Source organism: Streptomyces sp. NPDC111507, from assembly GCF_055638955.1.
Genome location: NZ_JBVKBU010000006.1, coordinates 1 through 55,686, shown reverse-complemented (window position 1 = coordinate 55,686; position 55,686 = coordinate 1). Strand labels below are relative to the sequence as shown.

Here is a 55,686-nt window from a genome sequence, read left to right as displayed (position 1 = left end):
GCGACGGTGGCGACCACGACGACCGCGACGAGCACCCCGCCGAACCAGTCGGGCGCATCGGTCAGGACGGCCAACGTCAGCCCGGCGCCCTGCAGTTGGGGCATCAGATACAGCCAGCCGACCCCGACCACGAAGGCACCGGCGAGGCGTCGCACGGCCGGTGAGCCGAGGCGTGCCTCCGCGAAGTCGGGCAGGGTGTACGCGCCGGAGCGGCGCAGCGGGGCGGCGACGAACAGGAGCAGCACGAGGTAGCCGGCCGTGTAACCGACGGGGTACCAGAGCATGTCGGGGCCCTGGACGAGGACGAGGCCCGCGATGCCGAGGAAGGAGGCGGCGGAGAGGTATTCGCCGCTGATCGCGGCCGCGTTGAGCCGGGGGCCCACGGTGCGTGAGGCGACGTAGAAGTCGGAGGTGGTCCGGGAGATGCGCAAGCCGAACGCGCCGACCAGGACGGTCGCCACGACGACGAGGGCGACGGCGGGGACGGCGTAGTTCTGATTCACGACTCGGTGGTCCTCGTTCTCGGCTCGGTTGTCCTCGTTCTCGGCTCAGCGGTCCTCGACCAGGCGCACGAAGTCCTTCTCGTTGCGCTCCGCGCGCCGCACGTACCAGCGGGCGAGCAGGACCAGGGGCGGGTAGACGCAGAAGCCGAGCACGGCCCACTCCAGGCTCGCGCCGTCCGGCATCGCGGCGAAGACCAGGGGCAGTGGCCCGACCAGCAGGACCAGCACGGCGAACACCACGAGTGCGGTGCGGAGTTGACTGCGCATCAGGGAGCGGACGTAGGTGTGGCCGAGCGTGGTCTGTTCGTCGATCTCGGTCCTGGGCCGGTAGTAACCGGAGGTGCGGCGGGTGCGCCGGGGCACCCCGGTGACGACCACCCGGCGTTCGGTCGGGTCCTGCGGCACGCCGCTTCCCCCTCTCAGCTCGTGGTCCGGCGCATCAGCAGATCGCGCAGTTCGCGGGCGTGCCGACGGCTGACCTGGAGTTCGACGGAGTCGACGAGGACGCTCACGGTGCCCGCGTCCAGGCGGAGTTCGCCGATGTGGCGCAGGGCGACGAGATGGCGCCGGTGGATGCGGACGAAGCCGCGTGAGCGCCAGCGTTCCTCCAGGGTGGAGAGCGGGATGCGGACGAGATGGCTGCCCTGGGCGGTGTGCAGACGCGCGTAGTCGCCGTGTGCTTCGACGTGGGTGATGTCCTCGACGGCCACGAAGCGGGTGACGCCGCCGAGTTCGACGGATATGTGGTCCGGGTCGGGCTCGTGGACGGGTATCCGCGGTGCGGTGTCATGGAGTTGGGCGGCCCGCCGGACGGCTTCGGCCAGCCGCTCCCGCCGTACCGGCTTGAGGACGTAGTCGACGGCCTTGAGGTCGAAGGCCTGGACGGCGAAGCCCTCGTGGGCGGTGACGAACACGACGAGCGGCGGTGAGGCGAAGCCGGTGAGCAGCCGGGCGAGGTCGAGCCCGTCGAGTCCGGGCATGTGGATGTCGAGGAAGACGACGTCGATGGCTTCGGGCCCGCCAGGTCCGGATTCCAGGGCCCGGTTGATCCGGCGCAGCGCCTCGGTCGCGTCGCTCGCGCCCTCGGCGCTGGAGATCCGGGGATCGGCGTTCAGGAGGTAGAGGAGTTCCTCGAGGGACGGTTGTTCGTCGTCGACGGCGAGCGCGCGCAGCATGACAGTGGAGTGTAGGAGCGATCGGCATGCCTGGACATGTGCCGGACGTGGACGTCGTCGCTGGACATGCGGACGTTGTCGCTGGTTGCGTGGACGTTGTCGCTGGATACAGTGCCGCCATGAACAGCAAGCCCGCGATGTTCGACGAACTCGACCGCAAGATCATCACGGCCCTGATGGCCAACGCCCGGACGAGCTTCGCCGAGATCGGCACGGCGATCGGACTGTCGGCCACCGCGGTCAAGCGCCGTGTTGACCGGCTGCGCGAGACCGGCGTGATCACCGGGTTCACGGCCACGGTGAAGCCGACGGCGCTCGGCTGGCGCACCGAGGCGTACGTCGAGGTGTACTGCGAGGGCGCGGCGCCGCCCCGGCGGCTCGCGGAGGTGGTCCGCAACCATCCGGAGATCACCGCGGCCATGACGGTGACGGGCGGCGCGGACGCGCTGCTCCACGTACGGGCCACGGATGTGGACCACTTCGAGGAGGTGCTGGAGCGGATCCGCACCGAGCCCTTCATCCGGAAGACGATCAGCTACATGGTGCTGTCGCATCTGCTGCCGGAGGCCCCGGAGGCGGGCGCGACCCACGCGGCACCGCAGGATGCGCAGGACGCATCAAACCTGCGTTGACCTGAGTGATTACGCAGCGATGCTGCGCACATACGCAGCTCTCGTCGCTTGTCCCCCGTATCCCCCGTTTCCTACCTTGGAGGCACCCCCAGTCGACACCGCAGGAAGCGGAGGAACCTCTCTGTGCCCGACAGCCGTGTGCCGCGCCCTCGGCGCTTTCTCGTCTGCGAACCCAGACACTTCGCCGTGCAGTACGCGATCAATCCCTGGATGCATCCCGATGCCCACGTGGACGTCGATCTGGCCCGTGACCAGTGGGCGGCGCTGATCGGCGCCTACCGGGCCCACGGCCACACCGTGGACACCGTGGAGCCCGTGGCCGATCTCCCGGACATGGTGTTCGCGGCGAACTCCGCGCTCGTCCTGGCGGGCCGGGTCTTCGGCTCGTACTTCCACGCGCCGCAGCGCCGCCCCGAGTCCACCGCGTACGAGACCTGGTTCAAGGCGGCCGGTTTCGACGTGTACCGTCCCGAATCCGTCTGCGAGGGCGAGGGCGACCTCGTCCCGGTGGGCCGGTACGTACTCGCCGGCACCGGATTCCGTACGACCCCCGAGGCGCACCGCGAGGTGCAGGAGTTCTTCGGCGTCCCGGTGGTCAGCCTCCAACTGGTGGACCCGCGCTTCTACCATCTGGACACGGCACTCTTCGTCCTGGACGACGGGCCCGAGGCGAACATCGCGTACTACCCGGAGGCGTTCTCGCCGGGCAGTCGCGAGGTCCTGACCCGGCTCTTCCCGGACGCGGTGCTCGCGACCCGTGAGGACGCGTTCACCTTCGGCCTGAACTCCGTCTCCGACGGCCGCCACGTGTTCATCGCGCCGCGCGCCGAGGCCCTCGCCGACCGGCTGGCCCGCCACGGCTACGTCCCCGTCCCCGTCGACCTCTCCGAGTTCCACAAGGCCGGCGGTGGCATCAAGTGCTGCACCCAGGAGATCCGCTCATGACCGCTCCCGCCCGTACGCGTCCGTCCTCCGCCGCCGGTCCGCGCTCCTCCGCCGACCTGATCCGCGCCGAGGAACCCGTCCTCGCGCACAACTACCACCCGCTTCCCGTGGTCGTCGCCCACGCGGAGGGCACCTGGGTCGAGGACGTCGAGGGCCGCCGCTACCTCGACATGCTGGCGGGCTATTCGGCCCTCAACTTCGGCCACCGCAACCCGGTGCTGATCGACACGGCCCACCGTCAGCTGGACCGGCTGACGCTCACCTCGCGCGCCTTCCACAACGACCGGCTGGCCGAGTTCGCCGAGTCGCTGGCCGAGTTGACCGGCCTGGACATGGTCCTGCCGATGAACACGGGCGCGGAGGCGGTGGAGAGCGCCATCAAGGTGGCCCGCAAGTGGGCGTACGAGGTGAAGGGCGTCGCACCGGACCGGGCGACGATCGTGGTGGCCGCGGACAACTTCCACGGCCGTACGACGACGATCGTGAGCTTCTCGACGGACGAGACGGCCCGCGCCGGCTTCGGCCCCTTCACCCCGGGCTTCCGCGTCGTCCCGTACAACGACCTCACCGCGCTGGAGGCGGCCGTCGACGAGACCACCGCGGCAGTGCTGATCGAGCCCATCCAGGGCGAGGCGGGCGTCGTCATCCCGGACGACGGCTACCTGACCGGTGTCCGGGAGCTGACCCGGCGCGCCGGCTGTCTGTTCATCGCGGACGAGATCCAGTCCGGCCTGGGCCGCACCGGCACCACGCTCGCCGTGGAACACGAGGAGGTCGTCCCCGACCTGCTCCTTCTGGGCAAGGCACTCGGCGGTGGCATCGTGCCGGTGTCGGCGGTGGTCGGCCGCCGGGACGTGCTCGGGGTGCTGCGGCCCGGTGAACACGGCTCGACCTTCGGCGGCAATCCGCTGGCCGCGGCGGTCGGCTCCGCGGTCGTAGGACTCCTGGAGACCGGTGAATACCAGAGCAGGGCGGCGGAGTTGGGCGTGGTCCTGCGGGACGGTCTGACGGCGCTCGTGGGCCGGGGCGTGGAGGGCTTCCGCTCTCGCGGGCTGTGGGCGGGCGTCGACATCGACCCGGCCATCGGCACCGGGCGCGAGATCAGCGAGGGCCTGATGCGCGAGGGAGTTCTGGTCAAGGACACCCACGGATCGACGATCCGGCTGGCCCCGCCGTTGACCATCACCGGTGAGGAACTCCACTCCGCCCTGGGCGCGTTGGAGAAGGTGCTGTCACAGGGGGTCTGACACCGGCCCCGGACGCCGGCGGCGGCAGCCGACGCGGTGGGCACGCCGTGCCCCCGCCGAGATGCCGCCGCCGTGCACCGACTGCGCCGAACGGGCGGCGCGGCCGCGCCGGGACGGTGCCGAGGTCACCCTCGTCACCGGCTGCGAACTCGGCCCGTCCGCCCGCGGTCAGCTGCCCGACGACACCCTCGGCGCGCGGAGCAACCATCCCTCGAGGAAACCCCTCACTCGGCGGTGAGCTCCGCGAGTTGCTCGGCCGCTGTCGTGTTGCCCTGGTCGGCGAGGCGTCGCAGCTCGTCCATGGTGCCGAGTTCGGTGGCGAGTTCGATCAGCTGGTCGGTGGCCGTGGCGTTGCCGCGGTCCGAAAGGCGGCGCAGTTCTTGGAGGTCGCCTTGCTCTGCGGCGAGTTGGATGAGTTCGTCGGTCGCGGTGGGGTTGCCCGCGTCCGCGAGGCGGCGCAGTTCGTTCAGGTCGCCGAGTTCGGTGGCGAGTTCGATCAGCTCGTCGGTCGCGGAGGCGTCGCCGTGCTCGGCGCGTTCCCGCAAGGCGGACAGGTCGGGCTGGGTCATGACGGGCAACCTCTCCATGGTTTCGCTCCGGGGCCGGCCGGCCCTGGACCTGGTGCGGCTACGCGCCGGGGCTGGGCAGCTTTCCCGAGGCGCGCAGCGTGTCGCGGTGCGCGTGCCACTCGTCCACCAGCCTGGGCAGGCGTGCGGCCAGGAACTCGGCCAGCGCGACCATCTCTTCGAGTGGCGCACGCCGCTCCGGTGGAGCATCGGCGAGCAGCGCCAGGCCCTCCCTGAACAGCGCCGCATGCTCCTGGTGGACGGCGGAGTCGAAGTTCTGCGGCTGCCGACCGGCCGGATCCAGGCTCACTCGGTCCATACGCTCGCCGGCGGCACGCGAGCGCCGCGCCGTCCCGTAGCTCTCGAGCAGCTTCACCGCACCGGTGAGGGCACTCCGGCTCGCCAGCAGCGCCTGGCTCAGCTCGTCGATCGTCTGATGAGGCGGATCACAGACGAGCAGGTACCCCAACAGGCGCCCGGCCATCGGCGGAAACCCGTACTGGCGGGCATAGAACCGCCCGACATGGTCAGCGAAGATCAACTGGCTGTCACTCGGCACATCGCCAAACCTAGCACCAATGACGGAGATGACACATATTTGTGTCATCTCCGTCAGCGGGCGACGGCGGCGGGCGACGGCGAAGAGCGGCTCCTCAGTCGAGGACCGCGGTTGCTTCGATCTCCACCAGATGGTCGGGGACGTCCAGTGCCGCCACGCCGATCAGCGTGCCCGGCGCCATCGGGGTGATCCCCAGCTTCGCGGAGGCCCGCGCGACTCCCTCCAGGAACAGGGGCATCTTGTCGGGGCTCCAGTCGACGACGTAGACGGTCAGCTTCGCCACGTCGTCGAAGGAGGCGCCGGCCTCGGCCAGTGCGGTGCCGACGTTGAGGTAGCTCCGCTCGACCTGAGCGGCGAGGTCACCTTCGCCGACCGTGACCCCCTCGGCGTCCCAGGCGACCTGCCCGGCGATGAAGACGAGCTTCGACCCGGTCGCGATCGCCACCTGCCGGTACACCGGGATCTTCGGCAATCCGCCGGGGTTCACCAGGGTGATGGCCATGCCGTCTACCTCCTTGCCATGAGCGCCCATGGGCTCGCGTCCACCGAGCCAAGAGGCCCTCGGTCTCTTGTGGTTACTCGGGAACTGTAGGAGAGTGGCCGCTGACCTGGAAGAACGCACTTTTCAGTGACTGGGGAACCTTATGGTGACCAAGCAGTTCAAGGGCTCGCCCGAGGATGCGGACCTGAGGCGCGCGGACTCTTTGGCGCGGGAGATCTTCTCCGACGTCGCCAACAAGTGGGCGTTCCTGATCATCGAGGCTCTCGGGGAACGCACTCTGCGCTTCACCGAGCTGCGCAACGAGATCGAGGGCATCAGCCACAAGATGCTCACCCAGAACCTGCGCATGCTGGAGCGCAACGGCCTGGTCGAGCGCCGCGTGCACCCCACCGTGCCGCCGCGGGTCGAATACACCCTCACCACATCGGGCCAGGGCCTTCGCGCCACGGTCGATGCCATGTGTGGCTGGACCCACCGGTACCTCAGCGACATCGAGGCCGCCCGCCGCCGCTTCGACACCTGACGGCTGGAGCACTCATGCCGGATGCGCTCCGCCGCGCCGGGTGAGTGCCCCCTAGACTGGCCGGTGCAACTGGTTCGTCCCGTCCGCCAGGCGGGATGTCGCAAGAGGGAACCCGGTGGGAATCCGGGACTGCCCCGCAGCGGTGAGTGGGAACGACCGCCGTCATACGCACTGGGTCCGGTGAACAGGACCTGGGAAGCGACGGCCATTAGGTGTCCTCCGTACGAAGGACGCGCCCGCGAGTCCGAAGACCTGCCCGTTGCCCGCGCGCGACCCCTCGTGCGCGGACATCCCGGTGACCTCGTGGGCGGGTCGGCGTACATATCGGACGGACGACCGCGCTGTGCCGCGTGGGGGTTGTCTCCGTCCGGTTCGTCACCCCTTCGCGCCCGCGTCCCGTCCTGGGATCCCAGGGAGATATCTCGCGAAGGAGATTTCCGTGACAGCGAAGTCCGCAGCCGCGGCGACACGGGCCACCGTGTACGGCTACCCCCGCCAGGGACAGGGCCGGGAGCTGAAGAAGGCGATCGAGGGCTACTGGAAGGGCCGCGTCGACGCCGACGCCCTCCGGGCCATCGCCACCGAACTGCGCCGGACCACCTGGCGGCAACTGGCCGAGGCCGGCATCCACGAGGTACCCACCGGCGACTTCTCGTACTACGACCACGTCCTGGACACCAGCGTCATGGTCGGCGCGATCCCCGAACGCCACCGCGCCGCCGTCGAGGCCGACGCGCTGGACGGCTACTTCGCGATGGCGCGCGGCACCCAGGACACGGCGCCGCTGGAGATGACGAAGTGGTTCGACACCAACTACCACTACCTGGTGCCCGAGTTGAGCCCGGACACCGTCTTCACGGCCGATTCCACCAAGCAGGTCGCCGAGTTGGGCCAAGCCCTCGCTCTCGGCCTCACCGCGCGCCCCGTCCTCGTGGGCCCCGTCACCTATCTCCTGCTCGCCAAGCCCGCGCCGGGCGTGGCCGCGGACTTCGATCCGCTGACGCTCCTCGACCGGCTGCTGCCCGTGTACGCCCAAGTCCTGGCCGACCTGCGCACGGCCGGCGCCGAGTGGGTGCAGCTCGACGAGCCGGCCCTGGTCCAGGACCGTACGCCCGCCGAGCTGAACGCCGCCGCGCGCGCCTACCGAGACCTGGGAGGGCTCACCGACCGCCCGAAGCTGTTGGTCGCCTCGTACTTCGACCGGCTCGGTGACGCACTGCCCGTGCTCGCCAAGGCTCCGGTGGAGGGCCTGGCGCTCGACTTCACCGGGGCCGCCGCCGCCAACCTGGACGCACTCGCCGCCGTGGGCGGACTGCCCGGCAGGCGTCTGGTCGCCGGTGTCGTCAACGGGCGCAACATCTGGGTCAACGACCTGGAGAAGTCCCTCGCCACCCTCGCCACCCTGCTCGGACTGGCCGACCGGGTCGACGTGGCCGCCTCCTGCTCGCTGCTGCACGTCCCGCTCGACGCCACCGCCGAACGCGACATCGACCCGCAGATCCAGCGCTGGCTCGCCTTCGCCCGCCAGAAGACCACCGAGATCGTCACCCTCGCCAAGGGCCTCGGGAGCGGCACCGACACCATCGCGGCCGAACTCGCCGCCAACCGGGCCGACCTGGCCTCCCGCACCGGCTCGGCGCTCACCCACGACCCCGCGGTACGGGCCCGCACCGCCGCCGTCACGGCCACCGACGCCCGCCGCTCCCAGCCCTACCCCGAACGGGCCGCAGCCCAGCGCGCCCACCTGCGGCTGCCCCTGCTGCCGACCACCACCATCGGCTCCTTCCCGCAGACCACCGAACTGCGCACCGCGCGGGCGGACCTGCGCGCGGGCCGGATCGACAGCGCCGGGTACGAGGAACGCATCAGGGCCGAGATCGGCGAGGTGATCTCCTTCCAGGAGAAGACCGGCGTGGACGTCCTCGTGCACGGCGAGGCCGAACGCAATGACATGGTCCAGTACTTCGCCGAACAGCTCACCGGCTACCTCGCCACGCGGCACGGCTGGGTCCAGTCCTACGGCACCCGCTACGTATGCCCTCCGATCCTGGCCGGCGACATCTCCCGCCCGGACGCGATGACGGTGCGCTGGACGACGTACGCCCAGTCACTCACCACCAAGCCGGTCAAGGGCATGCTCACCGGCCCGGTCACCATGCTCGCCTGGTCCTTCGTCCGCGACGACCAGCCCCTCGCCGACACCGCCCGCCAGGTCGCCCTCGCCCTGCGCGAGGAGGTGAACGACCTCGAGGCGGCCGGGACTTCGGTCATCCAGGTGGACGAACCCGCGCTGCGCGAGACCCTGCCCCTGCGCGCCTGCGACCATCCGGAGTATCTGGCGTGGGCCACCGAGGCGTTCCGCCTCACCACCGCGGGCGTACGCCCGGACACCCAGATCCACACCCACATGTGCTACGCCGAGTTCGGCGACATCGTCCAGGCCATCGACGACCTCGACGCCGACGTCATCAGCCTCGAGGCCGCCCGCTCCCACATGCAGGTCGCCCGTGAACTCGCCGGCCACGGCTACCCGCGCGAGGCCGGACCCGGCGTGTACGACATCCACTCCCCACGCGTACCCGGCGCGGACGAGGCGGCGGCCCTGCTGCACAAGGGACTTGAGGCCATCCCCGCGGAACGACTGTTGGGTCAACCCCGACTGCGGCCTGAAGACCCGCGCCTGGCCCGAGACCCGCGCCTCGCTGGAGAACCTGGTCACCGCGGCCCGGACGGTCCGCGCGGAGCTGTCCGCGTCCTGAGCCCGTACGACGGGCCGGGAGAGCGCGCCCACCGCCTTCCCGGCCCACCGGCGACCCACCACACCACAAGCCCCGCGTCCCATGGAGGCCGGTGGCTCACGGGCGCCAGTACAGCGCGGGGTCGGGGTGGTTGGTGAAGCCGAGTTCGCGGTACAGCGGTTCGCCCTCGGCGGAGGCGTACAGGTCCACTCGGGCGACCTCACGTTCCCCGAGCCAGTCGAGCAGGCCCCGCATGATCGAGCGACTGTGACCGCGGCGCCGGTACGACGGGTCGGTGACCACGCCGATCACGTGCCCGATCCGGCCGTTGCGCAGATGCGGGCCGGGCAGCCGCTGCTCGATGGTGGCGATCCCACAGGCGGCCAGGCCACGGTCGCCGTCGCCGTCGCTGTCACCGTCACCGTCCACCACGAGGATGCGCACGGCATCCGCGGTCAGCTGTTCCTTCAGCACCACGGCCAGGGCGTCCAGCCAGTCGTCGTCCGCCGACGCGGGGCTGAAGAAGTGACCACCGAGGTTCTCGAACAGCAGGGCCCGCAGACGTACGAGCTCCACCAGGTCGTACTCCACCGCCTGCCGCACGGCCGGCCCGTTTCCTTTGCGTTGTCCCATGCCGACCAGACTGATGTAATGGTCTTATGCACCTCAACCCTTACGGCGAGGATGCCGTGAACCTGGCCGCCGATCTGGCCAACCGACGCCCGGCCGGCACCGAGGAGCTCGCGGAGCGCTGCCGCGCCGCCGGGCTGGTGCTGAACGACCCGGCCACTCCCCAGGACCTCGACCGCACCCAGGACGCACTGGAGGCGTGGGAGGAGGTCGTCGATGCCACCGACGAACAGGAACGCGCCGAGCTGCTCAACCGGATGCTGGAGGCGGCCGCCGCCCACCCGCGGATGACCAACCACGCCGGCAGCGGCTGGCACCTGCACTTCCGCGACGACCGGCAGACACTCGGCTCCGTACTGTTCTCACTCATCGCCGTGGGTACCGCACTGCACCTGACCGGACGAGGCATGCACCGCCTCCGACGCTGCGCCGTGAGCGAGTGCACCACGATCTTCGCCGACACCTCCCGCACCGGACGGCAGCGGTACTGCTCCCCACGCTGCGCCAACCGCGACGCGGTACGCCGCCACCGGGCACGCGGCGTTTGACGAGCGTCACGAGCCGCCCCTATCCCCCACGTGGTCAGTAGAGCATCCTCAGGGATGACGTCCGGAAGAACGCGGCCCCAGAGCCGATTCCGTAGAGTTGGAGAGACACCGTGTTTTACTACGTGCTCAAATACGTGCTTCTGGGTCCACTGTTGAGGCTGGTGTTCCGGCCTCGGATCGAGGGCCTTGAGCACATACCGGCGTCGGGTCCCGCCATCGTGGCCGGCAACCATCTCTCGTTCTCGGACCACTTCCTGATGCCCGCGATCCTGAAGCGGCGGATCACCTTCCTGGCGAAGGCCGAGTACTTCACGGGACCCGGTATCAAGGGACGGCTGACGGCCGCCTTCTTCCGCAGCGCCGGGCAGATCCCGGTGGACCGCTCCGGCAAGGACGCGGGCCAGGCCGCGATCCGCGAGGGACTGGGCGTGCTGCGCAAGGACGAACTGCTCGGCATCTACCCGGAGGGGACGCGTTCGCACGACGGGCGCCTCTACAAGGGCAAGGTCGGCGTCGCGGTCATGGCGCTGAAGGCCGGGGTTCCGGTCATCCCCTGCGCCATGATCGGCACCTTCGAGGCGCAGCCGCCGGGCCAGAAGATCCCGAGCCTCCACCCCGTGGTGATCCGCTTCGGCAAGCCCCTCGACTTCTCCCGCTACGCCGGGATGGAGAACGAGAAGGCCATCCTGCGCGCCGTCACCGACGAGATCATGTACGCCATCCTCACCCTCTCCGAGCAGGAGTACGTCGACCGGTACGCGGCCGTCGTCAAGGCGGAGGAGGCGGCCGAGGTCGCGGCCCAGGCCCGCAAATTCCCTCGGATACCGTTGAGTTGAGAACGGCACGGCAGGCAAAAGGGGCGGCCGGGGATCCGGCCGCCCCTCTGTGCGTGGGGTGTTACGGGGCCGGCGTGGCGTGCGGGGTGCACGTCACATCGGCCGCGTCCGTCTTGCCCGTGAGCAAGTAGGAGTCCACCCGGGTGTTGATGCACGGGTTGACCAGGCCGGTCACACCGTGCGAGCCCGCACCGTTCTCGGTGATCAGGCGGGAGCCCTTGAAGCGCTGGTGCAGTTCGACGGCGCCGGGGTACGGAGTGGCGGCGTCACGCGTGGACTGCACGATCAGGACGGCGGGCAGGCCCTTGCCGGTCTTGACGTTCACCGGGGTCTGCTGCTTGACCGGCCAGGTCGCGCAGGGCAGGTTCATCCACGCGTTGGCCCACGTCATGAACGGGTAGCTCTTGTGGAGCTTCGTGTTGTCCTTGTCCCACTTCGACCAGCTGGTGGGCCACTTGGCGTCGGTGCACTCGACGGCCGTGTAGACGGCGTTGCCGTTCTCCGAGGCGATGTTGCCCGCGGTGTCGGACATGTCGGGGGCGGCGGCGTCGACGAGCGCCTGGGTGTCACCGGCGACGTACTTGCTGAACGCCGTCGCGACCGGCACCCACGACGAGTCGTAGTACGGGGCGCTCTGGAAGAAGGAGATCAGTTCGGCGGGGCCGACGACGCCACCGAGCGGGCTCTTCTTCGCGGTGGCCCGCAGCTTCAGCCACTGGTCCTGGACCTTGGCGCGGGTGTCGCCGAGGTGGAAGGCGGCGTCGTTCTTGGCGACCCAGTCCTCCCAGTCCTTCCAGCGGCCCTCGAAGGCGATGTCCTGCTCCAGGTTGGCCTGGTACCAGATGTTCTCCTTCGCCGGGTTGACGACACTGTCGACGACCATGCGGCGGACGTGGCCCGGGAACAGGGTGCCGTAGACGGCGCCGAGGTAGGTGCCGTAGGAGACGCCCAGGTAGTTGAGCTTCTTCTCACCGAGTCCGGCCCGGATGACATCCAGGTCACGAGCGGTGTTGGGCGTGGTCATCTGCGCCAGCATCGCCTTGCCGCTGCGCTTGGCACAGCCGTCCGCGTACGCGGCGGCGAGCTTACGCTGGACGCGCTTGTCGGCCTCGGAGTCCGGGACCGGGTCGGCCTTGGGCGCCTTCACGAATTCCTGCGGGTCGATGCAGGAGATCGGGGCGGAGTGGCCGACACCGCGCGGGTCGAAGCCCACGAAGTCGTACGCCTTCGAGGTGTTCACCCACAGGGGGGCCTTGGTGGTGACGCGGCGCGGGAAGCGCATGCCCGAACCGCCGGGGCCACCCGGGTTGTAGACGAGCGCGCCCTGGCGCTCCTCCTTGGTCCCGGTGTTCCCGATACGGTCGACGGCGAGCTTGATCTGCTTGCCGTAGGGGTGGGCGTAGTCGAGCGGGACGGAGACCCAGCCGCACTGGATCGGCTTCTCGAAGCCCCAGTCCGCAGGGCAGTCCTGCCAGTTGATCCCGGCCTTCGCGGCTCGGGCGGCGGCGATCGCCGCACCGCGGGCCTCGCGGTCCTGACCGTGACGCGAGTCGGCGGTGGCCGACGGCGCCGCGACGGCTCCGGCTATCAGGGTCGCCGTGACGAGTGCTCCGGCCGAAGCGAACGCGGTCAGGCGTCTCGTCGGTCTCTTAGCCCTCAAGTGGGACCTCCCCGTACATCGTTGCGATTGGTACGGGGATCCTTTCTGCTGTGAGGTCCCTGAGAACAGGGGCGACCGGCCTTCTTTACCATTCCGATAACCGGAGTACCAAGTCCCGTTGAGCGGAGAGCACTTATCGGTCGAGTGCGCGCAAGGCCTCGTCCAGCACGCGCCGCAGTCGCAGCGCGTCCGGCGCCAGGGCGCTCACCAGGGCCGCGGGCCCGGCGAGCGGCATGAGAGCCGCGTACTCCCCCAACAGCCGCGCCTGCGGGGGCTCACTCCCGAACTCCGGCCGTACGACGACGAGCTGACCCAGTGCCCGATGTCCCCCGAGCCCCGCGGGACCGTCCCAGCCTCCGGGTGCGCCGGGACCGCACGACAGCTCCTGGTCCAGCAGCGGCCGTCCGTCGAGCCGTACGGTAAGACGACTGGTGAGCCGTCCGGGTTGCTCGCCGACCCGCCCGAGTACCTGCTCCTCCCGGAAGACGAGCCGAGCGCCCGAGCGGAGCTCGACGCGCGAGGACACGTACAGGTCACTTCCCTGGGCGGAGATCAACTGCTCGGGCAGCCAGTGCAGTTCACCCCCGCAGGACACGTCGAGCCGCACGTCGTAACGGGCCTCGCCCTTGGCCTGTCCCGGCAGGGCGATGGTCGCGGCGGCCGATCCGACGTGCAGCCGTGCCCCCTCTCCCACCTCCGCCTCCACGGCGAAGCGGTCACCGCCGAGCGGCCCGCTCATCGCCCCGACGAGCATGACGCGTGCCTCGTCCCCGCTCGCCCGGGTGCGCCGCAGGGCGAGCGGCCCCTCTCCGTCCAGCACGGGCAGCGCGGTACCGCCGCGCCCGTCGGCCCGTGCCCCGATCCGTGCGGTGGCCCGTACTCCCGCTGTGGTCATGCCGTCCACGCGGCCAGCCGCTCCCGCACCCAGTCGGCGACGGACGTCACCCCGGCCTCGGTCCGCAGCGACTGGAAGACGACGGGCAGTTCGGCCCGCTGTGCCTTGGCGTCGGCGGCCATCCGTCCCAGGTCGGACCCCACGTACGGCGCCAGGTCGGTCTTGTTGACGACGAGCAGGTCGGCGGTGGTGACGCCGGGCCCTCCCTTGCGCGGAATGTCGTCCCCGCCCGCCACGTCGATGACGAAGACCTGCGCGTCCACCAGTCCCTTGGAGAACGTCGCGGTGAGGTTGTCACCCCCGGACTCGACGAGGATGAGGTCCAGGGGCCCCACCTCGTCCTCCAGGTCCTCCACCGCTTCGAGGTTCGCGGAGATGTCGTCCCGGATCGCGGTGTGCGGGCACGCCCCCGTCTCCACGGCGGTGATCCGCTCCGGCGGGAGCACGGCCTCCCGCAGCAGGAACTCGGCGTCCTCCCGTGTGTAGATGTCGTTCGTGACGACCGCGAGCGACAGCTCCTCCCGCAGTGCCCGGCAGAGCGCGGCGACGGTCGCCGTCTTCCCGGACCCGACGGGCCCACCGAGCCCGATGCGCAGAGCGCGCCGCGAGCCGTCGGGCCGACGAGCGTCGGCGCCGACGGCGGAGGCCCCGTCGCGGGAGTGATCGTGGTCGAGATGCATGATGGCGGCTCCGAGGTGTGGTCTTTCAGGCCTGTACGCGGGTCTGGGGGCGGATCCCCAGGAGTGAGAATGGGCAGGGGCGGCGAGGGCGATCCGCCTACGACGCGAAGAGCCGTACAGCCCAAGCGGCATGCGCCTGCGCACTGATCTCCAGCAACGGCGCCGACGCCGACGGCAACGCGTCGACCCCACCGTCGACCACCTTCCGCGCCGCGTCGGCCGCCGCACGCGCCACGACGTCCAACTCCGGCGCGAGCCGGGCCAGCACCCCCGTGGCGTCGAACGGATCAAGGCTCAGCAAGCGCACGGTCGCGGTCGCCGGACCGCTGACGCTCTCGTACGCGCAGCAGTACGCGGCGTCCTCGGGCCCGAGCCCGGCGGCCCGCGCCGTCAGCCCCAGGACGACCGGCTGATGCGCTCCCTTGGGAAAGTCCCGGGCCAGCGCGTCGAGTTCCCCGGACGGCCAGGTCGCCCGAGCCGCCCGCATCAGCTGCCGCCCGAGCCGCCGCGCGGCGACCCGCAGAGCCGGCGACGGCGTGCGCGCGTCCGCGGCCGAGTCCAGCAGCGCCGGATCGACCCCGAGCGCGGCCGCCGCGGCCAGGGCGGCCGACACCAGCCCCGCCGTCTGCAGTCGCCCCCGGCAGAAGTCCTCCAGGCTCGCCGCCCCGCTGATCCGCCCGGCCTTGACCGCCGCCTCGGCCCCGCCGGAGTGGGCGTGCCCTCCGGCGGGGAAGCGGCCGTCGGCCAGGACGAGTAGTGCCGCGCGGGACATCAGAAGAGGAAGTAACGCTGGGCCATGGGCAGTTCGGCGGCCGGAGTGGCCTCGACCAGCTCCCCGTCGATGTGCACGGCGAAACTGTCGGGATCGACCCGTACTCGCGGCCGGGCGTCGTTCTCCCGCATGTCGGCCTTGGTCACCCCACGCGTCGAGTCGATCGCCACGAACCGTTTCCCCAGCGAGAGCCGCTCCGGCAGTCCGTCCTCGATGGCGAGCGGCGCCACGAAGTTGAACGAGTTCGAGGCGGGTGCCCGTCCGATCGCCCCGAACATCGGCCGGGGCAGGATCGGTTGTGGTGTCGGGATGGACGCGTTGGCGTCGCCCATCTGCGCGTACGCGATCTGCCCGCCCTTGATGACGAGCTGCGGCTTGACCCCGAAGAACGCGGGCTCCCACAGCACGAGGTCGGCCAGCTTGCCGGTCTCGACGGAGCCGATCTCGCGGGCGAGGCCCTGCGCGAGCGCCGGGTTGATCGTGTACTTGGCGACATAACGACGTACGCGGTGGTTGTCCGCGCGCCCGTCACCGGGGAGGGCGCCGCGCCGCCGCTTCATCACGTGGGCCGTCTGCCAGGTCCGCATGATGACCTCGCCGACCCGGCCCATCGCCTGCGCGTCGGACGAGATGATCGAGATGGCGCCCAGGTCGTGCAGGATGTCCTCGGCCCCGATGGTGGAGGGCCGGATGCGGGATTCGGCGAAGGCCAGGTCCTCCGGGACGGCCGCGTTGAGGTGGTGACAGACCATCAGCATGTCGAGGTGTTCCTCGGCGGTGTTGACGGTGTACGGCCGGGTCGGGTTGGTGGAGCTGGGCAGTATGTGCGGCTCGGAGACCACGGTCATGATGTCCGGCGCGTGCCCGCCGCCCGCACCCTCGGTGTGGTAGGCGTGGATGCCGCGGCCGGCGATCGCGGCGAGCGTGTCGCCGACGAACCCGGCCTCGTTCAGGGTGTCCGTGTGGATGGCGACCTGGATACCGGTGCGGTCGGCGACCGTCAGCGCGGCGTCGATGACGGCGGGCGTGGAGCCCCAGTCCTCGTGCAGCTTGAGACCCAGCGCCCCGCCCCGGATCTGCGACAGCATCGCGTCGCGTGAGACGGTGTTGCCCTTGCCGAGCAGACCGAAGTTGAGCGGGTACTGCTCCATCGCCTCCAGCATCCGGGCGAGGTGCCAGGGGCCGGGAGTGACCGTCGTCGCCTTCGAGCCCTCGGCGGGACCGGTGCCGCCGCCGACCAGCGTCGTGATGCCGGAGGCGAGCGCCTCGTCGGCGATCTGCGGACAGATCAGGTGGACGTGCGCGTCGATGGCACCCGCGGTGACGATCCGTCCGTTGCCCGCGATGATCTCGGTCTCGGGGCCGATGACGAGGTCGGGGTGGACCCCGTCCATGGTGTCCGGGTTGCCGGCCTTGCCGATGCCGGTGATCCGGCCGTCGCGGATGCCGACGTCGGCCTTGACGATCCCCCAGTGGTCGACGATCACGACACCGGTGATGACCGTGTCCGGAGTGCCTTCCGCGCGCGTGGCGCGCGCCTGGCCCATGGATTCGCGGATCACCTTGCCACCGCCGAACACGGCCTCGTCACCGGCGAGCCCGGGGCCGCCGGAACGGTCCTCCTCGATCTCGATCAGCAGATCGGTGTCGGCGAGCCGGATGCGGTCGCCGGTGGTGGGGCCGAACAGGTCGGCGTACGCGGCGCGCGACAGCTCAGGCATCGAGGGCACCTCCGGTCTCCCCGCGCAGGCCGGGCACGACACGGGCGCCGGTGAGCGGAACGAGTTCGACGTCGACGGGGATCCCGGGCTCGAAGCGCACGGCGGTGCCGGCGGCGACGTTGAGCCGCTTGCCGCGCGCGGCGGCGCGGTCGAAGTCCAGACCGGGGTTGGCCTCGGCGAAGTGGTAGTGGGAGCCGACCTGGACGGGCCGGTCGGCGGCGTTGAGGACGGTCAGCCGGGTGACCTCGCGGCCCTCGTTGATGGCGACGGGTCCGTCGGCGAACAGGATCTCTCCGGGAATCATGGCTCTCGCTCCCCCGTCAGACGATCGGGTCATGGACGGTGACGAGCTTGGTGCCGTCCGGGAAGGTCGCCTCGACCTGGACGTCGTGGATCATCTCGGGGATGCCCTCCATGACGTCGTCCCGGGTGAGGATCTTGCGTCCGGAGGACATCAGCTCGGCGACCGTACGGCCGTCGCGCGCGCCTTCGAGGATGTGCGACGTGATGAGGGCGACCGCCTCGGGGTGGTTCAGTTTGAGCCCGCGGGCCCGTCGCTTCTCGGCCACGTCGGCGGCCACATGGATCAGCAGCCTCTCTTGCTCGTGCGGGGTCAGTTGCACGGCGTCCCACCTCACAGTCCTCGCTCCGGACCGTGCGGGGTCCGGTGGCCGCAGCCACCAAAACCCCTGGTGGCGTGGATGGGCACGCTAGTTGGCCGTCGTTTCGAGGACGTTAACCGCGCTGTGCTCCACAGATGACCGACGTGGACGCTCCCGGGCCGTCGTCGAGGCCGCGGCCCGGGACGAGGCCATGGGCCGGACCGTATACGGCGCGACGGCCATCCGCCTTCGGCGCGGCCACCGCCCTCACCGTCGCCGCCGAAGGGACCCTACGAGGCGCCGTGCCCCCGGTGCTCCGCCGCGATGCCGAAGCGCTGGCGCTCACGCGGGGCGGAGGCGACCTCGCGGACGCTGGAGAGGGAGCTGACCACCTGCTCGTCGGCGGACTCCGGGAGTTCCTCGAGCCGCTCCAGGTCGGCGGCGGAGACCAGGGCGACAAGGGGCTTGCCGTGCCGTGTCACGACGACGCGCTCGCCCCCGTACACCACCCGGTTGATCAGATCGGCGAGCTCAGCCCTGGCTTGGGTCACCGGAATCTCGTAGGCCATGTCCACCAGCTTAGACCGGGCCCCCGGCACCCCCACAGAGCGGACGATCTCGTTCAGCTCCACCGAAAACGATCCGTGCGCACCATCAAGCGACCCTCTCCACCGGCGGCGCACGGGGACGTTCGCTGTCAGCCGAGCACCCTTCCCCCGCTCTGTACGTCCTGTACATTTTTTACAGAACCCTTCACAGGAGGCGCGTGCCATGAATGAACCGTCCGCCCGTCACGTCCTGTCCGAGTTCACCGAACGGACGAGCATGGGGCACCGGACCCTGGATCCGTACTCGAAGCTGCTCGACGAGCGGATCGTGTTCCTCGGGACGCCGATCGACGACACCTCGGCGAACGACGTGATGGCGCAGTTCATGCACCTCGAATATCTGGCACCGGACCAGGACATCGCGCTGTACATCAACTCCCCCGGCGGCTCGTTCAGCGCGATGACGGCGATCTACGACACGATGCAGTTCGTCAGCTGCGACGTGCAGACCACCTGTCTGGGGCAGGCCGCTTCGGCCGCCGCCGTGCTGCTGGCCGGCGGTGCGCCGGGCAAGCGGTTCGCACTGCCGGGAGCCCGGGTGCTGATCCACCAGCCGTCACTTCCCGAGCCGGTACAGGGACAGGCGAGCGATCTGGCCCTCCAGGCCGAGGAGTTGATGCGCACTCGGAGGCTGCTGGAGGACATGCTCGTACGTCACACGGGGCAGAGTCCTGAACAGGTCGCCGCCGACATCGAGCGGGACAAGATCCTGGACGCTCGGGCCGCGTTGGCGTACGGACTGGTGGACGGGATCATCCCCAGCCGCAAGACCTCGCGCACCGCGCCCGGTGCGAGGAACGCCACACCCGACGCGAGGTGATCCGCCGATGGTGCCCGAACTGCCCCCGCTGCCCGCGCTGACGCGCGCCGAGGCCGAGCTGATCGACCGTTACCTCGACGTGGTCGACCTGCTGGGCCGTATCAACCCGGCCAGGCCCGGAGACACCTACCGCGGGCTGCGTGCCGCCCAGGCGCTGGTCGCCAAGGCCACCGAGCTGCGGGACGCCCTCGCGCTGATGCACCAGCGCGGCGAGAGCGAGGTGCACGCACCGACGCTGGCGCAGGCTCTGCGCGTCCTCGACGGTGAGCGGCGGGCGGCCCGCGTCACCCTGCCGCCCGACGCCGACAACTGACACACCCACACCCGGGTCGCCGTGCGCGCCGAGTCGGCGAGGCGTCCGGCCCGGGGTTCAAACGGACCAGATGGTGTACCCCCTGATGGAGTAGTCACAGGCCCCTTCGGGGAACCGAAAAAGTTGCGCAACGCGCGTAGCCCGGAGGCGGAATGAGACGCTCCGGTGCTGGTGGGCGCGTCGTCGGCGCCCCCAACATCGCCCGAACAGAGGGTCGTCCACCCGAACGGGTGAGTGGTGAGTAACGCCACAAATCGCCGGTTCCGCTCGGATTTTCTGACCGCTATGCGTGAAGATCCCTTCCGACGACAAGCCCCCGCCACAGCGGCGGGGCGGTCCGGGCGGACGCCGAGTCCTGCCGCTGCCCGGATGACCGGTCGACAGAAGTGCATCGGCAGGAGTGGAGGACCCAGCAAGACGGGTCGCCGGAGAGATCCGGGCGGCCCTTGGGGTGAAGCCGCGCAAGCGGCCGGGCTACTTCGCCAGCCCGAATCCGACAGGTCATCCTTCACAGGCGGCTGACGAAGGGTTGCGCATGACTGCGCTCAATCGTGTCCCGTCGCTGTGGACCCGGGCCGGTACGGCCTCGGCGCTCACCCTCGCCGCCGTGGGCGGCAGCCTTGTGGTTCCTGGCGTCGCATCCGACGCCGAAGCGGCCACGCTGGCGACGAAGGCACTTCAGGTCGCGGCTTCCAAGAAGGGCTCCCCGTACCAGTACGGCGCCGCCGGGCCACGCCGCTTCGACTGCTCCGGGCTCACGCTCTACTCGTACAAGAAGGCGGGCAAGACGCTGCCTCGTACGGCCGCGGCGCAGTACAACAAGACACACCACATCTCCGCGTCCCACCGCAAGGCCGGAGACCTGGTGTTCTTCCACTCGGGCCGGAACGTGTACCACGTCGGCATCTACGCCGGGAAGGGAAAGATCTGGCACTCCCCGAAGACAGGGGAGGTCGTGAAGCTGCAGAAGATCTGGACGAAGAGCGTCTGGTACGGCCGGGTCAGCTGACCTGCCCGAGGGGGTGCCGCCGGCCGGCACCCCCTCGGGGTTCCACCCCCGGGCGTGAAAAGCGGACGAACCGGTTACTCGTTCACCATGGCTGAGCGACCTTCCCCCGAGGAACGGAACGAGACGCCCCTGGAGCGCGCCGATCGCAACTTCGGCGAGTTGCTCCAGGAGCTGCGCGTCACGCAGACCGGTGTGCAGATCCTCTTCGCGTTCCTGCTGACGCTGGCGTTCACCCCGCGCTTCCCGTCCCTCGACACGGTGCAGCGCGCCACGTACGTCACCACCCTCCTGCTGGCCGTGGCGGCCGCCGCGCTCTTCACGGCGCCCGCCGCGTTGCACAGGTCGCTGTTCCGGCAGGGCGCGAAGCCGACCATCGTGCGGGTCTCCTCCGTCCTGGCCACGGTCGGGATGGGCGTGCTCATGCTGGCGCTGACGGGATCGGTGCTGCTCGTCGTGGACGTGGCGCTGGGACGCGCCGCCGGGATCGCCTCGGGCGCGGGCACCCTGCTCGTCTGTGTGGCGCTGTGGGGCCTCCTGCCCGGCCTGGTGCACCGTGCCGTCGTCAGCGGAGCGACGGCTCCGAAAGAAGCACCGGACCGAGAACCGTGAGCGCGCTCATCGCCGGACCGCCCGCGGGCACGAACCGCGGCAGTCGGCTGAGGAGGGTGCTCGGCGCCTTCGGGTCGAGCGCCTCGGTGACGAACCCCTGCCGCGGCGGGCGGTCCGTCCCGACCGCCGCCGGCCGCACCGGCCGGACAGCGCGGTCGTAGCGCAGATGGTGGCCGGGACGGCGGCGGCTCCGGTGGGGCCGCGGTCGCCGGGACCGGGAGATCCGCGCCGTACGATCTCCGTCGCCCGCCGGGCCGGGGACCGGTCGGTGCCGCCGACCGAGGTCTTCCGGGCCCCGCCGCGAGGCGCCGGACGGGGCGGACACGACAACTGAGCCGCTCCTCAGGGCTCTTGTGGGCCACCGGCCGTCACCGGCTGGGCCGGCACCGTCCAGGGCAGCTCGATGGCGACCGTCTTGCCGCCCTCGCGGGTGGGCCGGACGACGAGTCTGCCGCCGCATTCGGCGGTCAGCCAGCGGATGATCACCATGCCGCGCCCGTTGTCCTGCTGGACGGCGGCGGGCAGACGTTTGGGAAAGCGCGGATGGCTGTCGGTGACGCCGATCCGCAGATGTTCATCTCGGTCGAGCCGGACGTCCACCGTGAAGGTGGGCGACTGTCCGAAAGTGTGTTGGACGGCGTTGGTGGCTAGTTCTGACACGATCAGGCGTACGGTGTCCGCGACTTCGGCGTCGCACGGCAGGCCCCATTCGGCCAGCACATCGGCGACGAATTTCCGGGCCGCGGAGACCGAGGCGGGATCGCTCGGCAGAGTGACGGATGCTTCCTGGTGATCTGCCATGGCGACGTCGTCCCTTTCCCACGGGACCGGAGTCCGACACGGAGCGGATGGTTCGAGTACGGTCCCGGACTGGTGCTTCGCGCCAGACTGCCATCACTGGGCCGGTCACGGGTGCGATCCACCGAGATATGCATATATCTGTCGCTCGATGCGGTGAACTCTGCGACGGCGGAGCGTATTTGGGCGGCTCGGGAGGAGTAAGGAGTACGGCCATGCAGCACGGTCCCGCGGTGCGCCGCCGCAAGCTCGGTGCCGAACTGCGCGCGCTGCGCGCCGATGCGGGTCTCACCAGTGGTGAGGCGGCCCGTCTCGTCGGCTGGCACCAGTCGAAGGTGAGCCGGATCGAGACCGGTATCAGTGGAGTGAAACCGGCCGATGTGGAGCGCCTGTTGGACGCCTACGCCGTCACGGGGCACGAGTTACGGGAGCTCCTGGTTGGCCTCGCGGGTTCCGAGGGCAACGGCCGCCATCACTGGTGGCACGCCTACCGCGGCGTCCTGCCGCCCACGTACCGCGACTTCATCAGTCTGGAGTCCCAGGCCAGCGGCATGCGCACGCTGGAGACCTCGGTGGTACCCGGACTGCTCCAGACGTCCGAGTACGCGCGGGAGGTGACCCGGGTCGCCGTCGGCGGCCTGGAGGACGGCAAGCTCGACGCTCTCGTCGAGGTGCGCCTCGCCCGGCAGGACGTCCTGCGTTCGAATCCGCCGCTGGAACTGACCGCGGTCCTGGACGAGGCCGTGTTAAGACGCGAGGTCGGCGGCCCGGAGGTGATGGCTCGGCAACTGGAGCGTCTGCGGGAGGCTGCCACCCTGCCTCAAGTGCGGCTTCAGGTCCTGCCGTTCGCCGCGGGAGCCCATATCGGCGTCACCGGGCCTTTCGTTATCTTCTCATTTCCGAACACAACTGATCTGGATGTGGTTGTTCTCGACCACTTGACGAGTAGCCTCTATCTCGAACGGAAAGAAGACCTTCAGGCCTACACCGAGGCCTTCAACGCCCTTCAGTTCCACGCCCTTTCGCCCGAGGACTCGTTGGACTACATCGCCGGGATAGGTGACGGCGCGTAAGGAGGCACCCCCATGACTGCACTGCCTCGGTACGTACTTTCCAGTACTTCACTCCACGACGTGCGATGGCTGCGCAGCAGCCGCAGTACGGGAATGAACAACTGCGTCGAGACGGCCCGACCCGGCCCAGGACCCTGGGCCGGACTGGTCGCCGTGCGCGATTCCAAGAACAAGGCGGGCCCCGCCCTGCTCTTCACTATCGCCAGTTGGGAGGGCTTTGTCGCCGGACTGAACTGATCACGCCGACGGCGTGCTCGATCTGTGCGTCGGTGAGGTCCGCGCGGGCGGTCAGCCGCAGCCGTGAGATGCCGTCCGGCACGGACGGGGGGCGGAAGCAGCCGACGGCGAGTCCCGCTTCCCGGCAGTCGGCGGCCCACCGCACGGCCTGTTCGGGGGACGGTGCGCGCACGGAGACCACGGCGGCGTCCGGTCGTACGGCTTCCAGGCCCTCGGCGGTCAGCCGGGTGTGCAGCGCCGTCGCCACCGCGCGAGCCCGGGCGGCGCGCTCCGGCTCACGGCGCAGCAGCCTGAGCGCCGCGAGGGCCGCGCCCGCCGCCGCGGGCGCGAGACCGGTGTCGAAGATGAAGGTGCGCGCCGCGTTGACCAGGTGGTCGATGACCGGGGCGGGGCCGAGGACGGCTCCGCCCTGGCTGCCGAACGACTTGGAGAGCGTGGCGGTCACGACCACGTCCGGCGCGCCCGCGAGCCCAGCGGCCTGCGGGGCGCCCCGGCCGCCGTCGCCCAGGACGCCCAGCCCGTGTGCGTCGTCGACGAGCAGCGCCGCGCCGTGCTCGCGGCAGGCGGTGGCGAGTTCGGCCAGCGGGGCCGCGTCGCCGTCCACCGAGAAGACCGTGTCGGACAGGGCGACGGCAGGACCCTCGTGCGTGCCCAGCGCCTTGCGCACGGCGTCGGGGTCGGCGTGCGCCACGACCTGGGTCGCGCCCCGGGCGAGCCGGCAGCCGTCGATGAGGGAGGCGTGGTTGCCCGCGTCCGAGACGACCAGCGAGCCGTGCGGCGCGAGCGTGGTCACGGCGGCGAGGTTGGCCGCGTAGCCGGAGGAGAAGACGAGCGCGGACTCGAAGCCGCAGAATTCCGCCAGCTCGCGTTCGAGTTCGCCGTGAAGTTCGGTCGTGCCGGAGACGAGCCGCGAGCCGGTCGCACCGGCGCCCCAGCGGCGCGCGGCCTGTGCGGCGGCCGCCGTGATCTCGGGGTGGTGGGCCAGCCCGAGGTAGTCGTTGCTCGCCAGATCGAGAAGGGGTGAGTCGGCGGCGCGGGGGCGCAGGGTGCGGACGAGTCCGGCCTGGCGGCGCTGGTGCGCCTGCTCGTCGATCCACGCGAACGGCGATCCGGCCATGCTGGTGCCTCCGGGCCCTGGGAGTGGTCGTGAGGGGGTCATGAAGGTGGTCGTTTTGTAGGCAGTGCACAGACCCTAGCGGGGCGACGCGGCGCCCATGATGTGGCAATACCCACACCGAGAATTATCAGGCACAGGATCAACACAGGTCAGAGGCTGTATCACACCCTGGACCGAAGACCGTTTCTCACGATCTGTTGAGCTGCCCCGAGTTTCGTAGCGGCCGATCTTGTGTGGCTCAGGCGGCGTTCGGGGTGGTCAAAGAGCGGTAGTAAGCCGTCTCGAACTCCTCGGGTGGGAGGTAGTCACTCCATGAACGCGTCAGCCGCCCAAGACACCGTCGAGGCAGTCCCGCACCGGCCCGTACAGGCCACGCGGAACCAGCCGTTCTCAGACCTGCCGGGATCTTGCCGGTCGAGCGCGGCCAGCACGCGAGTCGGATCGTCGATCAGATCGAACAGGGCGCTGGTCCGTCGCGCCCACTGCTCTGGATCCTCTCCCTCGGCGAACGCCGCGGCCGACGCGAACTGGTCATGGAGGTTGACCGGCAGTCTGCCGGCCAGGGACGCACCGAGCTCTCGGCCCAGGACGGCTCGCGACGATGACGGCCGCATGAAGCGGGCCGGCTTGCCGGTCGCCGGGACGGCGGTGCCGCTCACGCCCTCGAGAGCCGCGACGGCATCGCGCGCCCAGCCGCCATCCCAGGTGTCGGGGAGCGGAACAGCGATCCGCTGAACGTTGGCGATCGCGTCCCTCCCCAGCGCGAGCGAGAGCCCTCCCGGGTCCTCGTGGTAGTTGAGGTAGCGGGCGACGTCGACGCCTGGCGGGCAGACCTCGTCGAGCACGACGTCGCCGACGAAGTTGCCGGGGTCGACGAGCCACCCCTCCCGCACCACGACGGATGGCTTCAGACGGACCAGATACAGATAGAACTGGCTGCGCTGGTCAGCCTGGTCGCGGATCCGACGCAGCATGTTGTGGACAGCGGCCTCGTACGTGCCGACGTGGAGCGCCTTCGCCCACTGGCGCGCGGCCCACGCGGCAACCCGCTGCTCTCCACCCATCACCCTGCGGGCCTCGGGAGTCAAGACGGCTGCCGGGTCGAAATCCCGTGTCGGCCCGCCGCAGCTCGTAGGCGACAGCGGCAAGCACTTGGCGGATGTCCCGGGCATCCAGTCCGCCGACGGGCCGGCGCACATCGCGGCGCCGGATGGCCGGATGCTGCTCCAGCAGTACGTCAACCAGCCGCCGATAGGCCTCCATACGGCGCGTGGGCAGCGGGCCGCTGGACCACATCCCGGCCAGCATCAGCAGGAACAGCGGAACGGCGGCCAACGCCTTGAGGTCGGCCACGGCCTTGACTTCGTCCAGGAAGCGGTCGGCGGTCTCACCCGTGAGGCGCTGCGCAACTTGATCTGCCTTCGGTTCGCCTGCGGCTGTGGCCGGCTCGGCGGTCACAGCCCTGGCGAACGCAGCCCGTGTCATGCTCTGCTGCTGTGCCGCAGACAGCGGGGCCAGGTTTCCCACCCGCCATCCCGCCAGAGGCATCAGACGACGCAGAGCGTAGGGGCGGCTCGAAACGATGGCGGCGACGTTACGGCTGCGGACGAAGTTCTCCAGGAGTGTCAGGGCCGGGCGGGCGCTGCCCTCGTCGGTCCACTCGTCCAGACCGTCGACGACGAGCAGCAGTCGGTCATCGGCCAGGGCCCGCGCCACCAGATGGTGCAGGTGCTGCGCAGAGTAGCGGGTGAGCCAGGCCCGGACAGCGGACTCCACCGACCGCTCGGCATCCCCCTTGAGGTATTCGCACAGAAACGAGAACGGCAACCACACCGGCAGATGCGAGCCGAACTTCACGGCCAGAGCTGCCGAACGGGGCCCGTCGTCCAGAAGGTCGGACACCACGAAGCGCAGCAGACTCGACTTTCCCGCCCCTGGCCCGCCGACCACGACGGAAAGATCACCGTCGGCCAGCCACTCGTCGCAGGCGCTGCGGGTCACCTCCAGGCCGCCCAATTCGTCCTCTGCACGACCGCGCGCCAACAGGCGGTCCACGGCGGGAACGGCGTCACGGTAGGACCAGCGGGCGTGCACGCCGACGGCCCGTTCCATCTCCGCCGTTCCTGCCGCACCTGGGCCGGTCGCGCTGGGCAAACCATGCCCGTCTCGGCGCTCGTCCGCCAAGGCCTGCTCACCCGCAGTGCCCGGCTGGCCGCCGAGGAACTCACCGCCGCTGTCGGTGATGTCCAGCAACACGTAATCAAGCGGCTTGGGCGGGTGTGTGGACACGGGCGGAGCCAGCAGGACCGCCCCTGTGTCCTGAAGAGCGAAGGACGCCCGGTACAGGCCGCGCAGGCCCGCGCGCAATGCCTCCACGTCCGGGCCCGGCAGCCGGTTCGCCAGAGCCTGTGCGTCCTCGGGACCGCAGTACTCGGCTACCCAGGAGCGGCCGAAGAAGTCGTCGACGATCTCGGGCAGGTGCCGCAGCCGCTCGCTCACCGACTCGCGTCCCCAGCGCTCAAGCCGGATCCCCGCCTTGTGTAGCCTGTCCGCCTGGCGCTCGAGTTCCTCAGCCAACGCAGTGGGGCGCAGGTCATGGGTGGTGGCGTAGATGAAGACTTCCGAGCGGCTGGCCCAGGAACCTGCGAAGAACTTGTCGACCGCTGTGATGATGTGCGCCGGTGACAGCGTCGCCACGCGCTTTGACTGCAAGGTGGTGTAGCGGCGGCCGGGATCGGTGCCGGCGGACGCAGCCGGATCGCGGGTGTTGCGGACGAACAGGTCGATGCCTTCCTGGCTCTGCCCCGCCGTGCCGTACAACTCGGCGTGCTCAGCCCGCCCGTCCCGCTCGGCCAGCCGCAGATAGAGCCGCTCCGCATCCGGCCACGGCAGTTGATCCAGCGGCAGATAGTCGGCCTTGGTGGCAACCGGCGGCGCAACCCTGCCCGAAGGAGGAACACGCAGGCTTGTCGGCACCTGCCCCGACGGCCGCACCACCGCGTCTCGCCACGATGTGTATCCTCGCACGGCGCTGCCTCACGTTCGCTGAGAAGCTTCGGGCCGCCATCTGTCACGCACGCACCGCTCGACCAGCACCGGGTCGGCGTCCGCGCGGGCGAAGGTATCCACTGCGACCACCCGGCGCGCGAGCGCTGCGCATCGCCGGGAGCCACAGCGGTCCCGGCGAACCTGCGTAGGAAGTACGCCCCCCCGCAGAGCGCCGGTCGGGCCCCGTCGAGCCGCCGACCGCTGCCGTATGGGCGCACGCACGAAAGCATGTGAATTTGTGAAACCCATCCGGTGGCACCTCAGGGCAGCCCCAGCACACGACACCGTCACACGGGCTCGTCTCGTCTCGGCGCGGCACGGCGTACCACTTGCGCGGGCTGCCCTCGTCGGTCGCGGGGTCAGCCCATCCCCTGGAGCGGCTCGATCCGCACCGATCGCGGATCGAACGGCGTCCTGCCCGGACGGCCGGGCAGGAGCGTTACCGTGGCAGCGTCTCGACGACCGCGCGCTGCCGGTCCAGCGTCAGATCCTTCCAGGCCTTGGTGGGATCTTCGGCGGTGACGATGTCCACCAGGATGCGCGTCCGCTGCGGGTGCGCCATCTGCGCCTCGACGTCAGCCAGCCGGGCCTTGATCCTGCGGGTAGCGGCCTTGAATTCGGCGGCGTCCGCATCGTCGTCATCCGCGAACTCGATGGTCAGGGACTGGATTCGGGACCGCAAGGCAACGGCCTTCGCTCGCAGCTCCTCCGTCCTCGGTGCGGTCTCGTCGACGAGGAGATCGACGGCGTCGGGGCGCGACAGGCGCCGGATCACGTACTCCTCGACGGTGAGGTCGATCGGTTCCGTACCGCGCGCCAGGTGCTTCGTCGTCCGGCACCGGTACAGCGGCGCCGTGAGCCCCCGTGTGCCTTTCGGGCCGCCCCGCGACTCGGACGTCACGGTCGTCCCGTCGTCGCAGACACCACACCGCGCGATCCCCGACAGCAGCCACCTCCGGCCCGGTCCCGGGCTCGTCGCCCGGCTCTCGTCCTCAAGGACGTGCTTCGCCGCCCGCCATGTGGCCTCGTCCACGATGACCGGCCACTTACCCGGGTGCAGCTCGCCGCGGTACTGACGCAGCCCTGCGTAGCGCTCGTTCAGGAGTACGCCGCGGATGGCGTTGTGTGACCAGGGTTTGCCGTTGCGGTTGAGGATGCCCCGCTCGTTGAGGTCGGCGGCCATGCCGGAGAGGGTCGCTCCGGCGAGCAGCGCGTGAAAGCAGTCCTTGACCTCGGCGGCCTCGTCTTCGACGAGCTCCGCGCCGTCTGCGGTGTAACCGAAGCAGCGTGGCCCGGTCGGCGGCAGGCCGCGCTCGACGCGCTGGCGCATCTCCCGCTGCTCCCGTTCCGACATCTGCTCGACCTCGAACGTGTCGACCTCGCCGAGGAGACGGCCAGGGGCCGTCGTGAGGTCCAACTCGGGGCCCTTGACGCACAGCACGGACACCTCGTGCTTGCGGAGGATCTCGATTCCCTCGGCCCGTTCGCGCCGGTTCCGCCAGAGCCGGCCGAGCATGTAGACGATGATGACGTCGACTTCGCCGCGCTGTACGGCAGCCATGAGGAGCTCGTACTGGGGGCGGTGCTTGCCCTGGGTGGCCGACTTGTCGTTGTCCCGGAAGCGGCGCCCCTGGAGGGGGATTCCGCGCTGTTCGGCCAACTCTGCGGTGTCCTCGCCTTGACGGATGACACCGTCTTCGTCGCCCTCATACGCCTTGCTGATGCGCTCATATGACGCACCCTTACTAAACGGGGTCATACGTTGAAATATTGGTGCGAATGCCCTCTGGCCTGCATGTTCCTTGATCACGACCTGGTGACTCAACGTGTTACCAATGAGGGAGACAAAACGGTCGATGGGTCGGCGTGCAGGCCGTCGCCGAGCCGGAAGATGCTTGATCGCGGACGCGCCCCGGGAAAAGGGCGGATTCGATCTCGGTCGGCGTCAGGGCTCCCATCAGATCTCCCAGTCGTGCGTGAGGCGCTGCGCGTGCTGGCGGCCACGGCGTCCCCTCCGCGGCCACCTTGCGGAACACGGCCGCGCGGGCGCGAAGTTGCTCCAGGTCGCCGCCGTCGGCCGCGTCCCCGACCAGGGGTGAGCCATGGTGGGACATGAAGGCAGCAGCGAGGGGAGTGCAGGAGGCGGGATCCCGGAGCCAGCGCGGGCCGACGTCATGACCAGCGGCACCGGGGTGACGAGATACGAGGCGCCGGCCTCCACGGCGCGGGCGGCGTCCGCGGCCGAGCGCACGGTTCCGGCGCCGAGGAGCGCGTCGGGGCCGAGTTCGGCGCGAGCCTGCCTGGCGGCACCGGCAAGACAACCCCCGCCTGGTTCATCGCCCTCTACTACGCCGTCGTCCTCGGCCTGCCCACGTTGGGGTGTGACCGAGATACGCGGCAAAGGGGCAACGGAATGATCTTGAAGCCTCGAGAGGCTCGGCCCGTCACCCATTCGGCTCAGTTTCGTTGGTGATGTTGTTGTCGTCCGGGCCTGAGGTGGGTTGTGACTTCGATCGAGCGGACCGCGTATCCGCGGTTCAAGGGGCTGATCACCGCGCACGAGCTGCATCTGTTCTTCTCGCCGACTCGCGACGAGCTGGAGTGGGCGGCCGATGCCACGGACTGCGATGAGCATCTGGTGGCCCTGCTGCTGATGCTGAAGTCGTACCAGCGCATGGGGTGTTTCCCGGCGGTGGAGGACATCCCCGAGATGGTGGTGGACTTCGTGCGACGTCAGGTAGAGCTGCCGGAGGGCACGCTGCCGGTGTACCGGGCGGAGAGGACGGCCAAGCATCACCGGGGCTTGGTCCGTAAGCAAGTCGGCGTGAAATACGACCAGGCCAAGGCCCGTGGGATCGCCGAGCAGTCGATCCGCAAGGAGGCTGCGGCGAAGAACCGCCCGGCGGACCTCATCAACATCGCGCTGGAAAAGGTGGTGGAGGCCGGGCTGGAGCTACCCGGGTTCTCCACCTTCGACAAGATGGCCTCGAAGATCCGCACCGAGGTGAACGCCTCGATCCGCGCGGGCATCCACGACCGCATGAGCGCCGCTCAGCGGGCGGGGCTGCTGCGGCTGCTGGAGGAGCGCGACAGCGAGGACGACGCTGTTCAACCGGCTGAAAAAGCCCGCGCAGGGCCCGACCTGGTCGCACTTCAAGAACCTGACCAAGCGTCTGGAATGGTTGGACGATCTCGGCGACACCTGTGTGTGGATGGACGGTGTCGCCGCCGGGAAGATCACCGACTTCGCTGGGGAGGCGGACGCAGCCGATGCCTCGGAGCTGCGGGACTTCGTCCCCGTCAAGCGCATCGCGCTGGTCGCGGCCCTGACGCACAAGGCGCGGATGCGGGTGCGGGACGACCTCGCGACGATGTTCTGCAAGCGCGTGGCCACGAAGATCAAGAAGGCCAGGGCGGAGCTGGAGGAGATCCGGCTCGCCGAGCGGGAGATCGTCGAGGCCCTGATCGGGAACTACCGCACGGTGCTCAAGCACATCGACGCGGGCGGCCCGGCCCAGGAGGCGTTGGAGAAGGCCGCAGCCATGACCGCCGAGGCCCGCCAGGCCCTTCAGGGCCTGGACGAGGAGGCGTCGGCCGCCGAGGTCACGCGGCGGCTGGAGGGCAGGGTCTCCCCGGCAGTCCTCGCCTTGGTGAGGGCCCAGGTGGTGCAGGCCGGCGGCCTCGGCGCGGTCACGCAGGCGGTGGAGGGCTTCGGCGGGTTCGCCAAGCAGTACGAGCAGAGCGAGAAGGTCTCCGCCCACCACGGCAACTTCTGGGAAGTGCTGCTGTACGGGCAGATCGGCCGGGACCGGGCGGTGATGTTCGACTTGGCTGACAAGCTGGAGTTCACCGCGACCAGCGAGGACAGCCGGGTGTTGGACGCACTCGCGCACGCCCAGCGGCACCAGAGTGCCCGCGGCGAGTACATCACCGCCTTCAACGAGGAGGGCAAGGAGGTCGACGTCTCCTTCGCCACGCAGAACTGGCGCAAGGCTGTGGTCGACAAGACCCGGACCGGGCAGTTCGTCCGCAAGCACTTCGAGGCGATGGTCTTCACCGCTCTCGCGGAGGAGTTGCGTACCGGTGATGTGGCCGTGGTGGGCTCGGAGGAGTACGCCGACTGGTCCGAGCAACTGCTGGACTGGGAGGCTGTCCAGGAGACGCTGGGGTCCTATCTGGGGGAGGTCGGCCTGTGTGAGGAGGGCGAGACCACCGAGTTCGACGCGAAGTTCTTCCGCCGTCAGCTGGAGGACAAGCTGCGGAACGCCGCCGCGGCGACGGATGCCGGATACCCGGACAACGAGGGCCTGGTCATCGATCCGGAGACGGGCATCCCGTCGCTGAAGGCGCACCGGGCTGACGGTCAGCGGCCCTCGGCGAAGCGGCTGGAGCAGGAGATCAAGGCGAGGATGCCGGAGCGCTCACTGATGGGGATCGTGGCCCGGACCGCGTACTGGGTGGAGTGGTGGCGCCGTTTCGGCCCGTCCTCCGGGAACGAGCCCAAGCTCACCGACCCCTTGGGCCGGTACGTGATCGTCACGTTCGTCAAGGGCACCAACATGGGCCCCTACGAAGCTGCCCGGCACATCCCCGGCGTGAGCGGGCACGACCTGTCGTACGTCGCGAACCGGCACTTCTCGATCGTGCTGCTGAACGAGGCGATCTCCGACCTGGTCAACGCGCACGCACGCCTGGACATCTCGCAGGCGTGGGGCGACGGGACCGCCGTCGCGGCGGACGGCACCCACATGGACACCTATCTCGACAACCTGCTCTCCGAGACGAGCGTCAGGTACGGCAAGCCGGGCGGGATCGCCTACCACCACATCTCGGACACGTACATCGCGCTGTTCACGCACTTCATCCCGTGCGGCGTGTGGGAGGCCGTCTACATCATCGAAGGCCTGCTGAAGAACACAAGCGAGGTACAGCCGACCACCGTGCATGGCCAGAGCTTCCCTGTCTTTGCGCTCGCCCACCTGCTGGGCTTTGACCTGATGCCCAGGATCAGGAACTGGAAGGAACTGGCCTTCTACCAGCCCTCCAAGCAGAGCGAGTACGTGCGCATCGACGCCCTGTTCGGCGAGCCGGGCAAGAACGTCATCGACTTCGACCTGATCGAGTCCCAGTTCCGCCACCTGATGCGCGTGGCCGTCTCCGTGAGGGAGGGGGCGATCTCCTCTTCCACGCTGCTCAAGCGGCTGCGCTCCGGGTCGCGGAAGAACGCCACCTACGCTGCCTTCCGCGAGGTCGGCCGCGTGATCCGCACCGTGCAGCTGCTGCGTTACCTCTCGGACGCGCCGCTGCGGCGGCGGGTGACTGCGGCGACGAACAAGGTGGAGTCGTTCAACCGGTTCTCGCAGTGGATCGGCTTCGGAAACCGCGGGGTCATCGCAGACAACGACCCGATCGAGCAGGAGAAGGCAATGAAGTTCAACGCCCTGCTCACGAACGCGGTGATCTTCCACAATGCCCTGGACATCGCGGAGATCGTGCGGCAGTTACTGGAGGAGGGTTGGGAGATCGATCCGGAGGACCTGGCGCACATCTCGCCGTATCTGACCGAGCACATCAACCGGTTCGGCGAGTACAGCACTCACGAAGTCGGCATCCAGCCCGAGGCATACGACCCGACGCTCGACATCGACTTCACCCCGCTGCGCGAGCAGGACCTCACCACCGCCGGCCTCGGTCAGGCCGCCTGACTGCCCGACTTAGAGGCCGCACGGATAGGCGTGTGGTCATGGTCGGCGGTTCCGGCGTTCGTCCCAGCGGTGAGTCGTCCACGCCCGTCGGTTCAGGCTACGCACGGTGATGATCGTGTCGGCGAGGTCGAAGAACGCGTCGATGACGGTGACGCGCCGCTCGTAGCAGCGGGCGAGGCGGTGAAAGGCGTTTTGCCAGGCGGTTGGGTCGGCCGCGCGGCGAGGTGCTCACCATGAGGGCGAGTCCTGTTCCGCGCGGCCTCCCGCCGAACCGGACATGACGGTTTCCCGGTCATCCGGCTCTCCCTCCTGGCTCAGCCGAGGATACAAACAGAGCGCCTCGTGGCGCACTGAGTACGCTCCACGTGCCAACGCCGACTGGCCTGGATGGGCGCATTCTCACCCTTGTGTGCGATACGTCCCTGCAGGCCGCGTTCGTTGAGCAGCGTGCGGGTTCTATCCGAGTCGTAGCCGGCGTCCAGGTGCACGGTGATCCCGTCGGGCAGCGGGCCAAGGTCGTTGAGGCGATCCAGGGTTGGGGCGAGCAGCGGAGAGTCATGTTGGTTGGCTCCGGCCAGGACACGGCCCAGTGGAATGCCGTATCCGTCCGTCATGCCTGAGCGCTTCAGCCCCTGCTTGCCGCGGTCAACTGGTGAACGTCCGGCGGCCTCGCCGCCGCCGGGAGCCTTGGTGATGGAGCCGTCCACGGCGATCTGGTCGAGGACGAGGCCAACGATCCGGTCGTAGGACTCCAGCGCGATCTGCTTGAGCCTGACGAAGACGCCGAGTCGTATCCACTCGTCACGACGGTCGCGGATCGTGGTGGCCGAGCAGGTTGTGTCGGCGATCGCCTCATAAGAACAGCCGAAGCGTAGTAACTGCAGCATCTTGTCGAAGATGATCCGGTCGCCAATGCGTCGGCGGTGGCAGCCGAGCGGATGGTGCGGGTGGAACTCGGGCCGCTCGGGCAGCAGCGCCTGGAATTGGTCCCAGAGTGGTTCGGTCAGCCATGAGGGCAGCGTGGGCACGGGTCTCCCAGTGATCACAGAGTGCCGCCACTGCGTGATCACCAGATCTTTGAGTCGCGGCTTGTGGGTGTATCAGTGGCCGACTGGAGAGGTGGGCCGGTGGCGCCGGGCCATCGAGGCGGTGCCAGCTGAGGGCCGTCCCACTCGATCAGAGCGGGTACGGCGTACGGAAGAGGAACTCCCCAGACCAGGGCACACGGCCACCGAGCGGCGGGAGATCACGGGCCGAGCCCGCGCACGTGACGGGGAGTTCATCCTCTACCGCGGTCACTCAGGGCCCTTCAGCGGGCTCGCGTCCAGTGCGGTCGGCCCGTGCGGGGTGTCGTCGAGGTAGCCGTTCGGATGGTCCGGCCACGACTTGGCAGGTATCGCGTGCTGCGGGCAGTGGAGGAACCCACATGCTGGTGAAGACAGCCGTGGCGAGGCAGACTTCGGGCTCTGGGTCGGGGCGTCACTTCAGTTCCATGAGGGTGTCGGCGCGGGCGTAATAGTCGGTCACCGGGAGACGGTCGCGGGTGATCCTGACAAACCCGGCTTCCTCATAGAGGTGGATGGCGGCAGCCAGCTTGCTGTTCGTGCCGAGGAAGAGCCGGGCCCCACCGAGTGCCCGGGCGCGGTCTATTGCTGCGGCTATGAGCTGGCGGCCGATGCCGCGTCCCTGCGCGGCGGAGGCCACGGCCATCTTCGCCAACTCGAACACGGCTTCCGGGTAGGCCAGAAGCGCGACGCACCCCACGACGGTGCCGCTGCCCGGCTCGCGCGCCAAGAGCACGTCGCCGCCCGGGCCCACGATGCGGCCGAACGGATCTCCGAGAACCGCCCGGTCCTCGTCCTGCAGGGTGAACAGGCGCGAGATCCACTCCTCGTTCAACGCGCTGAACGCGTCGGCATCACTCTGTGAGGCGATCGAGGAGACCATGGTCGGGGCAGATGTGCGCGGCATGAGGCAGGTTTCCTTTCGGGTGCAGCTTCCCGCTAGCAGCCTCCGGCCCCACTCACTCATATGTCCAATACCGGCAGTAGCCTCTATCGATAAGTTTGAGCTATGGATCAGCGCATCGAGCTCCGCCATCTGCGGTACTTTCTGGCTGTGGCTGAGGAACTCCACTTCGGCCGTGCAGCCCAGCGGCTGAACATTGCCCAGCCGGCCCTGTCCCAGCAGATCAGGCAGCTCGAGAAGATTGTCGGTGTTGAGCTGTTCCGGCGGACCTCCCGAAGCGTCCGCCTCACAGACGCGGGAGCGACGTTCCAGCCACGAGCGAGGGACCTTCTGGGCCGTCTGGCGGCCGACCTCGACGAGGCCGGCCGTGTCGGGCGCGGCGAGGCCGGACGCCTGGATGTCGCCTTCATCACCTCCGCCACCGCAATCGTCAGCAAACGGCTCCGTGAATTCTCCCGCCGCCGCCCAGACGTCCACATCAAGCTGCACGAAGGCTTCACCGCCGACGCCCTGGCGGCCCTGGAGCGGGGGACAGCCGACGTCGGGATCGTGCGGGATGCTGAAGAACGAGACGATATCGACCTTTCCCTGCTGACGACGGAACGGTTTGTCGCCGTCATCCCCACAGAGCACCCCGCCGCAAGGAGTGACCATGTGGAAGCAACGGCGCTGTCCACTGACCCGCTGATCCTGTTCCCACGCACCGCAGGAGCTCAAGCGTTCGACCTGAACACACAGCCGCTGCGGGACGCCGGCATCGACGTCCAAGTCGCGCAGGAGTGCTCGCACTGGCACACCATCATCATGTTCGTCGCCGCCGGCCTCGGCGTCACCATCGCCCCCTACAGCGTCACGACGCTGCTCCCCGCAGGCGCCCGACGTCTCGAACTCGACGGGCCGCCCACAGTGAGCCGGATCTTCATGGCCACCCGCCGAGGAGACAACCGTCCCCTCGTACAAGCCTTCATCGCAGCATCTGAGTCCGTGACAGGTCGTGGCCACGACCGGACAACGAGAGCGCGTTGACCTGCCGAGCGAGCACCTCCACGTGCCAGGGCCACGTGAAGGGATACCGTGCGTAGCCTCATCCGCCGCACCTGGAGCACTCACCGCTGGGATAACAGCTCAAGCCGACCGCCGTGAAACGCCCCTATCCGCGCAACTTCTTACCGAAGGGCTCCGCCAGGGCCACCGAGCAGTTCGGTCACCAGTCCCTACGGACCCGCCGCCACAAGGTCCGTCGAACAGCTCCCACTCCGGTCCCGACGGCCTCACCCGCGATCAGCTCTACAGGGTCCTGGCACGGGCGTGCGAGAGCGCTGGCGCTATTTCGACTCGCTGGCTGTCGGTGCCGGGGCGGTCTGTGCCAGGCCGGCGAGCAGCAGGTCAATCATGCGGCGGGCCTGGTAGTCGGGGAAGGTTTCGACTCCGATGCACAGGTTGCCGATGGCGAGCATGAAGTCGTAGGCGCGGATGTCCGCGTGTGTGGAGCCGGCAGCGGCGGACGCTTTCAGCAGCTGGTCGAGCACGGGCAGCAGGCGTTCGACGAACTCGTTGTGCAGGCTCTCGAATCCGGCTTGGTCCGAGTGCAGTGCCTCGGCGAGGCCGTGCTTGGTGACCAGGAAATCGGCGAATTGGTGAACCCACAGCCGCAAGGCCTCGTACGGCGTATCGGCAGCGGGCGGCGTGTGCGCGGCAGCGGAGAGCGCGTCGACCTGGTGCCTGAAGACGGCGACCACCAGGTCCGCCCGGGTGGGGAAGTGGCGGTAGATGGTGCCCATGCCGAGGCCCGATTCGGCAGCGATCTCCCGCACGGGAGCGTCGACTCCCGCACGGACGAACACGGCCGCCGCGGCGTCCAGCAGTATCTGCTCGTTTCGGCGGACGTCGGATCGCTTGCGGCCAGCAGGGGGTGGCGGCGTGTTGGGCGTGGACATCGTGAGCACCTCCCACTTGCAAAGCGGAGCAATGCTCCGTATCGTAATGCGGAGCGGGGCTCCGTATTTCAATCATGCCAGACGCCTCGCAGCACGGGCCACTTGGCCCCTCCGAGAAAGACATTCACCTCATGAGCGACACCACGTCCGCCGACGGCGGCAACGACTCCACCACCCCCGTCATATCTGTCAGGCCGATCGCGCTTGCCGCCCCGGACCGCGGCCAGGACCTGCAGGTACGGGTCACAGCGCCGACGACCGGCCACAACCTGCCCGTCGTTGTCTTCTCGCACGGCATGGCCGTGACCATGGACGAATACGCACCGCTGGTCGGCTTCTGGGCCGCCCGCGGGTTCGTCGTCATCCAGCCCACCCATCTCGACGCGCTGGGCCTGCTCCCCGACGACCCGCGCACCCCGCTCATCTGGCGTATCCGCACCGCCGACCTGACCAAGATCCTCGACCAGCTCGGCACCATCGAAGCCGGCGTGCCCGGGCTGGCCGGCCGCATCGACCACGACCGCATCGCGGTCGCCGGACACTCGTGGGGCGCACAGACCGCCAGCATGCTCGCGGGCGCACGGGTCGTCGACGCCGACGGCACTCCCGGTGAGAGCGTGAGCGACTCACGTGTGAAGGCAGCGGTACTGCTGTGCCTGCCCGGCACCGGCGGCGCCGACCTGAGCCCCCTCGCCGTCCAGTACTTCCCGTTCATGAGCCCTGATTTCGCCGAGCTGAAGACGCCGAGCCTCATGGTCGCCGGCGACCATGACCAGTCCCCGCTGACGCTGCGCGGTCCGGACTGGTTCACCGACGGCTATCGCCTCAGCTCGGGCGCCACCGATCTGCTGACCCTGTTCGGCGCGGAACACGTACTCGGCGGCATCCTGGGTTCCAACGACACGCGGACCACCGACGAAAGCCCCGAGCGTGTCGCGGTCGTCCAGCACGTCACCCTGGCGTATCTGCGTACCGCGCTGGGCCTCGACAACGACGCGTGGCCTACCGCCCGCCGGTCCCTGGCCGTGGCCGTCGACGCGCTGGGGAGGATCGACTCCAAGTGACCAACCCCCTCGCACCGGCCCGCAGACCCAGTTTCGGGATCATGACCGCCCCATCTCAGGTCGCCTACGACGATGTCCTGCGGGTCTGGCGTGAGGCGGACGGTATCCCGCAGATCGAGCACGCCTGGCTGTTCGACCACCTCATGCCGCTCGGCGGCGACCCGAACGGACCCACCTTCGAGGGCTGGACACTGCTGTCCGCCCTCGCAGCCCAAACCGAGCGGTTGCGGCTCGGGGTGATGGTCACCAGCAACAGGTTCCGCCCACCGGCCATGCTGGCCAAGATCGCCGCCACTGTCGATGTCATCTCCGGCGGCCGACTCGAGTTCGGCATCGGCGCAGGCTCTCGGCCCGACGTGCCACTGGCCCGGCGTGAGTACGCAGCTCACGGCCTTCCCTTCCACGATGCCGCCCACGCGGTCAAAAGCCTCGCCGAGGCGTGCACGATCACCCGCAGACTATGGACCGAAACCGCACCGTTCGACTTCCAGGGCGACTACCACCAGCTGACCGGCGCGTTCTGCAGCCCCAAACCCGTCCAGCAACCCCACCCGCCGATCCTGATCGGCGGCCAGGCCGCCCCGACGCTGCGCGTGGTGGCCGAGCACGCCGACCGCTGGAACATGCCCGGGGGCAGCATCGAGCAGGCGATCGCCCGCAGCGCGACGCTGGACCGGCTGTGCGCCGAGGTCGGCCGCAACCCCGCCGAGATCACCCGATCCATCATCCTGCCCGCCTCCTACGACCGACCCCAGGACACCCGCCACGTCGTCCGCGCGGCACTCGACGGCGGGTTCAGTCACATCGTCCTTGGACTCGACGCGCCCTACCCGGCCGAGGTCGCACGCCGGGTCGCCGACACCATCATCGACCCGCTCTCCGACACGAACTGATACACCGAATCACGGTCCACAACGCGAGGGCGGCGCCACCGCTGCCCCTGAAACCGAGGAGCCACCGATGACGAGGGCCCACTCACCGTTCGATCGGGAGCTCACCGCAGTGGGGGTGGGACCGGAATGCGAGCGAAACGTGCCACCACGCCAGCGGCCAGGTAGGTCACAGGCGCGAATGGGTGTCGTAGGCGGGCGGCGAGGACGTCCGCCGACTCGAAGAGGCGACAACGCGGACACTGATTTTGTTTCATAGGTGGTCGCTCATGAAACACCCCGCCGCCCGAAGGTCCACCTGCGGCGATCATGTTTCATGAGTTGTTGCAAGTGACTGGACGCCTGAAACATCCTTATGAAACGGTTTGGGGCGTGAGCGACGACTTCAAGCGCGTGGAATCGCACACCTGCCCGATGTCCACCTGCGCCGCTCCGGCGGGCTCCCCATGCCGCACTGGCAAGGGCAAGGTGGCGATCCAGTACCACACCGCCCGATTCCGTCTCGTGCCCCAACTCGCGAAGGCGCTCAGCGTGCCGACTTCCGCCGTACGGAAGCCGGGCTCGGTCTGGACCGAACTGCCCCAGCCCGCGAGCGCCAGCGCCGAGCCAGTCGGACACGTCCGTCTCGGGTACGCCCGCGCCTCGACCGCACGGCAGTCCCTGGACGCGCAGTTGGACTCCCTCGCCGAAGCCGGAGTGACCCGGGTCTTCTCGGAGAAGATCTCCACCCGCTCCGCCCGACGCCCCGAGTTGGAGACCGCCGTCAAGCTCGCCGGGGAGATCCGCTCCTCCGGTGTGCGCGTCACCCTCGTCGTCCACGAACACAAGCGGCTCGGCCGCGGCATCGAACTCGCCATGCTCGCCGAGGAACTGAAGACGAGCGACATCGGCCTGGAGTTCCTCACCGGGGAACTGAAGGGCTCGCACGACCCGTCCGGCATCGTGTTCACCGTGCTGGCGGCCATGTCCGGTATGGAACGCGAGTACATCCGCGACCGCACCCTCGAAGGCCACGAATCCGCGAGGAAGCGCGGCAAGACCATCGGCGGCGCCGCCGTCGCAGACGAATCCATGCTGTCCATGGCCCTGCACCTGCGAGAGCAGGAGATGAGCCTGCGCGACATGGCCAAGCGGCTCGTCATCACCACCGGCAAGAAGAAGGGCCAGCATCCGTCACCGGCGACCGTGATGCGGATGCTGCTCGACCACGACGAACACGCCGCCGTGATCTCGGCACCGTAGAAGACCCGTCAGAGTTTCAAGATCATCTCGTTGCCCCCTTGCCGCGTATCTCGGTCACACCCCACGTTGCTGCTGGACGCCGACGCGACCAGTCAGTCCGCCTACGACTGGTTCAAGGTCGCGGCGGCCGCCGGCTTCGAGATCCCCGCCAACCTGGTCGTCGAGCGGTACCCCTTCGACGACATCGCCGAGTACATCCGCACCAAGCGCGCCGAGTTCGGCGCGATCGTGGTCGACGCCGGCGGCGGCAGCGCCCGCCTCTTCCACGAGGCTGTTACCGAGGCGAACCTCCTCCTCGTGCCGGTCGCCCCCACCAAGATCGAGCGCCGCAAGCTCCTGGCCACCTTCGACGAGGCCGAGCGCGCCGCCGCACGCAACGAGCACGGCGTCACCGCCCACGTCGTGATGGTCAAGGCCGACGACCGCACCAGCCTGCCCGGTCGGGCAAAGGACCAGCTCCTCGACCCCGCCGAGGGCGAAGGCATTGGCCCCGACCGCGACGAGGCATTCCCGCTCGCTGACACCACCATCCACTCCTGGGTGCACTACATGGAGGCCTTCGGCGAGATCCCCACCGAACTGAGCGAGTACGCCGAACGGATGAAGGAGCTCACCGCATGAGCGAGAAGAACGACAGGCCCAAGCCCCCGCCGCGCCGCGCCGGGCGTGCCCTCGGCGGCGCCAAGAAGACGACCCCTCCCCCACCGCCGGGCGCCGAGCTCACTCCCGAGCAGATCGCCACCGAAAGGACCATCGCCCAGGACGAGATCTGTCCCGCGCCGGCGAGCGAGCCCCAGGTCCATCCCGCTCCCTCCATTACTCCCGTCGAGGAGTCGGCGCAGGATCGCATTGAGACGGTTCCCGAAGCGGCGCAGACGTCCACCCAGCCGACCGTCGAAGCCGCGTCGAACGCCCCTGCGCCGGAGGCGGCTGGCAGCCAGTGGGCTCCCCCAGCCACCGCCGCCAGCCAGCCATGGCAGGCTCCCGCTGGGGAGCCGGTGGAGCGGCAGGTGCCGCCCACGGACCCAACTGCCGCTTCCGCGGCACTTACGGTCCCGTCCCTACAGCCCGACGAGCACGCTTCGCACTATGGGTCGGCTTCTGCCGCGTCCGCGGCGCCTAGCGCGACCCCGCTCGCAGAAGTGGCCATCCGCCCCACAGGCGCACCGGTCGCAGGCACTACCGCGTTTCCAGTGAGGACGGAGGCACCGGGGCCTCAGCAGGACCAGAACAGGCGACCGGAGGCAGCCCCCAGCGAGGGAACACCGTGGGCTCACGGCCCCGGCCGCCCCATGGACATCCCCGAAACGGCCGTCATCCTCAACCAGCGCATCATCACGCGCGAGAGCCTCGACTCGTCCGTACCGGCCGCGCTGAAGCTGAAGAAGCGGATCAAACGCTTCGCCCTGGACAACGAACTCGACCACCTCCCCATCGGCGACATCGTCTCAGTCGCGCTGGACGAGTGGCTCACCACCCGCGGCTTCTGACCCGCACGACCCCAGGGTGTCCGCGATCGATTCCATTCATTCGCGGACACCCGTCCGACCACCTAGTTGTATTGCCCACAAGCGTTGTTGACGGCGGGTTCGTGCGGGAGCAGGCCGTGAGGTGAAGGCGTCAACCACGGTCTGGGGAACCAGAAATGACGAAGCGGCTGCCGTGTCCTCCCGCACCGGGTCCGCTGGAACCATATGCAGCCGGCTTCGACGATCTCTTCCAGACGTTGGCCCAGCGGCGGGGGTTTCGGGAGTACCTGGCCGGCACGGAGCCCGTGGAGGGTGCCCAGCATGCGGCGGTACAGCGCCTGCAGTTCTTCCTGTCCGAGTCGACCTGGGACGGTGAGCAGGTCAAGGCCCGCCGCCTCGAGTTGTTGCTGGCCGACCCGGCCACTGCGCCGCATGAAGGAGGGGTGCTGGCCATCGACGATTCCGGTGATCGCAACGACGGCAGCGCGACCGCGCACGTGGGCAAGCGGTATCCCGGCTCGGTCGGGAAAATCGGCCGGGGCGTGGTCACGGTGACCATGTGCTGGGCCGACGAACGCCTCTACTACCCGTTGCATGCGGTGCCCTACACGCCCGCCCACCACTTCCCAGGCGGGAAGAATGACCCGGCTTTCCGCACCAAGCTGCAGATCGGGGCCGGCCTGGCCCGCGCAGCGAAGACTGCCGGCGTGGTGTTCCGGGCGGTCGTCGCCGACTGCGCCTATGGCGACCACAACACCTTCCGCGCTGAACTGTCCAACGCCCGCTTGCCGTTCGTGATGGCCCTCAAACGCGGACACGGCACCTGGCAGTACAAAGACGCCTTCCGGCCCGTCGATGCCGCCCGCGACCTCGCCTGGCACGGGCCCGTCAACCGAGGCGGCGGCCCGGGCGGTGGCGGCGGCCGGGGAGGCGGACGCGGTGGTGCTGACGACGTACAACGTCACCGCGGCGAGTGCGCAGCGCGCCCTGGCGGACCGGGCGGCGGCGACGGGCCGGCCGGTGGTCGCGGTGGCAGTCCGCAACCCCCACGACGCCGCCCACCTCGCCTCCACCGGGCCTGGCCACCTATTCATGGTCCAGAGGCCGAACTGCGCGCCTCCGCACGGGTGATCGCGGGGACGGTACGCCCGGGACGGCTCCCGGTGCCGGTGCCACGGGCGGACGACCCGGCCCGCGAGCTCTACCCGCTCGGCCACGGGCTGACGGAACCCGGGCGGTCTCGTGCGTCAACCCGTGGGTTGACGCCAGGTATCAAACCAGGAGTCAACCCACGGGCCGAGGCCGTGCGGCGCCGCGGGCGGCAAGCTCTTCCCCATGACGACGACTGACTACCTCATCTCCGCCGCCCTGATCCTTCTGGTGATTCCGCAGATGCGCGGCGGCCGTCTGACGCCCCGCACGCTCCTGCTGCCGCTGGTGTCCGTCAGCGCCGCGGCCGCGCACTACCTTCATTCCTTCCCGACCGAGGGCCACGACGTCCAGCTGGACCTCTTCGGCGTCACGATGGGCATAGTGCTCGGACTGGCCAGTGGACTGGCCACCCGCGTCAGCCTGACCGAGGACGGCGCCGCGTACTCCAAAGCCGGGTGGCTGGCCGCCCTTCTGTGGGTGCTGGGCATGGGCGCGCGCTCGGCCTTCGTGTACTGGGCCGAGCACAGCGGCGCTCACACCATTGCGCAGTTCAGCCGCGACAACCTGATCACCGGCACGGCCGCCTGGACCGCAGCGCTGCTGCTGATGGCCGTCACTCAGGTGGTGTGCCGCCTGGTGGTGGTGCGCGTCCGGGCCTACCGGCTTACCTCCCCCCTTGCCGCCCCCGCCGTGGCCTGAAGTGTGGCACCCAGCAGACCGCCGCTCGCAACACACTCCGCCCCTGGCCCGGTTCCGCGTTCGCGGGCCCGGGCCGGGCTTTGCGATCAGCGGCGCAGCGTGCATCTATTCTTCAGAAGTGACGGACACACTTCAGCCGACGGGCCAGGTCAGTCCACGGCTGGCCGTGGCTCTTGCCAGTGCCCGGGAGCGACGCGAAGGCAGGGGCCGGCGTATGCAGCCCGTGTTGTGGGGGGTCATGGCCGCCATCGCCGTCCAGTCCCTGCACGCTTCCCCCGCCCCCGGCGTCAGAGGCAGGCACCTGGCAGTCACCCTGGTGCTCGTCGGCTGTCTGCTGCCCATGGCCGCGGCCGCGTCGAACCTGTGGCCCCTCACCGGTCGCCCTGCCCGCTGCCTGGTGTTCTGCGTGCTGGTGGACGGCTTCGGGTTTGCTCTGGGCATCCTGCAGCCCGGCTCGATGTCCACCCTGCCACCGTCCGTCGTGGTCCTGACGGCCTTCCTCATCCTGGAGCGACGGGCGGCCACCGTGCTCGCGGTCGTCGTCATGGGCTGTCTGACCGGCGCGGCGGCCGCCGGGTTGGACGGCGGTACCGACAACTTCCTGCATCAGGTCCTGTTCGGCGTCCTCCTGGCCGTCGTGGGCATCGTGGTGCGGCAGTCGATCATCAACGAGGTGGCCGTCACCGTGCTGCTGGCCCAGCTCGAGGACGCCCGGGAGGCGGAGACCGAGGCGGCGGCGCTGGCCGAACGCACCCGTATCGCCCAGGATCTGCACGACGTGCTCGCCCATACCCTGTCCGGACTGGCCGTGCAGATACAGGCCGCCCGGCGGATGGCCCGGCGCGACCAGGCGAGCGGGGATCTGCGGGGGCTGCTGGACCGGGCCGGTGGGCTGGTCAAGGACGGTGTGGCCGACGCGCGCCGGGCTGTGCGGGCGCTGCGCGGCGAGCGCGTGCCCTCTCTCGAGCGGCTGCCCGAACTGGTCGAACGCTATCGGGTGGACCTGGAGCTCGACGTGACCCTGTCCGTGATGGGGCCGCACCGGGAGCTGCAGCCCGACGCGGGTGAAGCCCTGTACCGCGGTGTGCAGGAGGCGTTGACCAATACGGTCCGCTACGCACGCGACGCGCAGGCCACGGTGACGCTCGTCTATGAGCCCAGTGCCACAATCCTGACCGTCGAAGACCGCCGGACCGGGCCGGGACCGGTCCGGGCGGCACTGGTCGAAGGCTCCGGCCTGGGGCTGACCGGCATGCGCGAACGCGTGACCGGGGTCGGCGGCACCATGCACGCGGGGCCGACAGCGCACGGATGGGAAGTACGGATGGAGATACCCGCGTGACGGAGCCCGGCGAAACGGCATCTGACGGCGAGAAGATCAAAGTACTGGTCGCGGACGATCAGCAGATCGTCCGCAAGGGCCTGGTCCTGCTGATCGGCATGCTGGACGGCATCGAGGTGGTCGGCGCAGCCCGGGACGGTGCGGAAGCGGTGCTGCTCGCCGGACAACAGGCCCCGGACGTAGTACTGATGGACCTGAACATGCCGGTCCTCAACGGTGTCGCGGCCACTGCGACACTGCGTGAGCAGGTACCCGGCTGCAAGGTACTCGTGCTGACCACCTACGCCGACGACGACTCCGTCTTCCCGGCACTGCAGGCGGGAGCGCGGGGCTATCTCACCAAGGACGCCGACGACGACGCGATCGAGGACGCCATCCGCAGCGTCCACGAAGGCCGTATCTGGCTCGATCCTGAGGTACAGGCCCGCTTGGTCACGGCCGTGCAGACCAGCGAGGTCGCACCGCCCGCCGCGCAGCGACAACAGGCCCACACGCCGCAAACTCCCGCACCTTCCGACGTTCTGACCCCGCGCGAGACCCAGGTACTCATCCTCATCGCCCGGGGCCTGTCCAACGCGGAGATCTGTGCCCGGCTCGTCGTCAGCCCGGCCACAGTGAAGACGCACATCAACCGCATCTTCACCAAGATCGGCGCAGCCGACCGTGCCCAGGCCGTCGGCTACGCCTATCGCAACAACTTGGTCGAGCCCTGGGACTAGGGCCCTTCTGATGGATCTCCGCGGCGTCGCGACGCCCGGCACTCCCCCACTGCCTGAAGGGCGCGGGGGCCCCATCTCGCCGCACCGGACACAGACCCAAGTACGTCCAGTACGCGGGCCTGTGCCCGGCACACCGAGAGCGCGTACCGGACGCCGCTCCTTCTCCCACGGAGATCCATCAGAAGGGCCCTAGCGGTGGTTTGTTGGACCGGGATGTAGAGGATCAGGGGTCTGCCCGTGCCGACGGTGTTGATCAGTTCCTGTAGTGCTGCGGGCGGAGGCTTGGTTGTCCAGGCCCGCCAGCAGCGTTGCAGCGTGGCCCAGGGCATCAGCCAGCCACGGACGGCGCGGATGCCTTCCCGTGCCGAGGAGCACAGACCTTGTCGCTTGACGAGCACAGTCGCCGGAACGTGCTGAAGGCCGGTGCAGTCGGCGCCGCCGTGGCCGCGTCGGGCGGCATGGCGCCGCTCGCGCTTGCTCATCCGGCCGCCGAGGCGGAGACCGCGCTGCCGTCCCCGGCCTCGACAGCCGAGGTGGCACTCCGCGTCAACGGAGTTCCGCGTCACGTAACGGTCGAATCCCGCGTCACACTGCTCGACGCGCTCCGTGAGCGTCTGGGCGTGACAGGGCCGAAGAAGGGCTGCGACCGCGGTGAATGCGGCGCCTGCACCGTCCTCGTCGAGGGCCGGCGTGTCAAGTCCTGTATGACACTCGCTGTCATGGAAGAGGGCCGTGACATCACCACAGTCGAAGGCCTGGTCCGCGGGGACGAACTGCACCCTGTGCAGGCGGCGTTCATCCAACGGGACGCCATCCAGTGCGGGTTCTGCACATCCGGGCAGATCATGTCGGCCGTCGCCTGCATCGAAGAAGGCCACACCGGGTCCGATGCCGAGATCCGTGAGTGGATGAGCGACAACCTGTGCCGGCGCGGCTGTTGTCCGAACATCGTGGAAGCAGTACGGGACACCGCGAAGGGAAGCAAGCTGTGAAGCTCTTCGACTACGCGCGTAGGGCCCGGTCGACGAACGGGGAGAACACGAGAACGCTAGGCGCCTAGCGGGTTGACAACATGTTAGGCGCCTAGCAAAGTATGTCAGGTACCTAGCGATGTCTGACGGGGTGCCGCCGCCAACTCTCGGCCGGTCCTTGTCACGCCCGGCCGAAAGGTGAACACGTGAGCACAACGACTACGGCGACGAGGCTCCTGAACCCGGCCCAATGGGCGGGCAGGATCTGGACGGGCGAGTGGACGTCCGGAGCGGACGGCGAGCACTCCGTACACTCGCCTTCGACGGGCATGCTCCTGGCGACGATCGGCTTCGCCTCCCCCGATCAGGTCGACGCCGCCGCCGAGGCGGCCGCAGCGGCCCAGCAGGATTGGGCCGCGCGCAGCTACGAGGAGAGAGCCGCTGTCCTGCGGCGCGCCGGGGATCTCTGGCACGCCCATATCGACGAGGTCACGCAGTGGCTCAGGGCCGAGTCCGGCTCCGCCGCCGCAAAAGCCCGGTTCGAAGTCCAGACGGCGGCGCAGGAGTGCTACGAGGCTGCGGCCCTGGCTTCCGTGCCCTACGGCGAGGTCCTTCGCTCCACCCAGCCCCGGCTCAGCCTCAGTCGCCGCTTCCCGGTCGGGGTGGTGGGAGTGATCGCACCGTTCAACGCCCCGATCGTCCTGTCGATCCGCGCCGTGGCGCCGGCCCTCGCGCTGGGCAACGCGGTTCTCCTCAAGCCGGACAGCCGAACGCCCATCAGTGGCGGTGTCACGCTTGCGGCCATCTTCGAGGAGGCCGGACTGCCGCCGGGTCTGCTCCAGGTGCTGCCCGGCCATGGGGCCTCCACGGGCGAGCGACTGATCACGACCCCCCGTACACGGGTGATCGCGTTCACCGGCTCGACCGGCGTGGGCAGGCGTGTGGGCGAGCTGGCGGCGCGCCATCTCAAGCGCGCTCATCTCGAACTCGGCGGCAACAACGCACTGATCGTGATGGACGACGCGGACCTCACCCGTGCTCCGAGCGTGGGCGCGGCGGGTTCCTTCATCCATCAGGGGCAGATCTGCATGGCGACCGGTCGGCAGCTGGTGCACGAGTCAATCGCGGACGAGTACGTGGCCAGGCTGACCGAGCGCGCGGAGGCACTGGTCGTCGGGGACCCGGCCGGCCAGGAACCGGTCCAGCTCGGGCCCGTCATCGATGAACGGCAACGCGACGGCATCCATGCGATCGTCACCGACTCGGTCGCGGCCGGCGCGAAACTGCGCGCAGGGGGCTCGTACCAGCGCCTGTTCTACCGGCCCACGGTTCTGGACCACGTCACACCCGATCACCGCGCGTTCCGTGAGGAGATCTTCGGTCCGGTGGCTCCGGTCATCCGCTTCTCCACCCTCGACGAGGCGGTCGAGCTGGCGCGCGACACCGAGTACGGGCTCTCCCTCGGCATTCTCACGCGTGACGTGATGCGCGGCCTGCAACTCGCCGACCGCATCCCGTCCGGGAACGTGCACATCAACGACCAGACCGTGAACGACGAGGCGCCGGTCCCCTTCGGTGGTGTCGGCAATTCGGGCACCGGGTCGCGTCACGGCGGCCACCTGGCCAACATCGAGGCGTTCACCGAGACGCAGTGGACGACGCTGCGCGGCGACCTCGCTCACCACCCCTTCTGACCGGTAGGGCCTGTCCGTCCGAGGAGGACACATGATGAACGGCGTACTCGCCGATGTGCTCGACGGGGCACCCTCGCTGTCACTGGCCGAGCGCGACCGCCGCTGGACCCGGACCCGCGCACTGATGGACGAACTGGATCTCGATCTCATCCTGCTGGGCGGGTTCCGCAGCCGCGACCACTACGAGCACTACCTGAGCAACGACTACACCGAGGGCATCGTGCTCTTTCCTCGCGTCGAGGCGCCGGTCACGGTGACCTGGGGAGGCACGCGCATCTTCCGGGCCGAGGACAGCTTCGCCCGCGGCGTGGCGCGCTGGATCGCCCGGTACTACACCGGCCTGGACGGCGCTGCGGTGGCCGGATTGATCAAGGAGCTGAGCCCGCGCGGCCGCATCGGAGTCGTTGGTCTGGAGACGCAGACCGCGGGGGAGTTCAGTGGCTTCGTTCCCGCAAGGTTCTGGATCGATCTGACCGAGAACCTCGCCGGCCGGGAGACCGTCGACATCTCGTGGAAGGTCAACGAGATGATGCTGCCCAAGAGCGACGAGGAGCTCGCGTTGGTCCGGTGGGCCGCGAGCGCGGCAGAGGCCGCCTGCCAGGCGATGCTGGAGACGGTCGCTCCGGGAGTTCCGGAGACCGAGATCTATGCCGAGGTGCTCGCCACACTGGCGCGCCACGGATGCGGGGTGCGGTATCCGACGCTGATCCTCAATTCGGGCTATCCCAGCCTCGCGTGGGGGCCGCCCCGATGGACCACCACGGCAGAACCAGTGCGTCGTATCGGCACCCGCGATCTGGTCATGGCCGAGATCTTCCCCACGTTCGGCAACGCCGAGGTCCAGGTGCAGATGTCGGTCGCCGTCGGCAAGCCCCAGGCGGCTGTCGCCCAGTGCGCGGCCGTGGCCCGTGCCTCCTACGAAGCGGGGCTGTCGGTCCTGCACGCCGGCATCACCTTCCGTGAACTCGTTCACGCGATGGAACAGCCCCTGAAGGAATCCGGCTGCTGGGCCCTGACCCCGCTGGTACACAGCCTCAATCCCCAGGCATTCCTCGGCTTCACGCAGGTCAACGACCAGCATGCCGCCCCGGTGGCCACGCTCCCAGGCCCCCCGCCGCGGAACCTGCCGCAGCTGACGGGCAACGACCTGGTCCTGCCGGCCGGTGCCACCCTCGCGTTCGAGCCCAATGCCTGCATCGGGCGCACGCGTGTGGTCTCCGGCGGTACCGTCATCGTGACAGAGAAGGGGTACGAGGAGACCAACAGCCTCCCCTGCCGGATGCGGACCACGTATGCCTAGCCCTGTCAGTCTCGGCGCCGACGGCAGCACCGCCGTCGCCACCCGCAGCGGTCCGCGCCTCGCCAGCCGTTTGTCCATGCCATATACCCGGCGATAATCGTCAGGTGACTAACGAACATCCTGGCCCCCACCCTGATTCCCCCGGTGTCTGGGCGAAGAAGTACCACATGGCCTCGCGCCTGGTGATCGAGTCCGTGCTCCGTCCTTACGATCTCGGACCCACCCAGTGGTACGTCCTGCACCAGCTCGCCAACAGCGGGGCCACGCCACAGCGCGACCTGGTGCGCATGCTCCAGGTCGAGCGCGCCACGCTCACCGGCGTGGTGGCCGCGCTCGTCCGCAAAGGCCTGGTGGAACAGACACCCGATTCCGCCGACCAGCGGCAGAAGGTGCTGTCCCTGACCCCGACCGGCGCCGCGCTCTGGCGCGACCTGCCCGACCCCATCGCCCGCATCCTCGAGGTCGCTTTCGACGGTGTCTCACAGACGGACATCGACACGGCCACACGGGTGCTCCGCACAGCCACAGGTCGACTCACCGACCTGCTCTCAGAAAGAAGAGAAACATGACCATCCTGATCACCGGCGGTACCGGACTCGTCGGAACCCGCCTCCTGCGCCGCCTCGTGGCAGCGGGCCTCGACTGCCGGGCGCTGGTGCGCGCCGGCAAGGAAGTCCCGGACGGCGTGGCCACTGTCGAGGGCGACCTGCTCGACCCGGTCTCGCTGCCCCAAGCCGTGCAGGGCGTGACCACCGTCATCCACCTCGCGGCAGTCCTGCGCACCCCCGACCCGGACCAGATCCAGCGGGTCAATGTGGACGGCACCCGCAACCTCGTCGCGGCGCTCCAGGCCCATGCCCCCGACGCGCGCGTAATCATGGCCAGCACCAGCCTCGTCTACGACGCCGACCTCTCCGGACCCGCTCGCGAGGACGACGCCACCAACCCCAAGCAGCCCTACCCGGCGAGCAAGATCGTCGCGGAACAGGTACTGCGCGACAGCGGACTGACGTGGAGCATCCTGCGCCTCGCGTTCGTCTACGGCGACGCCGACGACCACCTGCAGTCCGCCCCCCGGCTCCTGGGCTCCTGGAACTGGCACCCCGCCAAGACCCTCAGCCTCGTCCACCACCAGGACATCGCGGTCGCCGTGCAGCTCGCCCTCACCGGTGCGATGGACGGGCGCACGGTAAACATCGCCGACGACGCCCCCGCGACGGTGCTGGAGATCGCGCGTCTCCTCGGCGTTGAGTACCAGGAGTCGGCTGAACCGCTGACCAACCCCTGGGAGGGCCACCTCGACGGTTCACTCGCTCGTGAACTCGGCTTCACCCCGACCGTACCGGGCATGTACCGGTCCGCGGCAGCCGGAACCCTGTAAGACGCCTACCGCCTCATCCAGGAGGGCTCCGCAGCGCTCGGCGCGGAGGCGCTGCGGATGCAGCAGGCGGTGGCCGCCGTCATCGCCCGCTCCCGCGACGCGGGGGTGAGCCTGGCGTGAACGGCCTGCTGCTCGCCGTCCTACCTGTATTGACCACGAGCGATATTGACGGTGGGCCGTGAAGCCGGGGTCAAGGTTTGTCGGGACCTGGGAAGCCGGGCGTAGGCGCCGCAGCGGGCATCTGCAGCGGCTACTGGCAAGTGAGGCCATCGAGATTTGCGGAATATCCAAGGGGCCGAGGGTGTGCCGAGAGGGTCCGATGAGACGGGGCCCCTGTCCGGCTCAGTCATGCCTGTCGCGTTCTCTCGGCTGGTCCTCACGTTTGCTTCTGAGGTCTAAGGCCGTCGAGGAGGATGTCCAGGAGCCGATCGGTTGTGACCGCGTGGCCAGACTGGTGCGCGACGGTGAAGATCCCGATCAGGCAGGCTGCAACCTCTTCGGCGGTGACATCGGGCCGGAGATCCCCCGCAGTGCGGCCTGCGTCGAGGATCGTTGATATCGCGTTCAGAAGCTCGTCCCTGGTTTGGGCGTGGCCGACCGCGCCGGACTCGATCAGGGTCGGGAGGGTGTCGAGCATGCCGTTCTTCGTCGCGATCCAGTTGCCGAAGAGGTCCATCCAGCGGCGCATCGCAACCGCCGGAGCCACGTCGGCGAGCAAGTCCCGCGCGCCGCTCGTCAGGCGGATGACCTGGTCGCGGTAGACGGCCTCCACGAGGGACTCGCGGGTCGGGAAGTGACGGTAGAGCGTTGCGATGCCGACGCTGGCCTCGCGGGCGATAGCACGCATGGACGTCTCGGCGTCAGGCGAGGCGAGCACGCGCGTGGCGACTTCAAGCAGCTGTTCGCGGTTGCGGGCGGCGTCGGCCCGCGTCGCCCGCGGCTTTGAACTCGTCAAACGGATCACGCTCCGGTTATGCTGGATTCCATAAGCGGAGCATAGTCCGTTTTAGGTGACTCCAGGAATCACGAGGAAGCGAGCAAGACATGCAGCAACACGGTGACGCACTCCGAGACGGTGCGAGCAGGGCTGTCCTGCTTGATTCGTTCGGCGGCCCGGAGGTCATGGCCCTCAAGGAGGTGCCTGAACCTCAGGCGGGCGATGGGCAGATCCGCGTCCGCGTGTCGGCAGCCGGGCTGAACCCGATGGACTGGTTCATGACCTCCGACGCCGAGACCGCGGCGCGGTTCGGCCTGAGCCTGCCCTGCGGGTTCGGGACCGACTACGCCGGAGTCGTCGACCAGGTCGGCGCCGGCGCGAGCGGCTACACGGTCGGCGACCGCGTGTTCGGGGCGGCCCTGTCCCGGGCGGTCGCCGACTACGTTGTCCTCGACGCGAACGGGAACATCGCGAGCGGCATTGCCCACCACACTCCGGATGGCGTCGACGACCGCACGGCCGCCACGCTCTCGATCGCGGGCAGCACCGCGTCCGCCGCTCTCGACGTCCTTGGCCTCGGCCCGGACGACACGGTGCTGGTCGGCGGCGCGGGCGGCGGGGTCGGCGTGTTCGCAGTCCAGCTGGCGCGGATCGCGGGTGCGCGCGTCATCGGGACCGGCTCGCCGTCATCGGCGGAGTATCTGCGCAGCCTCGGCGCAGAACCGGTCGCCTACGGAGAGGGCCTGGCCGACAGGGTCCGGAACCTCGGTGCGGGCTCTGTCACCGCTGCGCTGGACCTGCACGGGACGGACACGGTGCACGTCGCTCGCGAGCTGGAAGTTCCGGATGACCGCATCTGCACAATTGCGGGCCAGGTCGACGGCGTTCCCGCCGCCAACGGCGCCAACGCCGCGCCCGACGCACTCGAGAACATCGCGCGCCTTGTCGCGGCCGGCCGTCTGCCTGTACCCATCGCAGCGACCTACCCAGTCGAAGATGTCCGCGCGGCCGTCGAGCTCCAGGCGGCCCGACACGTCCGCGGCAAGGTCGTCATCGACCTCTTGCCTCAGCCCTGACAGCGCGTGCCCAGCCCAGGATCGGCCGACGCGGCACGCAGACACCCCTTGAACCCCGTCCCCTGCAGAGGTCCTCGTGCCCCACCCCAATGCCCGGCTGACCGTTCACGGCAGACGGCTCCTGGTCGACCGGGTCCGCTCTGGCTGCCCTGTCGCGCATGTGGCCGACGAAATGGGCATCTCCCGCGCCACAGCCCACAAGTGGGTGCGCCGCTGGCGAGCCGAGGGCGACGCGGGCCTGTACGACCGCACAAATCCGGTCGATCAGGTGGTGGCGGTGCTGGCCGAGGTCGGTGTTGCGATGCGCGCGGGGCAGGTGGCCGAGCGGCTCACCCTCACCGACGCCGAGGGGCCGATGCGCAGCCGCGACGTTTGCCGGATCCTAGATCTCGGCTTCGAGCCCAAGACCATCGAGAGCATGCGCCACAAGCTCAAGCGCCCTTTCAGGGGTTCCAGTCCACCACGACGTGCGCGCGGTCGAAGCGTTTCGCGCTCAGGTCGTCGTGTTGGATCGCCCAGAGGATGGCTGCACCGGCTCCTGGCCTGTCGACGTGGCATTCGGCGAGCAGGGCCCAGTCGTCGGCGTTGGGTGAGGCCTTGCCGGGGCCGCGCCGTTTCCCTGCTTGTTCTGCCTCGAGGGCGAAGAAGACGACTGCTTGGAGGGGATCGCCTCCGTTGAAGTCCGTGCCGTATCCGCCGATCAGCAGCTCCGCTCCACCCCACTGGTCTGCCCATATCTCGGCCAGTTCCTCGGAGTGGGGGTGTCCGGGCAAGGGCGTGGACCACGGTGCCTCTGGGAGCTCGACCTCGCCGACGAAGGGGAGGGAGACGTCGGCGGTGAGATGTATTTCGCCCTGCGGGAGTTGCTGGTAGATCGCGGCGTGCTCCTCGAGGGGGTAGTCGGCGGGGTGTGTCGCTCGTTGTTCGACGGCGGCGTGTGCCGGCACGTACATCACCTCGCCCATGGAGTCGCTGTTGCCGTCGGAATCGGGAAAGGCGAACAGCAGCAGGTGGCCGTCGGCCGGTAGGGGAAGATCGGTCACGTCGGTCGGTAGTGTTGCGCAGTCGACGGTGGCGATCAGGGGAAATCGAGGGTCCTCGGCGTCGGTGGGGAGTATGACGGGACCGCCGAATCGGCCCACGACCGGACCGTCCCCGCCGGTGGCCAGAAGTGCGCAGGGGCGGGCGAGCTCTATCCATCGCTGCACGTCGGCGGCCGGGATGCTCCGGTCGAGTGCCTCGTTGCGGACCTGATCGAGAACCTTTGCGTTTCGGGGATCCATGGAAGAACCGTAGCTAAGAACCCGACGCTGCCGGAGCTTCGGAGTGTGTCGGATCCCCGCTACCAGCAAACCCACGACCTCACCGCATGACCAACAGGTGATCCGTCACTCAAGAAGAAGCACACCCACCGCTGACAGACGATCTACGCGGCAGACAACCGCCCACCACCAGCCCGAGCACTCCGAGGAGACGTCACGCCAGCACTTTGACCAGCAACTTCAAGATGGCGACAGCTCATGAGTTACGAGTCCCGTCCGAGCCCTGCTTGAGTTGCTGGCACTGCGGCAATCGATGGCCGCCATGTCCAGGCCTTCCCCCGTCAGATTCTGCGTGTCGAACAGAAGAGGAAAAGCACTGGCCAGGACGACCCGCAGGAGGTACTCAGCTCACCGCCTGGGGAGCAGGGAGTTGAGCCGCGTGAACAGCTGCTCGGCTCGCGTGACCGTCGCTGCGTCAATGCCCGAGGCGAGAGTGGCCTGCTCCCGGAGGAGAACGGCGGCCGGCTTGTAGTGGTTGAACCGTGTGGCGATCTTCCGCTTCCTGAACACCGCATCGACCTGCCGGACGACCCGAGGATCCTTGGCGTTGAGTTCCGAGGCACTGATGGGCTTGGTGAGCTGGGAGGCGTAGGCCCGGTTGACGAGTTCGAGGTAGAAGTCCCGGTCGAACAGGTCCTCCACATCTGCGTCGGCCGTGCCGGTGAACTCGCTGATCTCGACGAGCCCGTTCCTGGCGAGCTGGCCGTTGTCCCGAAGGCGCTGGACGGCCCCGACGTCCTTGGTACTTGAGTCGACGAGGACGGCGACGTTCAGCTTGTTGGCGCCCAGGAGGGTCACGAAGGTGGACAGCTTTCCGGAGCCGCCAATGGGCGTCTTGACCCAGCGCGGATCAAGCCCGGTGGAGCCGTTCACCTCGACGACGTCCGTGAGGACATCGAGGTAGATCAGGTCGCTCGGACCTTCGAGCAGCAGGGTGTGCTCGCCGACGAACAGCGTCTGCGTCATCTCGACGCCCATTGCGGCAAGGAGTGGGAAGGCGGTGTCCTCGTCAGCTTTGAAGATCTCCGAGGAGACCTTCGCCCCGCCGCGCTCCATGTCGATGACAGTCCGGACCCTCTGGAGGTTTCCGGGGTCGACCATGAACGGCGAGTGGGTGGTGTAGAGGACCTGATGCTTGGGGGCCAGCCGCTCCTCGATCAGGCGAAGCAGATCTGCCTGGGCCCGGCCGTGGAGGGACAGCCCCGGCTCGTCCAGGAGCAGGATCAGGTCCGTGGTGCCCGCCGCTTCCAACTCGTTGAAGTAGGCGAGGAAGGAGAAGAACCAGACGAACCCGCGGGACCGGTCGTCAAAGGGAACGGAAGCCCGGTGGCGACGATTGAAGACACGTACCTGAAGGACTAGTACTCCAGTTGCACTTCTCCATTTGTCCTGGTCACAGGGTCTTTTGTGAGTCTAGTGAGCTGACGCTCCATCAGGGTGGTGGTGGTTCGT

At 69.2% G+C, this 55,686-nt stretch carries 53 protein-coding genes, 7 pseudogenes and 2 riboswitches (1 of these 62 only partly in view); of the genes and pseudogenes, 33 read left to right on the top strand and 27 right to left on the bottom strand.

The features are described 5' to 3' along the window. The 3 genes in view from ACZ7M2_RS24475 to ACZ7M2_RS24465 are tightly spaced (at most 45 nt apart) and all read right to left on the bottom strand, a layout consistent with a single transcriptional unit that may run on beyond the window. Positions 1-503, bottom strand: partial view of a sodium/solute symporter gene (locus tag ACZ7M2_RS24475; protein WP_471597068.1) — the beginning only. It extends 1,243 nt beyond the left edge of the window; the window shows 503 of its 1,746 coding nt (coding positions 1-503); it begins with the start codon at positions 501-503; its stop codon lies beyond the left edge, outside the window. A 45-nt stretch (positions 504-548) separates the two neighbouring features. After that, positions 549-908, bottom strand: a complete 360-nt coding sequence (locus ACZ7M2_RS24470) for a hypothetical protein (RefSeq protein WP_352046716.1) — start codon at positions 906-908, stop codon at positions 549-551. 14 nt (positions 909-922) lie between these two features. Next, complete coding sequence (locus tag ACZ7M2_RS24465) at positions 923-1,678, bottom strand: LytR/AlgR family response regulator transcription factor (protein ID WP_471597067.1); 756 nt, start codon at positions 1,676-1,678, stop codon at positions 923-925. 119 nt (positions 1,679-1,797) lie between these two features. Here ACZ7M2_RS24465 and ACZ7M2_RS24460 point away from each other — a divergent pair, with 119 nt between their 5' ends. The 3 genes from ACZ7M2_RS24460 to rocD all read left to right on the top strand — a co-directional run bounded on the left by ACZ7M2_RS24460 (position 1,798) and on the right by rocD (position 4,502). Further along, complete coding sequence (locus ACZ7M2_RS24460; RefSeq protein WP_266580697.1) at positions 1,798-2,310, top strand: Lrp/AsnC family transcriptional regulator; 513 nt, start codon at positions 1,798-1,800, stop codon at positions 2,308-2,310. Positions 2,311-2,433: 123 nt separating this feature from the next. Then, a complete protein-coding gene (gene ddaH, locus ACZ7M2_RS24455; protein ID WP_352046715.1) occupies positions 2,434-3,255 on the top strand; it encodes a dimethylargininase in 822 nt (273 codons plus the stop codon). Then, a complete protein-coding gene (rocD, locus tag ACZ7M2_RS24450; protein WP_471597066.1) occupies positions 3,252-4,502 on the top strand; it encodes an ornithine--oxo-acid transaminase in 1,251 nt (416 codons plus the stop codon). Before ddaH ends, rocD begins: the two co-directional genes overlap by 4 nt. A 224-nt stretch (positions 4,503-4,726) precedes the next feature. On the opposite strand, the gene ACZ7M2_RS24445 is transcribed toward rocD, so the two are convergent. From ACZ7M2_RS24445 to ACZ7M2_RS24435, 3 genes are all read right to left on the bottom strand, one after another. Then, positions 4,727-5,071: a hypothetical protein gene (locus ACZ7M2_RS24445; RefSeq protein ID WP_471597065.1), complete on the bottom strand. Its 345-nt coding sequence runs from the start codon at positions 5,069-5,071 to the stop codon at positions 4,727-4,729. A gap of 58 nt (positions 5,072-5,129) precedes the next feature. Next, positions 5,130-5,627, bottom strand: coding sequence for a GbsR/MarR family transcriptional regulator (locus ACZ7M2_RS24440; protein ID WP_471597064.1), 498 nt, complete (start codon positions 5,625-5,627; stop codon positions 5,130-5,132). Between the two features lie 94 nt (positions 5,628-5,721). Continuing rightward, a complete protein-coding gene (locus ACZ7M2_RS24435) occupies positions 5,722-6,129 on the bottom strand; it encodes a RidA family protein (RefSeq protein WP_471597063.1) in 408 nt (135 codons plus the stop codon). A 142-nt stretch (positions 6,130-6,271) separates the two neighbouring features. Here ACZ7M2_RS24435 and ACZ7M2_RS24430 point away from each other — a divergent pair, with 142 nt between their 5' ends. Then, complete coding sequence (locus tag ACZ7M2_RS24430; protein ID WP_471597062.1) at positions 6,272-6,652, top strand: winged helix-turn-helix transcriptional regulator; 381 nt, start codon at positions 6,272-6,274, stop codon at positions 6,650-6,652. A gap of 53 nt (positions 6,653-6,705) precedes the next feature. Further along, positions 6,706-6,926, top strand: a riboswitch (cobalamin riboswitch). A gap of 165 nt (positions 6,927-7,091) precedes the next feature. Further along, positions 7,092-9,411: pseudogene (gene metE / locus ACZ7M2_RS24425) on the top strand (5-methyltetrahydropteroyltriglutamate--homocysteine S-methyltransferase). Between the two features lie 96 nt (positions 9,412-9,507). On the opposite strand, the gene ACZ7M2_RS24420 reads toward metE, so the two are convergent. Beyond that, positions 9,508-10,023, bottom strand: coding sequence for a GNAT family N-acetyltransferase (locus ACZ7M2_RS24420; RefSeq protein ID WP_471597061.1), 516 nt, complete (start codon positions 10,021-10,023; stop codon positions 9,508-9,510). Between the two features lie 26 nt (positions 10,024-10,049). Between ACZ7M2_RS24420 and ACZ7M2_RS24415 the strand changes: the two genes are divergently transcribed. Both ACZ7M2_RS24415 and ACZ7M2_RS24410 read left to right on the top strand, forming a co-directional pair. Continuing rightward, positions 10,050-10,568, top strand: a complete 519-nt coding sequence (locus tag ACZ7M2_RS24415) for a CGNR zinc finger domain-containing protein (RefSeq protein WP_471597060.1) — start codon at positions 10,050-10,052, stop codon at positions 10,566-10,568. A 110-nt stretch (positions 10,569-10,678) separates the two neighbouring features. Continuing rightward, on the top strand, positions 10,679-11,404 hold the full coding sequence (locus ACZ7M2_RS24410) for a lysophospholipid acyltransferase family protein (RefSeq protein ID WP_352046705.1): 726 nt from the start codon (positions 10,679-10,681) through the stop codon (positions 11,402-11,404). A gap of 61 nt (positions 11,405-11,465) precedes the next feature. Here the strand turns inward: ACZ7M2_RS24410 and ACZ7M2_RS24405 are convergent, their stop codons facing one another. The 8 genes from ACZ7M2_RS24405 to ACZ7M2_RS24370 all read right to left on the bottom strand — a co-directional run bounded on the left by ACZ7M2_RS24405 (position 11,466) and on the right by ACZ7M2_RS24370 (position 18,303). After that, complete coding sequence (locus ACZ7M2_RS24405; protein WP_471597059.1) at positions 11,466-13,064, bottom strand: alpha/beta hydrolase; 1,599 nt, start codon at positions 13,062-13,064, stop codon at positions 11,466-11,468. 133 nt (positions 13,065-13,197) lie between these two features. After that, positions 13,198-13,959, bottom strand: a complete 762-nt coding sequence (locus tag ACZ7M2_RS24400; protein WP_471597058.1) for an urease accessory protein UreD — start codon at positions 13,957-13,959, stop codon at positions 13,198-13,200. Beyond that, complete coding sequence (ureG, locus tag ACZ7M2_RS24395; RefSeq protein ID WP_471597057.1) at positions 13,956-14,639, bottom strand: urease accessory protein UreG; 684 nt, start codon at positions 14,637-14,639, stop codon at positions 13,956-13,958. The genes ACZ7M2_RS24400 and ureG overlap by 4 nt, the downstream gene beginning before the upstream one ends. Positions 14,640-14,736: 97 nt before the next feature. Continuing rightward, a complete protein-coding gene (locus tag ACZ7M2_RS24390) occupies positions 14,737-15,411 on the bottom strand; it encodes an urease accessory protein UreF (protein WP_471597056.1) in 675 nt (224 codons plus the stop codon). Beyond that, a complete protein-coding gene (locus ACZ7M2_RS24385; protein ID WP_471597055.1) occupies positions 15,411-17,132 on the bottom strand; it encodes an urease subunit alpha in 1,722 nt (573 codons plus the stop codon). Before ACZ7M2_RS24385 ends, ACZ7M2_RS24390 begins: the two co-directional genes overlap by 1 nt. Then, entirely contained in the window at positions 17,125-17,436 is a 312-nt protein-coding gene (locus ACZ7M2_RS24380) for an urease subunit beta (protein ID WP_471597054.1), read from the bottom strand. The genes ACZ7M2_RS24385 and ACZ7M2_RS24380 overlap by 8 nt, the downstream gene beginning before the upstream one ends. Positions 17,437-17,452: 16 nt before the next feature. Further along, on the bottom strand, positions 17,453-17,755 hold the full coding sequence (locus ACZ7M2_RS24375; RefSeq protein WP_054229180.1) for an urease subunit gamma: 303 nt from the start codon (positions 17,753-17,755) through the stop codon (positions 17,453-17,455). A 269-nt stretch (positions 17,756-18,024) separates the two neighbouring features. After that, the gene (locus ACZ7M2_RS24370) at positions 18,025-18,303 is read right to left on the bottom strand and encodes a type II toxin-antitoxin system Phd/YefM family antitoxin (protein ID WP_060902456.1); all 279 of its coding nucleotides are present in this window, start codon (positions 18,301-18,303) and stop codon (positions 18,025-18,027) included. Between the two features lie 202 nt (positions 18,304-18,505). Between ACZ7M2_RS24370 and ACZ7M2_RS24365 the strand changes: the two genes are divergently transcribed. The 4 genes from ACZ7M2_RS24365 (at position 18,506) to ACZ7M2_RS24350 (ending at position 21,093) form a co-directional block, all read left to right on the top strand. Beyond that, positions 18,506-19,162 (top strand): ATP-dependent Clp protease proteolytic subunit, encoded by a 657-nt coding sequence (locus tag ACZ7M2_RS24365; protein ID WP_471597053.1) that lies wholly within the window; start codon positions 18,506-18,508, stop codon positions 19,160-19,162. A gap of 7 nt (positions 19,163-19,169) precedes the next feature. Continuing rightward, a complete protein-coding gene (locus ACZ7M2_RS24360; RefSeq protein WP_054228981.1) occupies positions 19,170-19,475 on the top strand; it encodes a hypothetical protein in 306 nt (101 codons plus the stop codon). Between the two features lie 377 nt (positions 19,476-19,852). Beyond that, positions 19,853-20,007, top strand: a riboswitch (cyclic di-AMP (ydaO/yuaA leader). A gap of 3 nt (positions 20,008-20,010) precedes the next feature. Beyond that, positions 20,011-20,484, top strand: a complete 474-nt coding sequence (locus ACZ7M2_RS24355; RefSeq protein ID WP_054228982.1) for a C40 family peptidase — start codon at positions 20,011-20,013, stop codon at positions 20,482-20,484. An 87-nt stretch (positions 20,485-20,571) separates the two neighbouring features. Continuing rightward, the gene (locus ACZ7M2_RS24350; protein ID WP_471597052.1) at positions 20,572-21,093 is read left to right on the top strand and encodes a DUF6328 family protein; all 522 of its coding nucleotides are present in this window, start codon (positions 20,572-20,574) and stop codon (positions 21,091-21,093) included. 342 nt (positions 21,094-21,435) lie between these two features. Here ACZ7M2_RS24350 and ACZ7M2_RS24345 read toward each other — a convergent pair whose 3' ends face one another. After that, complete coding sequence (locus tag ACZ7M2_RS24345; protein WP_266416963.1) at positions 21,436-21,894, bottom strand: ATP-binding protein; 459 nt, start codon at positions 21,892-21,894, stop codon at positions 21,436-21,438. Positions 21,895-22,106: 212 nt separating this feature from the next. On the opposite strand from ACZ7M2_RS24345, the gene ACZ7M2_RS24340 reads away from it, so the two are divergent. Continuing rightward, entirely contained in the window at positions 22,107-22,964 is an 858-nt protein-coding gene (locus tag ACZ7M2_RS24340; protein WP_471597051.1) for a helix-turn-helix domain-containing protein, read from the top strand. A gap of 12 nt (positions 22,965-22,976) precedes the next feature. Continuing rightward, entirely contained in the window at positions 22,977-23,201 is a 225-nt protein-coding gene (locus ACZ7M2_RS24335) for a DUF397 domain-containing protein (protein WP_471597050.1), read from the top strand. Here the strand turns inward: ACZ7M2_RS24335 and ACZ7M2_RS24330 are convergent. From ACZ7M2_RS24330 to ACZ7M2_RS24315, 4 genes are all read right to left on the bottom strand, one after another. Continuing rightward, positions 23,161-24,318 carry an 8-amino-7-oxononanoate synthase gene (locus ACZ7M2_RS24330; protein ID WP_471597049.1) on the bottom strand — a complete coding sequence of 386 codons (1,158 nt, stop codon included), beginning with the start codon at positions 24,316-24,318 and terminating at the stop codon, positions 23,161-23,163. The two genes, ACZ7M2_RS24335 and ACZ7M2_RS24330, sit on opposite strands and share 41 nt — an antisense overlap. 305 nt (positions 24,319-24,623) lie before the next feature. Continuing rightward, positions 24,624-25,292 carry a hypothetical protein gene (locus ACZ7M2_RS24325; RefSeq protein ID WP_471597048.1) on the bottom strand — a complete coding sequence of 223 codons (669 nt, stop codon included), beginning with the start codon at positions 25,290-25,292 and terminating at the stop codon, positions 24,624-24,626. After that, on the bottom strand, positions 25,264-27,294 hold the full coding sequence (locus ACZ7M2_RS24320; protein WP_471597047.1) for an NACHT domain-containing protein: 2,031 nt from the start codon (positions 27,292-27,294) through the stop codon (positions 25,264-25,266). Before ACZ7M2_RS24320 ends, ACZ7M2_RS24325 begins: the two co-directional genes overlap by 29 nt. Positions 27,295-27,805: 511 nt before the next feature. Further along, positions 27,806-29,125 carry a recombinase family protein gene (locus ACZ7M2_RS24315; RefSeq protein WP_471597046.1) on the bottom strand — a complete coding sequence of 440 codons (1,320 nt, stop codon included), beginning with the start codon at positions 29,123-29,125 and terminating at the stop codon, positions 27,806-27,808. Between the two features lie 744 nt (positions 29,126-29,869). On the opposite strand from ACZ7M2_RS24315, the pseudogene ACZ7M2_RS24310 reads away from it, so the two are divergent. Both ACZ7M2_RS24310 and ACZ7M2_RS24305 read left to right on the top strand, forming a co-directional pair. Beyond that, positions 29,870-30,346: pseudogene (locus ACZ7M2_RS24310) on the top strand (DUF4158 domain-containing protein); the annotation flags it as partial. A 124-nt stretch (positions 30,347-30,470) separates the two neighbouring features. Then, positions 30,471-33,071 (top strand): Tn3 family transposase, encoded by a 2,601-nt coding sequence (locus tag ACZ7M2_RS24305; protein ID WP_471597456.1) that lies wholly within the window; start codon positions 30,471-30,473, stop codon positions 33,069-33,071. 36 nt (positions 33,072-33,107) lie between these two features. Here ACZ7M2_RS24305 and ACZ7M2_RS24300 read toward each other — a convergent pair. From ACZ7M2_RS24300 to ACZ7M2_RS24290, 3 genes and pseudogenes are all read right to left on the bottom strand, one after another. Beyond that, positions 33,108-33,272, bottom strand: a pseudogene (locus tag ACZ7M2_RS24300) (IS5/IS1182 family transposase); the annotation flags it as partial. Between the two features lie 113 nt (positions 33,273-33,385). Next, positions 33,386-34,099 (bottom strand): IS5 family transposase, encoded by a 714-nt coding sequence (locus ACZ7M2_RS24295; RefSeq protein ID WP_471597045.1) that lies wholly within the window; start codon positions 34,097-34,099, stop codon positions 33,386-33,388. 451 nt (positions 34,100-34,550) lie between these two features. Next, positions 34,551-35,042, bottom strand: coding sequence for a GNAT family N-acetyltransferase (locus ACZ7M2_RS24290; protein ID WP_471597044.1), 492 nt, complete (start codon positions 35,040-35,042; stop codon positions 34,551-34,553). A gap of 102 nt (positions 35,043-35,144) precedes the next feature. Between ACZ7M2_RS24290 and ACZ7M2_RS24285 the strand changes: the two genes are divergently transcribed. Continuing rightward, positions 35,145-36,065, top strand: coding sequence for a LysR family transcriptional regulator (locus tag ACZ7M2_RS24285; protein WP_471597043.1), 921 nt, complete (start codon positions 35,145-35,147; stop codon positions 36,063-36,065). Positions 36,066-36,364: 299 nt separating this feature from the next. On the opposite strand, the gene ACZ7M2_RS24280 is transcribed toward ACZ7M2_RS24285, so the two are convergent. Further along, complete coding sequence (locus ACZ7M2_RS24280) at positions 36,365-36,976, bottom strand: TetR/AcrR family transcriptional regulator (protein WP_352053518.1); 612 nt, start codon at positions 36,974-36,976, stop codon at positions 36,365-36,367. A gap of 131 nt (positions 36,977-37,107) precedes the next feature. On the opposite strand from ACZ7M2_RS24280, the gene ACZ7M2_RS24275 reads away from it, so the two are divergent. From ACZ7M2_RS24275 to ACZ7M2_RS24205, 15 genes and pseudogenes are all read left to right on the top strand, one after another. Then, positions 37,108-38,040, top strand: a complete 933-nt coding sequence (locus tag ACZ7M2_RS24275) for an alpha/beta hydrolase family protein (RefSeq protein ID WP_471597042.1) — start codon at positions 37,108-37,110, stop codon at positions 38,038-38,040. A 41-nt stretch (positions 38,041-38,081) separates the two neighbouring features. Then, complete coding sequence (locus ACZ7M2_RS24270; protein ID WP_471597041.1) at positions 38,082-38,933, top strand: LLM class flavin-dependent oxidoreductase; 852 nt, start codon at positions 38,082-38,084, stop codon at positions 38,931-38,933. Positions 38,934-39,302: 369 nt separating this feature from the next. Then, positions 39,303-40,172, top strand: coding sequence for a recombinase family protein (locus ACZ7M2_RS24265; protein WP_471597040.1), 870 nt, complete (start codon positions 39,303-39,305; stop codon positions 40,170-40,172). Positions 40,173-40,238: 66 nt separating this feature from the next. After that, positions 40,239-40,793 carry a P-loop NTPase family protein gene (locus ACZ7M2_RS24260; protein WP_471597039.1) on the top strand — a complete coding sequence of 185 codons (555 nt, stop codon included), beginning with the start codon at positions 40,239-40,241 and terminating at the stop codon, positions 40,791-40,793. Beyond that, entirely contained in the window at positions 40,790-41,662 is an 873-nt protein-coding gene (locus tag ACZ7M2_RS24255; protein WP_471597038.1) for a hypothetical protein, read from the top strand. The genes ACZ7M2_RS24260 and ACZ7M2_RS24255 overlap by 4 nt, the downstream gene beginning before the upstream one ends. 155 nt (positions 41,663-41,817) lie before the next feature. Then, positions 41,818-42,540 (top strand): annotated as a pseudogene (locus tag ACZ7M2_RS24250) (IS701 family transposase); the annotation flags it as partial. Then, positions 42,479-42,867 (top strand): annotated as a pseudogene (locus ACZ7M2_RS24245) (glycoside hydrolase family 3 C-terminal domain-containing protein); the annotation flags it as partial. The pseudogenes ACZ7M2_RS24250 and ACZ7M2_RS24245, both read left to right, overlap by 62 nt. Before the next feature lie 109 nt (positions 42,868-42,976). Continuing rightward, a complete protein-coding gene (locus ACZ7M2_RS24240; RefSeq protein WP_471597037.1) occupies positions 42,977-43,492 on the top strand; it encodes a hypothetical protein in 516 nt (171 codons plus the stop codon). Between the two features lie 214 nt (positions 43,493-43,706). Next, positions 43,707-44,834 carry a sensor histidine kinase gene (locus tag ACZ7M2_RS24235; protein ID WP_471597036.1) on the top strand — a complete coding sequence of 376 codons (1,128 nt, stop codon included), beginning with the start codon at positions 43,707-43,709 and terminating at the stop codon, positions 44,832-44,834. Then, entirely contained in the window at positions 44,831-45,553 is a 723-nt protein-coding gene (locus tag ACZ7M2_RS24230; protein WP_362329806.1) for a response regulator transcription factor, read from the top strand. The genes ACZ7M2_RS24235 and ACZ7M2_RS24230 overlap by 4 nt, the downstream gene beginning before the upstream one ends. 380 nt (positions 45,554-45,933) lie before the next feature. Further along, entirely contained in the window at positions 45,934-46,545 is a 612-nt protein-coding gene (locus tag ACZ7M2_RS24225; RefSeq protein ID WP_471597035.1) for a (2Fe-2S)-binding protein, read from the top strand. Positions 46,546-46,730: 185 nt separating this feature from the next. Next, complete coding sequence (locus ACZ7M2_RS24220; RefSeq protein WP_471597034.1) at positions 46,731-48,218, top strand: aldehyde dehydrogenase family protein; 1,488 nt, start codon at positions 46,731-46,733, stop codon at positions 48,216-48,218. A gap of 31 nt (positions 48,219-48,249) precedes the next feature. Next, the gene (locus tag ACZ7M2_RS24215; RefSeq protein ID WP_471597033.1) at positions 48,250-49,518 is read left to right on the top strand and encodes a M24 family metallopeptidase; all 1,269 of its coding nucleotides are present in this window, start codon (positions 48,250-48,252) and stop codon (positions 49,516-49,518) included. 104 nt (positions 49,519-49,622) lie between these two features. After that, entirely contained in the window at positions 49,623-50,087 is a 465-nt protein-coding gene (locus ACZ7M2_RS24210; RefSeq protein ID WP_471597032.1) for a MarR family winged helix-turn-helix transcriptional regulator, read from the top strand. Beyond that, a complete protein-coding gene (locus tag ACZ7M2_RS24205) occupies positions 50,084-50,899 on the top strand; it encodes an NAD-dependent epimerase/dehydratase family protein (RefSeq protein ID WP_471597031.1) in 816 nt (271 codons plus the stop codon). The genes ACZ7M2_RS24210 and ACZ7M2_RS24205 overlap by 4 nt, the downstream gene beginning before the upstream one ends. Positions 50,900-51,275: 376 nt before the next feature. Here ACZ7M2_RS24205 and ACZ7M2_RS24200 read toward each other — a convergent pair whose 3' ends face one another. Beyond that, entirely contained in the window at positions 51,276-51,863 is a 588-nt protein-coding gene (locus tag ACZ7M2_RS24200; protein ID WP_362329809.1) for a TetR/AcrR family transcriptional regulator, read from the bottom strand. An 80-nt stretch (positions 51,864-51,943) separates the two neighbouring features. Here ACZ7M2_RS24200 and ACZ7M2_RS24195 point away from each other — a divergent pair, with 80 nt between their 5' ends. Both ACZ7M2_RS24195 and ACZ7M2_RS24190 read left to right on the top strand, forming a co-directional pair. Continuing rightward, the gene (locus ACZ7M2_RS24195) at positions 51,944-52,912 is read left to right on the top strand and encodes an NADP-dependent oxidoreductase (RefSeq protein WP_403381063.1); all 969 of its coding nucleotides are present in this window, start codon (positions 51,944-51,946) and stop codon (positions 52,910-52,912) included. A gap of 76 nt (positions 52,913-52,988) precedes the next feature. Continuing rightward, positions 52,989-53,168, top strand: a pseudogene (locus ACZ7M2_RS24190) (helix-turn-helix domain-containing protein); the annotation flags it as partial. A gap of 187 nt (positions 53,169-53,355) precedes the next feature. On the opposite strand, the gene ACZ7M2_RS24185 reads toward ACZ7M2_RS24190, so the two are convergent. Together ACZ7M2_RS24185 and ACZ7M2_RS24180 are read right to left on the bottom strand one after the other, a co-directional pair. Further along, positions 53,356-54,195, bottom strand: a complete 840-nt coding sequence (locus ACZ7M2_RS24185) for a DUF1963 domain-containing protein (RefSeq protein ID WP_471597030.1) — start codon at positions 54,193-54,195, stop codon at positions 53,356-53,358. 387 nt (positions 54,196-54,582) lie between these two features. Beyond that, positions 54,583-55,566 (bottom strand): annotated as a pseudogene (locus tag ACZ7M2_RS24180) (ATP-dependent nuclease); the annotation flags it as partial. Between the last annotated feature and the right edge of the window lie 120 nt (positions 55,567-55,686).

What these genes read in the sequence shown, in the direction of transcription:
- ACZ7M2_RS24390 (WP_471597056.1), bottom strand. Translation starts at nt 15,411, where the DNA reads ATGTCCCGCGCGGCACTACTCGTCCTGGCCGACGGCCGCTTCCCCGCC.
- ACZ7M2_RS24285 (WP_471597043.1), top strand. Translation starts at nt 35,145, where the DNA reads ATGGATCAGCGCATCGAGCTCCGCCATCTGCGGTACTTTCTGGCTGTG.
- ACZ7M2_RS24290 (WP_471597044.1), bottom strand. Translation starts at nt 35,042, where the DNA reads ATGCCGCGCACATCTGCCCCGACCATGGTCTCCTCGATCGCCTCACAG.
- ACZ7M2_RS24235 (WP_471597036.1), top strand. Translation starts at nt 43,707, where the DNA reads ATGCAGCCCGTGTTGTGGGGGGTCATGGCCGCCATCGCCGTCCAGTCC.
- ureG (WP_471597057.1), bottom strand. Translation starts at nt 14,639, where the DNA reads ATGCATCTCGACCACGATCACTCCCGCGACGGGGCCTCCGCCGTCGGC.
- ACZ7M2_RS24430 (WP_471597062.1), top strand. Translation starts at nt 6,272, where the DNA reads ATGGTGACCAAGCAGTTCAAGGGCTCGCCCGAGGATGCGGACCTGAGG.
- ACZ7M2_RS24330 (WP_471597049.1), bottom strand. Translation starts at nt 24,318, where the DNA reads ATGGCCGGATCGCCGTTCGCGTGGATCGACGAGCAGGCGCACCAGCGC.
- ACZ7M2_RS24415 (WP_471597060.1), top strand. Translation starts at nt 10,050, where the DNA reads ATGCACCTCAACCCTTACGGCGAGGATGCCGTGAACCTGGCCGCCGAT.
- ACZ7M2_RS24420 (WP_471597061.1), bottom strand. Translation starts at nt 10,023, where the DNA reads ATGGGACAACGCAAAGGAAACGGGCCGGCCGTGCGGCAGGCGGTGGAG.
- ACZ7M2_RS24345 (WP_266416963.1), bottom strand. Translation starts at nt 21,894, where the DNA reads ATGGCAGATCACCAGGAAGCATCCGTCACTCTGCCGAGCGATCCCGCC.
- ACZ7M2_RS24370 (WP_060902456.1), bottom strand. Translation starts at nt 18,303, where the DNA reads ATGGCCTACGAGATTCCGGTGACCCAAGCCAGGGCTGAGCTCGCCGAT.
- ACZ7M2_RS24195 (WP_403381063.1), top strand. Translation starts at nt 51,944, where the DNA reads ATGCAGCAACACGGTGACGCACTCCGAGACGGTGCGAGCAGGGCTGTC.
- rocD (WP_471597066.1), top strand. Translation starts at nt 3,252, where the DNA reads ATGACCGCTCCCGCCCGTACGCGTCCGTCCTCCGCCGCCGGTCCGCGC.
- ACZ7M2_RS24335 (WP_471597050.1), top strand. Translation starts at nt 22,977, where the DNA reads ATGACTGCACTGCCTCGGTACGTACTTTCCAGTACTTCACTCCACGAC.
- ACZ7M2_RS24185 (WP_471597030.1), bottom strand. Translation starts at nt 54,195, where the DNA reads ATGGATCCCCGAAACGCAAAGGTTCTCGATCAGGTCCGCAACGAGGCA.
- ACZ7M2_RS24315 (WP_471597046.1), bottom strand. Translation starts at nt 29,125, where the DNA reads ATGACCCCGTTTAGTAAGGGTGCGTCATATGAGCGCATCAGCAAGGCG.
- ACZ7M2_RS24435 (WP_471597063.1), bottom strand. Translation starts at nt 6,129, where the DNA reads ATGGCCATCACCCTGGTGAACCCCGGCGGATTGCCGAAGATCCCGGTG.
- ACZ7M2_RS24325 (WP_471597048.1), bottom strand. Translation starts at nt 25,292, where the DNA reads ATGCTGCGTCGGATCCGCGACCAGGCTGACCAGCGCAGCCAGTTCTAT.
- ACZ7M2_RS24255 (WP_471597038.1), top strand. Translation starts at nt 40,790, where the DNA reads ATGAGCGAGAAGAACGACAGGCCCAAGCCCCCGCCGCGCCGCGCCGGG.
- ACZ7M2_RS24205 (WP_471597031.1), top strand. Translation starts at nt 50,084, where the DNA reads ATGACCATCCTGATCACCGGCGGTACCGGACTCGTCGGAACCCGCCTC.
- ACZ7M2_RS24355 (WP_054228982.1), top strand. Translation starts at nt 20,011, where the DNA reads ATGACTGCGCTCAATCGTGTCCCGTCGCTGTGGACCCGGGCCGGTACG.
- ACZ7M2_RS24385 (WP_471597055.1), bottom strand. Translation starts at nt 17,132, where the DNA reads ATGCCTGAGCTGTCGCGCGCCGCGTACGCCGACCTGTTCGGCCCCACC.
- ACZ7M2_RS24240 (WP_471597037.1), top strand. Translation starts at nt 42,977, where the DNA reads ATGACGACGACTGACTACCTCATCTCCGCCGCCCTGATCCTTCTGGTG.
- ACZ7M2_RS24360 (WP_054228981.1), top strand. Translation starts at nt 19,170, where the DNA reads ATGGTGCCCGAACTGCCCCCGCTGCCCGCGCTGACGCGCGCCGAGGCC.
- ACZ7M2_RS24275 (WP_471597042.1), top strand. Translation starts at nt 37,108, where the DNA reads ATGAGCGACACCACGTCCGCCGACGGCGGCAACGACTCCACCACCCCC.
- ACZ7M2_RS24340 (WP_471597051.1), top strand. Translation starts at nt 22,107, where the DNA reads ATGCAGCACGGTCCCGCGGTGCGCCGCCGCAAGCTCGGTGCCGAACTG.
- ACZ7M2_RS24460 (WP_266580697.1), top strand. Translation starts at nt 1,798, where the DNA reads ATGAACAGCAAGCCCGCGATGTTCGACGAACTCGACCGCAAGATCATC.
- ACZ7M2_RS24215 (WP_471597033.1), top strand. Translation starts at nt 48,250, where the DNA reads ATGATGAACGGCGTACTCGCCGATGTGCTCGACGGGGCACCCTCGCTG.
- ACZ7M2_RS24280 (WP_352053518.1), bottom strand. Translation starts at nt 36,976, where the DNA reads ATGTCCACGCCCAACACGCCGCCACCCCCTGCTGGCCGCAAGCGATCC.
- ACZ7M2_RS24465 (WP_471597067.1), bottom strand. Translation starts at nt 1,678, where the DNA reads ATGCTGCGCGCGCTCGCCGTCGACGACGAACAACCGTCCCTCGAGGAA.
- ACZ7M2_RS24350 (WP_471597052.1), top strand. Translation starts at nt 20,572, where the DNA reads ATGGCTGAGCGACCTTCCCCCGAGGAACGGAACGAGACGCCCCTGGAG.
- ACZ7M2_RS24400 (WP_471597058.1), bottom strand. Translation starts at nt 13,959, where the DNA reads ATGACCACAGCGGGAGTACGGGCCACCGCACGGATCGGGGCACGGGCC.
- ACZ7M2_RS24380 (WP_471597054.1), bottom strand. Translation starts at nt 17,436, where the DNA reads ATGATTCCCGGAGAGATCCTGTTCGCCGACGGACCCGTCGCCATCAAC.
- ACZ7M2_RS24270 (WP_471597041.1), top strand. Translation starts at nt 38,082, where the DNA reads ATGACCGCCCCATCTCAGGTCGCCTACGACGATGTCCTGCGGGTCTGG.
- ACZ7M2_RS24365 (WP_471597053.1), top strand. Translation starts at nt 18,506, where the DNA reads ATGAATGAACCGTCCGCCCGTCACGTCCTGTCCGAGTTCACCGAACGG.
- ACZ7M2_RS24445 (WP_471597065.1), bottom strand. Translation starts at nt 5,071, where the DNA reads ATGACCCAGCCCGACCTGTCCGCCTTGCGGGAACGCGCCGAGCACGGC.